Source organism: Pseudomonas sp., from assembly GCF_030684895.1.
In the GTDB taxonomy this organism is placed as follows: Bacteria; Pseudomonadota; Gammaproteobacteria; order Pseudomonadales; family Pseudomonadaceae; genus Aquipseudomonas.
In genome coordinates, this window is sequence record NZ_JAUXXP010000074.1 from 1 (window position 1) to 50,193 (window position 50,193).

General features: G+C 60.6%; 49 protein-coding genes and 1 pseudogene. 19 read left to right on the forward strand and 31 right to left on the reverse strand.

Annotated elements, in window-relative coordinates:
* The 3 genes from Q8M42_RS16410 to rpsU form a co-directional block, all read right to left on the reverse strand.
* On the reverse strand, nucleotides 1-1,232 hold a 1,232-nt coding region (locus Q8M42_RS16410), incomplete at its 3' end, for an RNA polymerase sigma factor region1.1 domain-containing protein (RefSeq protein WP_305284862.1).
* Between the two features lie 67 nt (nucleotides 1,233-1,299).
* Nucleotides 1,300-3,276 (reverse strand): DNA primase, encoded by a 1,977-nt coding sequence (dnaG, locus tag Q8M42_RS16415; RefSeq protein WP_304867621.1) that lies wholly within the window; start codon nucleotides 3,274-3,276, stop codon nucleotides 1,300-1,302.
* Nucleotides 3,277-3,440: 164 nt separating this feature from the next.
* A complete protein-coding gene (gene rpsU / locus Q8M42_RS16420; RefSeq protein ID WP_003296736.1) occupies nucleotides 3,441-3,656 on the reverse strand; it encodes a 30S ribosomal protein S21 in 216 nt (71 codons plus the stop codon).
* A gap of 204 nt (nucleotides 3,657-3,860) precedes the next feature.
* Here rpsU and tsaD point away from each other — a divergent pair, with 204 nt between their 5' ends.
* Nucleotides 3,861-4,886: a tRNA (adenosine(37)-N6)-threonylcarbamoyltransferase complex transferase subunit TsaD gene (gene tsaD, locus Q8M42_RS16425; protein ID WP_304867587.1), complete on the forward strand. Its 1,026-nt coding sequence runs from the start codon at nucleotides 3,861-3,863 to the stop codon at nucleotides 4,884-4,886.
* A 26-nt stretch (nucleotides 4,887-4,912) separates the two neighbouring features.
* Here tsaD and plsY read toward each other — a convergent pair whose 3' ends face one another.
* On the reverse strand, nucleotides 4,913-5,482 hold the full coding sequence (gene plsY, locus Q8M42_RS16430; protein WP_304867584.1) for a glycerol-3-phosphate 1-O-acyltransferase PlsY: 570 nt from the start codon (nucleotides 5,480-5,482) through the stop codon (nucleotides 4,913-4,915).
* 74 nt (nucleotides 5,483-5,556) lie between these two features.
* Here plsY and folB point away from each other — a divergent pair, with 74 nt between their 5' ends.
* Both folB and folK read left to right on the forward strand, forming a co-directional pair.
* Entirely contained in the window at nucleotides 5,557-5,913 is a 357-nt protein-coding gene (gene folB / locus Q8M42_RS16435) for a dihydroneopterin aldolase (protein ID WP_304867581.1), read from the forward strand.
* Entirely contained in the window at nucleotides 5,904-6,443 is a 540-nt protein-coding gene (gene folK / locus Q8M42_RS16440) for a 2-amino-4-hydroxy-6-hydroxymethyldihydropteridine diphosphokinase (protein WP_304867578.1), read from the forward strand. The genes folB and folK overlap by 10 nt, the downstream gene beginning before the upstream one ends.
* Here folK and Q8M42_RS16445 read toward each other — a convergent pair whose 3' ends face one another.
* The 15 genes from Q8M42_RS16445 to Q8M42_RS16515 all read right to left on the reverse strand — a co-directional run bounded on the left by Q8M42_RS16445 (nucleotide 6,444) and on the right by Q8M42_RS16515 (nucleotide 23,835).
* Nucleotides 6,444-6,920, reverse strand: a complete 477-nt coding sequence (locus tag Q8M42_RS16445; RefSeq protein WP_370692716.1) for an OmpA family protein — start codon at nucleotides 6,918-6,920, stop codon at nucleotides 6,444-6,446.
* A 26-nt stretch (nucleotides 6,921-6,946) separates the two neighbouring features.
* The gene (locus Q8M42_RS16450; RefSeq protein ID WP_304867573.1) at nucleotides 6,947-8,206 is read right to left on the reverse strand and encodes a diguanylate cyclase domain-containing protein; all 1,260 of its coding nucleotides are present in this window, start codon (nucleotides 8,204-8,206) and stop codon (nucleotides 6,947-6,949) included.
* Nucleotides 8,203-8,745, reverse strand: a complete 543-nt coding sequence (locus tag Q8M42_RS16455; protein ID WP_370692715.1) for a YfiR family protein — start codon at nucleotides 8,743-8,745, stop codon at nucleotides 8,203-8,205. Before Q8M42_RS16455 ends, Q8M42_RS16450 begins: the two co-directional genes overlap by 4 nt.
* A gap of 203 nt (nucleotides 8,746-8,948) precedes the next feature.
* A complete protein-coding gene (locus tag Q8M42_RS16460; RefSeq protein ID WP_304867643.1) occupies nucleotides 8,949-10,181 on the reverse strand; it encodes a multifunctional CCA addition/repair protein in 1,233 nt (410 codons plus the stop codon).
* Between the two features lie 103 nt (nucleotides 10,182-10,284).
* Complete coding sequence (locus tag Q8M42_RS16465; RefSeq protein ID WP_304867567.1) at nucleotides 10,285-10,797, reverse strand: hypothetical protein; 513 nt, start codon at nucleotides 10,795-10,797, stop codon at nucleotides 10,285-10,287.
* Nucleotides 10,798-10,859: 62 nt separating this feature from the next.
* The gene (locus Q8M42_RS16470) at nucleotides 10,860-12,425 is read right to left on the reverse strand and encodes a SpoVR family protein (protein WP_304867564.1); all 1,566 of its coding nucleotides are present in this window, start codon (nucleotides 12,423-12,425) and stop codon (nucleotides 10,860-10,862) included.
* The gene (locus tag Q8M42_RS16475; RefSeq protein ID WP_275962391.1) at nucleotides 12,422-13,693 is read right to left on the reverse strand and encodes a YeaH/YhbH family protein; all 1,272 of its coding nucleotides are present in this window, start codon (nucleotides 13,691-13,693) and stop codon (nucleotides 12,422-12,424) included. The genes Q8M42_RS16470 and Q8M42_RS16475 overlap by 4 nt, the downstream gene beginning before the upstream one ends.
* A gap of 99 nt (nucleotides 13,694-13,792) precedes the next feature.
* Nucleotides 13,793-15,715, reverse strand: coding sequence for a PrkA family serine protein kinase (locus tag Q8M42_RS16480; protein ID WP_304867560.1), 1,923 nt, complete (start codon nucleotides 15,713-15,715; stop codon nucleotides 13,793-13,795).
* A 417-nt stretch (nucleotides 15,716-16,132) separates the two neighbouring features.
* Nucleotides 16,133-16,462 (reverse strand): thiosulfate sulfurtransferase GlpE, encoded by a 330-nt coding sequence (gene glpE / locus Q8M42_RS16485; RefSeq protein ID WP_304867557.1) that lies wholly within the window; start codon nucleotides 16,460-16,462, stop codon nucleotides 16,133-16,135.
* Entirely contained in the window at nucleotides 16,459-17,280 is an 822-nt protein-coding gene (locus Q8M42_RS16490) for a symmetrical bis(5'-nucleosyl)-tetraphosphatase (protein ID WP_304867555.1), read from the reverse strand. The genes glpE and Q8M42_RS16490 overlap by 4 nt, the downstream gene beginning before the upstream one ends.
* On the reverse strand, nucleotides 17,280-17,660 hold the full coding sequence (apaG, locus tag Q8M42_RS16495) for a Co2+/Mg2+ efflux protein ApaG (RefSeq protein WP_304867552.1): 381 nt from the start codon (nucleotides 17,658-17,660) through the stop codon (nucleotides 17,280-17,282). The genes Q8M42_RS16490 and apaG overlap by 1 nt, the downstream gene beginning before the upstream one ends.
* 41 nt (nucleotides 17,661-17,701) lie before the next feature.
* Nucleotides 17,702-18,505 carry a 16S rRNA (adenine(1518)-N(6)/adenine(1519)-N(6))-dimethyltransferase RsmA gene (gene rsmA / locus Q8M42_RS16500; protein WP_304867549.1) on the reverse strand — a complete coding sequence of 268 codons (804 nt, stop codon included), beginning with the start codon at nucleotides 18,503-18,505 and terminating at the stop codon, nucleotides 17,702-17,704.
* A 108-nt stretch (nucleotides 18,506-18,613) separates the two neighbouring features.
* The gene (gene pdxA / locus Q8M42_RS16505) at nucleotides 18,614-19,615 is read right to left on the reverse strand and encodes a 4-hydroxythreonine-4-phosphate dehydrogenase PdxA (protein ID WP_304867546.1); all 1,002 of its coding nucleotides are present in this window, start codon (nucleotides 19,613-19,615) and stop codon (nucleotides 18,614-18,616) included.
* A 157-nt stretch (nucleotides 19,616-19,772) separates the two neighbouring features.
* A complete protein-coding gene (locus Q8M42_RS16510) occupies nucleotides 19,773-21,065 on the reverse strand; it encodes a peptidylprolyl isomerase (protein WP_304867543.1) in 1,293 nt (430 codons plus the stop codon).
* Nucleotides 21,046-23,835 (reverse strand): LPS-assembly protein LptD, encoded by a 2,790-nt coding sequence (locus Q8M42_RS16515; RefSeq protein ID WP_304867540.1) that lies wholly within the window; start codon nucleotides 23,833-23,835, stop codon nucleotides 21,046-21,048. Before Q8M42_RS16515 ends, Q8M42_RS16510 begins: the two co-directional genes overlap by 20 nt.
* Nucleotides 23,836-23,960: 125 nt before the next feature.
* Here Q8M42_RS16515 and Q8M42_RS16520 point away from each other — a divergent pair, with 125 nt between their 5' ends.
* Genes Q8M42_RS16520 through Q8M42_RS16530 form a run of 3 tightly spaced genes read left to right on the forward strand, consistent with a single transcriptional unit; the run spans nucleotide 23,961 to nucleotide 26,408 of the window.
* Nucleotides 23,961-24,977, forward strand: coding sequence for an aminoglycoside phosphotransferase family protein (locus tag Q8M42_RS16520; protein ID WP_304867538.1), 1,017 nt, complete (start codon nucleotides 23,961-23,963; stop codon nucleotides 24,975-24,977).
* Entirely contained in the window at nucleotides 24,974-25,645 is a 672-nt protein-coding gene (gene murU, locus Q8M42_RS16525; protein ID WP_304867535.1) for an N-acetylmuramate alpha-1-phosphate uridylyltransferase MurU, read from the forward strand. Before Q8M42_RS16520 ends, murU begins: the two co-directional genes overlap by 4 nt.
* Before the next feature lies 1 nt (nucleotide 25,646).
* Nucleotides 25,647-26,408, forward strand: coding sequence for a DnaJ domain-containing protein (locus tag Q8M42_RS16530; protein WP_304867532.1), 762 nt, complete (start codon nucleotides 25,647-25,649; stop codon nucleotides 26,406-26,408).
* 3 nt (nucleotides 26,409-26,411) lie between these two features.
* Here the strand turns inward: Q8M42_RS16530 and Q8M42_RS16535 are convergent, their stop codons facing one another.
* Complete coding sequence (locus Q8M42_RS16535) at nucleotides 26,412-27,446, reverse strand: alpha/beta hydrolase family protein (protein WP_370692714.1); 1,035 nt, start codon at nucleotides 27,444-27,446, stop codon at nucleotides 26,412-26,414.
* 136 nt (nucleotides 27,447-27,582) lie between these two features.
* On the opposite strand from Q8M42_RS16535, the gene rpe reads away from it, so the two are divergent.
* The 6 genes and pseudogenes from rpe (at nucleotide 27,583) to trpC (ending at nucleotide 33,158) form a co-directional block, all read left to right on the forward strand.
* On the forward strand, nucleotides 27,583-28,257 hold the full coding sequence (rpe, locus tag Q8M42_RS16540; RefSeq protein WP_304867529.1) for a ribulose-phosphate 3-epimerase: 675 nt from the start codon (nucleotides 27,583-27,585) through the stop codon (nucleotides 28,255-28,257).
* Nucleotides 28,254-29,110, forward strand: a pseudogene (locus tag Q8M42_RS16545) (phosphoglycolate phosphatase). Before rpe ends, Q8M42_RS16545 begins: the two are co-directional and overlap by 4 nt.
* Before the next feature lie 67 nt (nucleotides 29,111-29,177).
* Entirely contained in the window at nucleotides 29,178-30,671 is a 1,494-nt protein-coding gene (gene trpE / locus Q8M42_RS16550) for an anthranilate synthase component I (RefSeq protein ID WP_304867526.1), read from the forward strand.
* 11 nt (nucleotides 30,672-30,682) lie between these two features.
* Nucleotides 30,683-31,276, forward strand: a complete 594-nt coding sequence (locus tag Q8M42_RS16555) for an aminodeoxychorismate/anthranilate synthase component II (RefSeq protein WP_304867523.1) — start codon at nucleotides 30,683-30,685, stop codon at nucleotides 31,274-31,276.
* Nucleotides 31,276-32,325, forward strand: coding sequence for an anthranilate phosphoribosyltransferase (gene trpD / locus Q8M42_RS16560; RefSeq protein WP_304867520.1), 1,050 nt, complete (start codon nucleotides 31,276-31,278; stop codon nucleotides 32,323-32,325). The genes Q8M42_RS16555 and trpD overlap by 1 nt, the downstream gene beginning before the upstream one ends.
* The gene (trpC, locus tag Q8M42_RS16565) at nucleotides 32,322-33,158 is read left to right on the forward strand and encodes an indole-3-glycerol phosphate synthase TrpC (RefSeq protein WP_304867517.1); all 837 of its coding nucleotides are present in this window, start codon (nucleotides 32,322-32,324) and stop codon (nucleotides 33,156-33,158) included. Before trpD ends, trpC begins: the two co-directional genes overlap by 4 nt.
* 62 nt (nucleotides 33,159-33,220) lie before the next feature.
* On the opposite strand, the gene crp is transcribed toward trpC, so the two are convergent.
* Entirely contained in the window at nucleotides 33,221-33,865 is a 645-nt protein-coding gene (gene crp / locus Q8M42_RS16570) for a cAMP-activated global transcriptional regulator CRP (protein ID WP_136664372.1), read from the reverse strand.
* Nucleotides 33,866-34,097: 232 nt separating this feature from the next.
* Between crp and Q8M42_RS16575 the strand changes: the two genes are divergently transcribed.
* Nucleotides 34,098-34,523 carry an OsmC family protein gene (locus tag Q8M42_RS16575; protein ID WP_304867509.1) on the forward strand — a complete coding sequence of 142 codons (426 nt, stop codon included), beginning with the start codon at nucleotides 34,098-34,100 and terminating at the stop codon, nucleotides 34,521-34,523.
* Nucleotides 34,524-34,591: 68 nt separating this feature from the next.
* Here Q8M42_RS16575 and coq7 read toward each other — a convergent pair whose 3' ends face one another.
* From coq7 to Q8M42_RS16590, 3 genes are all read right to left on the reverse strand, one after another.
* Nucleotides 34,592-35,239, reverse strand: coding sequence for a 2-polyprenyl-3-methyl-6-methoxy-1,4-benzoquinone monooxygenase (gene coq7 / locus Q8M42_RS16580; protein ID WP_304867507.1), 648 nt, complete (start codon nucleotides 35,237-35,239; stop codon nucleotides 34,592-34,594).
* A gap of 66 nt (nucleotides 35,240-35,305) precedes the next feature.
* Complete coding sequence (locus Q8M42_RS16585) at nucleotides 35,306-36,127, reverse strand: formylglycine-generating enzyme family protein (protein ID WP_304867504.1); 822 nt, start codon at nucleotides 36,125-36,127, stop codon at nucleotides 35,306-35,308.
* Nucleotides 36,124-36,462 carry a histidine triad nucleotide-binding protein gene (locus Q8M42_RS16590; protein WP_304867501.1) on the reverse strand — a complete coding sequence of 113 codons (339 nt, stop codon included), beginning with the start codon at nucleotides 36,460-36,462 and terminating at the stop codon, nucleotides 36,124-36,126. Before Q8M42_RS16590 ends, Q8M42_RS16585 begins: the two co-directional genes overlap by 4 nt.
* Nucleotides 36,463-36,662: 200 nt before the next feature.
* Here Q8M42_RS16590 and Q8M42_RS16595 point away from each other — a divergent pair, with 200 nt between their 5' ends.
* Nucleotides 36,663-38,144 carry an AAA family ATPase gene (locus Q8M42_RS16595; protein WP_304867498.1) on the forward strand — a complete coding sequence of 494 codons (1,482 nt, stop codon included), beginning with the start codon at nucleotides 36,663-36,665 and terminating at the stop codon, nucleotides 38,142-38,144.
* Between the two features lie 8 nt (nucleotides 38,145-38,152).
* Here the strand turns inward: Q8M42_RS16595 and Q8M42_RS16600 are convergent, their stop codons facing one another.
* The 5 genes from Q8M42_RS16600 to hemJ all read right to left on the reverse strand — a co-directional run bounded on the left by Q8M42_RS16600 (nucleotide 38,153) and on the right by hemJ (nucleotide 42,724).
* Nucleotides 38,153-38,944: an SDR family oxidoreductase gene (locus tag Q8M42_RS16600; protein WP_304867496.1), complete on the reverse strand. Its 792-nt coding sequence runs from the start codon at nucleotides 38,942-38,944 to the stop codon at nucleotides 38,153-38,155.
* 57 nt (nucleotides 38,945-39,001) lie between these two features.
* On the reverse strand, nucleotides 39,002-39,946 hold the full coding sequence (locus tag Q8M42_RS16605) for a DUF805 domain-containing protein (RefSeq protein ID WP_304867494.1): 945 nt from the start codon (nucleotides 39,944-39,946) through the stop codon (nucleotides 39,002-39,004).
* Between the two features lie 106 nt (nucleotides 39,947-40,052).
* On the reverse strand, nucleotides 40,053-41,315 hold the full coding sequence (locus Q8M42_RS16610; protein ID WP_304867492.1) for an alanine racemase: 1,263 nt from the start codon (nucleotides 41,313-41,315) through the stop codon (nucleotides 40,053-40,055).
* Nucleotides 41,312-42,274: a nitronate monooxygenase family protein gene (locus Q8M42_RS16615; RefSeq protein ID WP_304867489.1), complete on the reverse strand. Its 963-nt coding sequence runs from the start codon at nucleotides 42,272-42,274 to the stop codon at nucleotides 41,312-41,314. Before Q8M42_RS16615 ends, Q8M42_RS16610 begins: the two co-directional genes overlap by 4 nt.
* 21 nt (nucleotides 42,275-42,295) lie before the next feature.
* On the reverse strand, nucleotides 42,296-42,724 hold the full coding sequence (gene hemJ / locus Q8M42_RS16620; RefSeq protein WP_304867487.1) for a protoporphyrinogen oxidase HemJ: 429 nt from the start codon (nucleotides 42,722-42,724) through the stop codon (nucleotides 42,296-42,298).
* A 146-nt stretch (nucleotides 42,725-42,870) separates the two neighbouring features.
* Between hemJ and argC the strand changes: the two genes are divergently transcribed.
* The 4 genes from argC (at nucleotide 42,871) to erpA (ending at nucleotide 45,483) form a co-directional block, all read left to right on the forward strand.
* The gene (gene argC / locus Q8M42_RS16625) at nucleotides 42,871-43,905 is read left to right on the forward strand and encodes an N-acetyl-gamma-glutamyl-phosphate reductase (protein ID WP_304867485.1); all 1,035 of its coding nucleotides are present in this window, start codon (nucleotides 42,871-42,873) and stop codon (nucleotides 43,903-43,905) included.
* A gap of 53 nt (nucleotides 43,906-43,958) precedes the next feature.
* Complete coding sequence (locus Q8M42_RS16630; protein ID WP_304867483.1) at nucleotides 43,959-44,636, forward strand: DUF6776 family protein; 678 nt, start codon at nucleotides 43,959-43,961, stop codon at nucleotides 44,634-44,636.
* 9 nt (nucleotides 44,637-44,645) lie between these two features.
* The gene (locus Q8M42_RS16635; RefSeq protein WP_160014652.1) at nucleotides 44,646-45,056 is read left to right on the forward strand and encodes a polymer-forming cytoskeletal protein; all 411 of its coding nucleotides are present in this window, start codon (nucleotides 44,646-44,648) and stop codon (nucleotides 45,054-45,056) included.
* Nucleotides 45,057-45,132: 76 nt separating this feature from the next.
* Entirely contained in the window at nucleotides 45,133-45,483 is a 351-nt protein-coding gene (gene erpA / locus Q8M42_RS16640; RefSeq protein WP_090256106.1) for an iron-sulfur cluster insertion protein ErpA, read from the forward strand.
* A gap of 81 nt (nucleotides 45,484-45,564) precedes the next feature.
* Here the strand turns inward: erpA and Q8M42_RS16645 are convergent, their stop codons facing one another.
* Both Q8M42_RS16645 and Q8M42_RS16650 read right to left on the reverse strand, forming a co-directional pair.
* Nucleotides 45,565-46,656: an anhydro-N-acetylmuramic acid kinase gene (locus Q8M42_RS16645; protein WP_304867476.1), complete on the reverse strand. Its 1,092-nt coding sequence runs from the start codon at nucleotides 46,654-46,656 to the stop codon at nucleotides 45,565-45,567.
* 3 nt (nucleotides 46,657-46,659) lie between these two features.
* A complete protein-coding gene (locus Q8M42_RS16650) occupies nucleotides 46,660-48,066 on the reverse strand; it encodes a peptidoglycan DD-metalloendopeptidase family protein (RefSeq protein WP_304867473.1) in 1,407 nt (468 codons plus the stop codon).
* Between the two features lie 214 nt (nucleotides 48,067-48,280).
* Here Q8M42_RS16650 and tyrS point away from each other — a divergent pair, with 214 nt between their 5' ends.
* Nucleotides 48,281-49,480 carry a tyrosine--tRNA ligase gene (gene tyrS / locus Q8M42_RS16655; RefSeq protein ID WP_304867469.1) on the forward strand — a complete coding sequence of 400 codons (1,200 nt, stop codon included), beginning with the start codon at nucleotides 48,281-48,283 and terminating at the stop codon, nucleotides 49,478-49,480.
* The last annotated feature ends 713 nt before the right edge of the window (nucleotides 49,481-50,193 follow it).

The window sequence follows — 50,193 nt, forward strand, 5'->3', positions numbered from 1 at the left end:
ATGTTGCCTTCCTGGATCAGGTCGAGGAACTGCAGGCCACGGTTGGTGTACTTCTTGGCAATCGAGATCACCAGACGCAAGTTCGCTTCAACCATTTCTTTCTTCGCGCGACGGGCCTTGGCCTCGCCGATCGACATGCGACGGTTGATGTCCTTGATTTCAGCCAGGGTCAGCTCGCACTCAGCTTCCAGGGCAGACAGCTTTTGCTGGCAGCGCTGGATGTCGGCTTGCATGGTGCCAATGGCTTCGGCGTACTTGGCCTTGCCTTTGGCCAGGCCTGCGGACCACTCGACGTCAATTTCATTGCCTGGGAACAGGCGCAGGAAGTCGGCGCGCGGCATGCGGGCATCACGTACGCAGAGTTGCATGATGGCGCGTTCCTGGGCGCGCAGGCGCTCCAGGGAGCTGCGCACACGCACAACCAGTGCATCGTACTGTTTAGGTACGAGCTTGATCGGCATGAACAGCTCAGCCATTTCTTTCAGCGCGGCAATGCCTTGCTTACTGCTGCGGCCGTGCTTTTTCAGGGCTTTCTTGGCGAGTTCAAGGGCGTCGCCAATCGCGGTGAAGCGGCGCAGGGCCTCTTCTGGGTCCGGACCGCCGTCGCCTTCTTCTTCCTCGTCATCGCTGGAATCAGCTTCGTCGTCGTCAGTTTCTTCGGCAGCGTCGCCGTCTTTAACTGGGACAGGCGCAGCCGCTTCAGCGGGAACGATGCCGTCATCCGGATCGATATAGCCGCTGAGGACTTCAACCAGGCGACCACCATCGGTGGTAACACGGGTGTACTCGGCCAGAATGCTGTCGACAGTGCCGGGGAAATGAGCGATAGCGCCCATCACTTCACGGATGCCTTCCTCGATGCGTTTGGCGATTTCGATCTCGCCTTCGCGGGTCAGCAATTCCACGGTACCCATTTCACGCATATACATGCGCACCGGGTCCGTCGTGCGGCCGATATCAGTCTCCACCGCTGCCAGCGCTGCAGCGGCTTCTTCAGCGGCTGCCTCGTCGGTATCGGCGTCGGCCAACATAAGGGCGTCCGCATCGGGAGCACTCTCGTGTACGGGGATCCCCATGTCGTTGATCATGCGGATGATGTCTTCCACCTGCTCCGGATCAGAAATATCTTCCGGTAGGTGGTCGTTGACCTCTGCGTAAGTCAGATACTTCTGCTCACGACCCAGGGTGATCAACTCTTTGATACGAGACTGCTGTTGCGCTTTTCCGGACATAACACCCTATCCACTGAAGGTCTTGGCGGGCAAAAAACAAGCCGCGGATTATACCCGAGTAACACCCCTAAGCGCCAGTTGGACTCGGGATTACCGGTGATGCATTACGGCTCAGCAAGCTGCGCAGCTGATCTTTCTCCTCTGCGCTCAACTCACTTTGACGGGCTTTGCGCAGCAAATGTTCCAGGCTGCGCTCGCGTTGGCGGGCTACTAGACTAGTTATAGTGTCGAAAAACTGTTGTTCAAGGTTGTCGGCTGAAATCAGCCATTCCTTTTCGGCCAGGGCGCGCAATAGACGGCCCTGTTCGGTGCCATGCCAGCGTGCGATCAGTTGCAGCGAGCGCAGGTTGGGGCTTTTTTGCAGGGCGCCGAGCAAGGCGACCAGCAGCTGGGCGTAGGTATCGTCTTCGGCGGCGAAATGGCTGACATCTTCGACCTTCTGCGCCAATTGTGGATGGTGCAGCAGGGTGCGCAGCGCGCTCAGGTGCGGCGATTCGACGCTGACTGCCGTGCGTGGGGCGCGCGGTGCGAACTCGCCCTGGCCCTTCTTGCTCCACTTGCCGCCGTCTTTCTTCCAGTTGCCCTTGCCTTTATTGCGTTCAAACTCCGGCGCGGGGCTGGGGTTTTCGTATTCGTTGCGGCTCGGCTCGACATCGTAATAGGCGCTGTCGGGAATCTCGGGGTAATCCGGGTAGTCGCTGGGTGGTGCGCTGTTCTGGCTTGGCTGGCTGCTGCGCGCAGTTGGCGCCATTTGCTGTAGGGCTTCGCCGGACAATCCGGTGATTTCGCTCAGGCGCTGGCGCATCAGGGCGCGCAGGTTGTTGCCGGGGATCTTGTCGATCAGCGGTGCGGCCAGGGTCATCAGGTGCGCCTTGCCTTCCAGGGAGCGCGGGTCGGCTTCTTCACTGAGTTGCTGGAAGAAATAGTCGGCCAGTGGCTGCGCATGCTGATTGATCCGTGCGCGGAAGGCGTCGGTGCCTTCGCTACGCACCAGGGTGTCTGGGTCTTCGCCGTCGGGCAGGAACAGAAAGCGCGCGCGGCGGCCGTCCTGAAGGCTCGATAGGGTCGCCTCCAGGGCGCGCCAGGCGGCGTTGCGCCCGGCGGCGTCGCCATCGAAGCAGAACAATACGCTGGGCACGACGCGAAACAGGCGCTTGAGGTGTTCTTCGCTGGTGGCCGTGCCGAGGGTGGCGACGGCGTTGCGCAGGCCTTGTTGGGCCAGGGCAATCACGTCCATATAGCCCTCGACGACCATGATCTCGTCGAGGTCGCGGTTGTGTTTGCGCGCCTCGAATAGCCCGTAAAGCTCCTGGCCCTTATGGAACACTGGGGTTTCCGGGGAGTTCAGGTACTTCGGCTTCTCGTCACCCAGTACCCGGCCGCCGAAGGCGATCACTCGGCCACGGCTGTCGCGGATGGGGAACATGATGCGGTCGCGGAAGCGGTCGTAGCGTTTGCCGCTTTCGGCGTTCTCCACCAGCAGGCCAGCGTCGATCATCGCCTTCTGTTGCAGGCTGTCGCTGGCCAGGTGCTTGAGCAGGTTGTCCCAGCCGGGTGGCGCGAAACCCATGCCGAAGTCGCGGGCGATCTCGCCGGACAGGCCGCGGCCTTTCAGGTACTCAATTGCGGCTTTACGTTGCGGGTGGCTTTTCAGCGCCTGTTTGTAGAACTCGGCGGCGGCCGTCAGCAGCGGGTACAGCGGCGAGTCGGTGGGTTGGCGCGGTTTGTTGTTGCGGCCACCTTCCTCGCGCGGCACTTCCATGCCGGCGCGCTTGGCCAGGTCCTCGATTGCCTGGGGAAAATCCAGTTGGTCGTGGTCCATGACAAAACCCAGGGCGTTGCCGCCGGCGCCGCAGCCAAAGCAGTAATAGAACTGTTTGTCCGGGCTGACGCTGAACGAGGGGGTTTTTTCTTTGTGGAAGGGGCAGCAGGCGGTGTAGTTTTTGCCGGCCTTTTTCAGCTGGATGCGCGAGGCGACCACGTCGACGATATCGGTGCGGTTGAGCAGGTCATCGATAAAAGACTGTGGGATCAGGCCGGCCATAGGCGCTCAGAATACTGTCATGCGCTGGGGCAGAACAGGTGGAGGCAAAAACTAAAAGACTCCGATCGTCACCCGAGGGTGGCGCGGAGTCTAAAAGCGAAACCCGGCCGAAGCCGGGTGTCAGGCGTTGCTTGTAGCTAATCGTGCAGACGAAGCTGCGGTGATTAGTACAGGCGAACGCTGCGGCGCTGCTCGCGCTGCACTTTCTTGGCGTGACGCTTAACAGCGGCTGCTGCTTTGCGCTTACGCTCGGAAGTCGGCTTTTCGTAGAATTCGCGGCTGCGAACTTCAGCCAGAACACCGGCTTTTTCGCAGGAGCGCTTGAAACGACGCAGAGCTACGTCGAAGGGTTCGTTCTCTTTAACTTTGACGGCTGGCATCCAGGGCTTACCTTCTTTATTACCGGGGGTAACGTTACTCCTGGCAAATGGCGCTGGAGAACGTAGGTTTTTAAGGGTTGCGGATGTTACCGCCTCATCGCGAGGAATGCAAAGCCTCTGATCGAAAAGCGCTGGCCGGCTCGCGCCAGCGGCCTTTATCATGCGCGCCTTCGAAGTTGCACACTCTACTACAAGGCACTGCCCATGTTGGTTCTGGGATTGGAAACCTCCTGCGACGAAACCGGTGTCGCGCTCTACGACAGCGAGCGTGGCCTGCTGGCCGATGCGCTGTTCAGTCAGATTGACCTGCACCGTGTGTATGGCGGCGTGGTGCCGGAGTTGGCCTCGCGCGATCACGTCAAACGCATGCTGCCGTTGATCCGCCAGGTGTTGAGTGAGGCCGACTGCGTGGCGACTGACATCGACGCCATCGCCTATACGGCCGGCCCCGGCCTGGTCGGCGCGCTGCTGGTGGGCGCGTCCTGCGCGCAGGCGCTGGCCTTTGCCTGGGGTATTCCAGCGCTCGGTGTGCATCACATGGAAGGCCATCTGCTGGCGCCGATGTTGGAAGAACAACCACCGGCTTTTCCGTTCGTCGCTTTGTTGGTGTCGGGCGGGCATACCCAGCTGGTGCGTGTCGATGGCATCGGTCAATACCAGTTGCTCGGTGAGTCTTTGGATGATGCTGCAGGCGAGGCCTTCGACAAAACCGCCAAATTGATGGGCCTGCAGTATCCCGGTGGGCCGGAGATTGCCCGTCTGGCGCTGAGCGGCACGCCTGGGCGTTTCAAGTTTCCGCGGCCGATGACTGATCGCCCTGGGCTGGAATTCAGCTTCAGCGGCCTGAAGACCTTCACCCTGAACACCTGGCAGCAGTGCCAGGCGGCAGGCGACAACTCTGAGCAGACCCGCTGCGACATCGCCCTGGCGTTCCAGCAGGCGGTGGTCGATACCCTGACCATCAAATGCAAGCGTGCACTGAAGCAAACCGGGTTGAATAACCTGGTTATCGCCGGCGGTGTGAGTGCCAACCAGGCGCTGCGCCAGTCGCTGGAGAAAATGCTTGCTGAGCTCAAGGGCGAGGTGTTCTACGCCCGCCCGGCGTTCTGCACGGATAACGGCGCAATGATCGCCTACGCCGGCTGCCAGCGCTTGCTGGCGGGGCAGCATGAGGATTTGAGCATCAAGGTGCAGGCGCGTTGGCCGATGGAGCAACTGCCGGCCCTTTAAGCATGGGCCGTATTCAGCCGGGCTATTTAGAAATGCCGCTCACGGCCGGCGAACAGATCGCGTAAATTGCCGCGATGGCGCCAGACGATCAGCCCGGTCAGTACGCAAACGGGAAGCAGTGCGTCGGGTTGTTGCCAGGCCAGCAGTGGCAGGGTCAGCGGCGTGGCAATCAGTGCGGCCAGCGAGCTGGTACGGGTCAGGACAAAGGTCAGCAACCAGGCAGCAACGGCCAGCAAGGCAGCGGGCGGGTACAGGCCCAGGAGCATGCCAGCGGCCGTGGCGACACCCTTGCCGCCACGGAAGTTGAAGTACAGCGGATACAGGTGGCCGACAACGGCTGCCAGGCCGACCCAGGCTTGTTGCTGCAGGCTGAAGTCGAGCAGGCTGGCGATCAGTACCGGCAGCAGGCCTTTGAGCAGGTCGCCGATCAGCGTGAGGATGGCCAGGCGTTTGCCGGCGACGCGGAACATATTGGTGGCACCGGGATTGCCCGAGCCACTGGCGCGCGGGTCCGGTCCGCCGCTTAGGCGGCTGAGCAGAATGGCGAAGGACAACGAGCCGAGCAGGTAGGCGAGGGTCGCCAACAGCCAAAACATGGTATCCATTCCGGGGCAAGGGAGCCCTGATTCTAACTAGGTGCGGCAGCCTTGTCGTGCCACGGAGAGCGTGCTTGGACACAGTTTTTATCGAGGGTCTGGAAGTCGATACGGTGATCGGTGCCTACGACTGGGAGCGCACCATTCGCCAGTGTTTGCGTCTGGACCTGTACCTGGGCTGGGATAACCGTCCCGCTGCCGCCGGTGATGAGCTGGACAAGGCGCTGGATTACGCCAAGGTCTCGCAGCGGATTCAGGCGTTTGCCAGCGAGTCGCAGTTTATCCTGGTGGAAACCTTCGCCGAGCGGCTGGTCGAGTTGCTCATGGCTGAGTTCCAGGTTCCCTGGGTACGGCTCAAGCTGACCAAGCCCGGTGCGGTGCCGGCGGCCAGTGGTGGGGTGGGCGTGGAGATCGAGCGCGGATGTCGCTAATTCCCGTTCTACTTGGCCTGGGCAGCAATATCGGCCGCGAAGCGCACCTGTGCGCCGGCCTTGATGCGCTCGCCGGCCTGCTCAGTGAGATGCGCTGCTCGCCGGTGTTTGAAAGCCAGGCAGTGGGCATCAAGAGCGGGCCGTTCTTCAATCTGGTGGTGGCCGGCTATAGCGAGCTGCCGCTGGGTGAACTGGACCGTCGGCTGAAATTTATCGAAGCCGATAACGGCCGCTACGCGCCTGAACGCAAAGGCCTGCCGCTGGATATCGACGTGCTGCTGTACGGCGATCTGGTCGGCAACTTCGACGGCTTGATTCTGCCGCGGGCGGAAATCCTCAAGAACGCCTTTGTGCTCTGGCCGCTAGCCTTGCTGGCGCCGGATGTCCTGCATCCGGCGCAGCAGCGCAGCTTTGCCGAGCTGTGGCAGGCGGCGCAGATTGATCAGCAGCTGTGGCCGGTGGCATTCAGCTGGCGCGAGCAGCAGCTGACGCCGTCTGCGCTGTGCGCCGAGTATCCGGCCAAGCCCTGATCAGGGCGTGCTGACGATAATCGCCACGCGGCGGTTCTCGCTGCGCCCTTCGGCGGTGTTGTTGTCGGCAATTGGTTTGCTCTGGCCCATGCCCTGCGTGGCAATCAGCTGCGCATCCATCCCCGCACCTTGCATCACAGCCGCCACCGTCTGGGCGCGGCGCAGCGACAGTTGTTGGTTATAAGCCGGCTGGCCGACATTGTCGGTGTGGCCTTCCAGGCGCACCTGCTGAATACCGACGCCCAGCAGTGCCTGGGTGATTTGCGTCAGTTGCGCGGTGCTGGCGCTGGAGACGACTTCCGAGTCGGTGTCGAACAGCACTTTGCCGGAGAGGCCGAGTTCCCAGCCGTCTTCGGTCCACTGGAAACCATGGCTCTTGAGCAAGGCCACCTGCTCGGCACTGAGGCCTTTGGGTGTGCTCTGGCAGCCGCTGATGAACAGTGCCGCGCCGAGCACGCCGATAAAGATCAATCGCATTAAGCTGCGCACAATGAAGCTCCTTTTCAGTTGGTAAGTGAATCCTGGCCTCTGGCCATGGTTCGCCCGCCCTGGCTGCGTTTGGCGTGGTACATGGCAACGTCCGCCTCGTGCACCAGGGCTTCGGGGTTGTCGGCGTGCTCCGGGTAGAGGGCGATGCCGATACTCAGGGAGGTGGTGATGCTGCCGCCTTCGGGTAGGGCGATGGGTTCGTGCATGCTGTCGATGATCTTGTCGGCGATCAGCACCGCATCGTCTTCGTGGTGGATGGGTTTGAGCAGCACGGCAAACTCGTCGCCGCCCAGACGCGCCACGGTGTCGCCTTCACGCAATTGGGCGCGCAGGCGCTGGGCAATGGCGATCAGCACCGCATCGCCGGCGGCGTGGCCGAGCTGATCGTTGATTTCCTTGAAACGGTTGCTGTCGAGAAACAGCACGGCCATTTGCGTCTGGCTGTCGCGGGCCTCGCGCATGCTGCCGAGCAAGCGCGACTCGAAGAAGGCGCGGTTGGGCAGCCCGGTCAGAGCGTCGTGGCTGGCCTGGTGCGCCAGCGAGGCGTTCTCGCGTTCCAGCTGATGCTGCCAGGCCTCCAGTTGATCAAGCAGGGCGTTGAAGTCTTCGGCTAGCTCGTTGAGGTCGGCGATATGGGTGGCCGGCACGCGCTGGTTGAAGGTGCGCTCCACGGAAATGTTGTGCGCTACTTGCGACAGGTTACGCAGCGGCTGGGTGATTGCCCGCTGTATGCGCTTGGAGCCATAGGTGGCGCCCAGTGCGCTGAGCGCCAGACTGGCCAGCAGGCCAAGCAGGCCGCCGATCAGGAAGCGCAGCAGGGTGGTGCCTTGGCCGCTGAGGTGCAGGGCGCCGATCTGTTGGCCCTGATAGGTGATGGGTTGAATCACCACGTCCGGCAGCAGCAGGCGGGCGATTGATTGCTCGGCGTTGTTGAGTACGGTGTTATTGGCTGCGTCCAGGCTGGCGAGCAGCGCGCCGTCTTTATCGAAGACGGCCACCTGGGCGATTTCCTCGGTCTTGCAGATCTGCTCCAGGGCGTCGCGCACCGCTGCGCGGTCGTTGAACACCACGGCGGCTTCCAGGGTGTAGGCCAGGGAGCGGGCGATCAGTTGCAGGTTGTGGCTGGCGTAGGTGCTAAGCGCGAGCAGGCTGACCAGGGTCAGCGACAGGCTGGTCAGGCCCATGGCCAGCAACGCGACACGCAGGTGAGCGTTATGCAGCAGGCGGCGCAGGCTCGGGCGCTGCTGGATGACTTCGGGCTTTCTGCGGTTCATGGTTGCGGTCCTGCGCGCTTGCCCAACTGCAGCACGTTCGGGTGAATGCGGATACCGCTGCGCGCGACGGCGTCGAGATTGACCTTGAACCCCACATGCTCATCGCTGATGCCCAGGCAGAACAGACTGCCTTCGCTGCAGGCCTGGCTGGATTCGCTGATGGTCAGGATGGGTTTGCCGACCAGGCGGCTGAACAGGGCAATCCGCTGGCTGTCCTCGATCACCCCGAGATAGACAGCTTCGCAGTCGGTTTCCAGCAATGGGCTGTCAACCAGCAGGCGCTTGGTCTGTACTGGCTGGCGGGATTCCAGCTCGTGGTTCTGCCACAGCAAGTCGGCGTACTCGGTTGGGGCAATCACGCACAGGCGCAGGGTTTCGGGCTGCTGCGGCCAGCGCGCATAGCTGAGGATGCCGTGCACCACATGGGCGACCTGAGTGGCGCGCAGCGTGGCGCTGTCGGCGTCGGCTGGTTCGGCATGGGCCAGTGCCGGCAAGAGTGCCAGTAGGGTGCAGCAGAGGACTTTTCGATTGGCGCGCATAAACACTGGACGATTCAGATGCAAGGTAAAGGTCTCCGGCTTGGCCTGTTCGGCGCTGAGGCGACGCGCGTTGGCGCGGTGCACGGCAGGCTCTTGTTGAGTAAAGCTCACGCGCTTAGATTTTGGCGTCAAAATTTATGCGTGATAAGGCTGGAGGCCTAGTGCTGCAAGGCCTGCAGCCTATCAGTGTGCTGCGCGTAACGCTACGCCTGAGGGTGGTTCTGGCGAAATTGCTGCAACGCCTGCAGGCGTTCTTCCTGCAATGCGTTGCCCAGTTCGGCCCCTTGCAGGCCGCGTGCGAGCAGCGGTTGCACGGCTACTGTGCGGGCGGCGTGCATGGCGGCGCGCAGGTAGTCGGCTTGTGGGTAGGCGCGCTGCTCCAGACCGAGGCGGCCGCGGGCGTCCATTTCGCAGGCGGCGATAAACTCTTCAAAACGCTGCGGGCGGCGGAACACATCGAAGCTTTGCAGCAGCTTGAGCAGGGTCGAGGGCTTGAGCTCCAGGGCGCGGTGGCCGTGGGTGTGAAACTCACCGACCTGTAGGGCAAGCTCCTGGCAATCCTTGGGCGCCTTGCAGCGCTGGTTGATCGCCCGGATCAGCTTCAGGCCCTTGTGTTCATGGGCGATGTGGCGTGGCCACTCGGCCTCGGGGGTAAGGCCCTTGCCGACATCATGAAGTAGACAGGCCCAGCGCACCGTCAGCGGCTGCTGGTGTTCGGCGCATTGGCGCAGCACGCTGAGCACGTGCACGCCGGTGTCGATTTCCGGGTGATGGGCCGGTGGCTGCGGGATGCCGAACAGCACGTCGACTTCCGGCAGCAGAACACGCAGCGCACCGCAGTCGCGTAGCACCTGGATAAATACATCGGGGCGCGGCTCCATCAGCGCGCGGGAGATTTCTTTCCAGCTGCGCTCTGGCGTCAGCGCACCTAGCTCGCCGGACTCGCTCAGTTCGCGCATTAGCGCCAGGGTTTCTGGCGCTACGCTGAAACCCAGTGGCGCGTAACGGGCGGCAAAGCGGGCGACGCGCAGCACGCGCAGCGGGTCTTCGGCGAAGGCCGGAGATACATGGCGTAGCAGCCGAGCTGCGAGGTCACGCTGGCCACCGTAGGGGTCGATCAGCGTGCCGTGATCGTCCTCGGCCATGGCGTTGACGGTTAGGTCGCGGCGGATCAGGTCTTCTTCCAGGGTGACTTCCGGGCTGGCGAAGAAGGTGAAGCCGCCGTAGCCACGCCCGCTTTTACGCTCGGTGCGGGCCAGGGCGTATTCCTCGCCGGTCTGCGGATGCAGAAATACCGGGAAATCCGCACCCACCGGGCGGTAGCCCAATTCGAGCATTTGTTCGGCGCTGGCGCCGACCACGACCCAGTCGATCTCGCTAACCTCGCGGCCTAACAGGCGGTCGCGTACTGCGCCGCCTACTTTGTAAATCTGCATCATGGTTCCTCCGCTAAGTGCGGAGGATAGCGGCTGGCCGCTGACGAGGGGTAGCCTGGATGCAGTTCTGAGGGTTTTAGCGTGTTCCCGGATTGTATCCGGGCTACGGGCTGGCTAGCGGAACCTGCTGCAATAGCGCTTGAGTGGCGCGCTCCAGCAGTTCGGCGCTGTCTTTGGCGGGGCTCAGGCCTGTGCTGATCAGGCCTTCCCAGAGGGTGTGCTGCGCTGGGGTGGTCAGGCGGATGCGCAGTGTGCCGGTTTCATCGCGCAGGCGGTGGATCGCCTGGTAGGGGCCGAGCGGGGTGGGTGGGGCGGCGTCGATCTTGAAGTCGAGCGGGCTGTCCTGCACCGCCAGCCAGTAATACACCTGAATCTCTGCCTGCGGGTTGGCCTGGTAACCGCGTGCACTCAAGCCTTCGCGCAGCAATTGCTCAAGCTGTGCATAGCGCTCGGCAAATGGCACGTCGCCTGCTACGGCCTGTTCAGCGGCAATCAGGCTGAAGCTGCGCTTGCCCGTCAGTTCGGCGCTGGCGGGGGTTAGCACCTGGGCGCGGGGCAGCTGGTTGCTGCAGGTGGCCAGTGCCAGACACAGCAGTAATACGATAAACAGGCGCATCGGCAGATTCCCGGTTGGTCTGCTGCGCATGCTGGTGCTTGGCATCGTGGGCGCGCAACCGATCAAATGGGCGGGATCATCAGGTCGAGGCGCGGGTAGTCGCTGTCATGTTCGGCTTCATGCTTGGGCGGCACATACTGGGTGCCGATCAGTTGTTCACCCTGGTACAGCTCCAGGTGGATATTGAACCCCCACAGGCGGTGCAGGTGTTTTAGCACCTCCTCGGTGGAGCTGCCCAGCGGTTTGCGGTCATGCTGCTGGTGGCGCAGGGTCAACGAGCGGTCGCCACGGCGGTCGATGCTCCAAATCTGCACATTGGGTTCGCGGTTGCCCAGGTTGTATTGCGCGGCCAGGGTTTCGCGAATCTGCTGGTAGCCGGGTTCGTCGTGAATCGCTGGGACGTAGAGTTCGTCTTTCTGGTCGTCATCGAGAATGCTGAACAGCTTGAGGTCGCGGATCACCTTGGGCGACAAGTACTGCAGGATAAAACTCTCGTCCTTGAAGCTGTTCATGGCGAATTTCAGGGTGCTTAGCCAGTCACTGCCGGCAATCTCCGGGAACCAGCGGCGATCTTCTTCCGTTGGTTCCTCACAGATGCGGCGAATGTCGCGGTACATGGCAAAGCCCAGGGCGTAGGGGTTGATGCCGCTGTAGTAGGGGCTGTCGAACGGCGGCTGGTAGACCACGCTGGTGTGCGACTGGAGAAACTCGATCATAAAACCTTCGGTAACCAGGCCCTCGTCGTACAGGTCGTTCATCAGGGTGTAGTGCCAGAAGGTCGCCCAGCCTTCGTTCATCACCTGGGTCTGGCGCTGCGGGTAGAAATACTGGGCGATCTTGCGCACGATACGGATGATCTCGCGCTGCCAGGGCTCCAGCAGCGGTGCGTGTTTCTCCAGGAAATACAGGATGTTTTCCTGCGGCTCGGCCGGGAAGCGCTTGTTGTCCTTGTCGCTGCCCTTGCTGGCGTTTTTCGGGATGGTGCGCCAGAGGTCGTTGATCTGCTTTTGCAGGTGCTCTTCGCGGTCTTTCATGCGCCGCCGTTCTTCCTCGGCGGAAATCGGATAGGGGCGTTTGTAACGGTCGACGCCGTAGTTCATCAGCGCATGGCAGGAGTCGAGCAGGTCCTCCACCGCGTCGATGCCGTGGCGCTCCTCGCATTGCATGATGTACTGCTTGGCAAACACCAGGTAATCGATGATCGAGCTGGCATCGGTCCAGGTGCGAAACAGGTAGTTGCCCTTGAAGAAGCTGTTGTGGCCGTAGCAGGCATGGGCGATCACCAGGGCCTGCATGCAGATGGTGTTCTCTTCCATCAGGTAGGCGATGCACGGGTCGGAGTTGATCACGATCTCGTAGGCCAGGCCCATCTGTCCGCGCTTGTAGCCCTTTTCGGTGCTGAGGAAGTGTTTGCCGTAGGACCAATGGTGGTAACCCAGCGGCATACCAACCGAGGCATAGGCGTCCATCATCTGCTCGGCAGTGATCACCTCGATCTGGTTGGGGTAGGTGTCCAGGGCATAGCGTTCGGCGAGTCGGCCGATTTCGCGGTCGTACTGACGGATCAGCTCGAAGGTCCATTCCGAGCCGGTGGAGATCGGTTGGCGGCGTTTGTCTTTGCTGCTCATGTGGCTAGCCTCCGCTGGAACAGGTCGCGGAATACCGGGTAGATGTCGCCGGCCGAGACCAGCTGCTGCTGGGCGAAGGTGTCGGCGAAGGCTTCGCTGACCTGCTCGTATTCGAACCACAGCGCCTGGTGCTCGCGCGGGGTGATCTCGACGTAAGTGAAGTACTGCACGAACGGCATGATCTGCTTGATCAATATATCCCGGCAGATCGGCGAGTCATCATTCCAGTTGTCGCCATCCGACGCCTGGGCGGCGTAGATATTCCATTCGTTGATCGGATAGCGCTCAGCCATGATCTCCTGCATCAGCTTGAGCGCGCTGGAGACGATGGTGCCGCCGGTCTCGCGCGAGTAGAAGAACTCCTCCTCATCCACCTCGCGGGCGCTGGTGTGGTGGCGGATAAACACCACCTCGATCTTGTCGTAGTTCCGTTTGAGGAACAGGTACAAGAGGATAAAGAAGCGCTTGGCGATGTCCTTGGTCGACTGGGTCATCGAGCCGGACACGTCCATCAGGCAAAACATCACTGCCTTGGAGCTGGGGTTGGGCTGTTTGACCAGCAGGTTGTACTTGAGGTCGAAGGTGTCGAGAAAGGGGATGCGCTTGATCCGCGCACGCAGTTTGCTGACTTCCTCTTCAAGCGCCTGGATATCGCCAAGGTTGTCCGGCTGTTCCAGCTTCAGGCGTTCCAGTTCGGCCTGAGCACTCTTGAGTTTGTTGCGGCTGCTGCCTGAGAGGGCGATGCGCCGGGCATGGGCCGAGCGCAGGGTACGGACGATATTGATGCGCGATGGATTGCCTTCATTGCTGATCCCGGCGCGCACGCTTTTGAAGGTGTCGCTGCCGGTCAGGTGGCGTTTGATCAAATTGGGTAGTTCGAGATCCTCGAACATAAAGTCGAGGAATTCCTCCTGGGTGATTTGGAAGACGAACTCGTCCATTCCTTCGCCGGAGTTGCTCGCCTTGCCGGCGCCTTGGCCGCTGCCACCGCCTTGCGGGCGGGCAATCTTCTCGCCGGTGGTGAACTCGCGGTTGCCGGGATGGACGGTGGTTTGGCGGCCGCCACGGCCGTGGTGCAGCACCGGCTCGTCGATATCGCGGCCGGGGATGCTGATCTGTTCGCCGTGCTCCATATCGGTGATGGAGCGGCGGCTGACCGCCTCTTCCACGGCCTTCTTGATGTGATCACGGTAACGCCGCAGAAAGCGTTGGCGGTTCACCGTGCTCTTGTTTTTACCGTTCAGACGTCGGTCGATCACATGGCTCATAACTGCCCTCCGTGCGCTGCAGACATCAGGCGTAGCCAACACAGGGCGGCGTTGGTCGCGCGCCCTGTAGCCGCTGGCAGCCTGTCGCGTCAGGCCGCGTTATTGCGATTTACGAACCCGCAGATACCACTCGGACAGCAGGCGTACCTGCTTGTCGGTGTAACCGCGCTCGACCATGCGAGTGACAAAGTCGTTGTGCTTCTGTTGATCCTCCTTGCTCGCTTTGGCGTTGAAGCTGATGACCGGCAGCAGGTCCTCGGTGTTGGAGAACATTTTTTTCTCGATCACCACGCGCAGCTTTTCGTAACTGAGCCAGGTCGGATTCTTGCCATTGTTGTTGGCCCGGGCGCGCAGCACGAAGTTGACGATCTCGTTGCGGAAATCCTTCGGGTTGCTGATGCCAGCAGGTTTTTCGATTTTCTCCAGCTCTTCGTTTAGTGCTACGCGGTTGAGGATCTCGCCGGTTTCCGGGTCGCGGTACTCCTGATCCTGAATCCAGAAGTCGGCATACAGCACGTAGCGGTCGAAGATGTTCTGCCCATACTCGCTGTAGGACTCCAGATAAGCAGTCTGGATTTCCTTGCCGATAAACTCGATATAACGCGGCGCCAGGTACTCCTTGATAAAGCGCAGGTAACGCTCGCGCACCTCGGCGGGGAATTGCTCCTGCTCAATCTGCTGCTCCAGCACGTAGAGCAGGTGCACCGGGTTGGCGGCGATCTCGTGCGGGTCGAAGTTGAACACCTTGGAGAGGATCTTGAAGGCGAAACGGGTCGACAGACCGTTCATGCCTTCATCGACGCCAGCGGTGTCGCGGTACTCCTGAATTGACTTGGCCTTGGGGTCGGTGTCCTTGAGGTTTTCGCCGTCGTACACGCGCATCTTCGAGTAGACGTTGGAGTTTTCCGGCTCTTTCAGGCGGCTGAGGGTGGAGAACTGCGCGAGCATTTTCAGGGTGTCTGGCGCGCAGTGGGCCTTGGCCAGGGAACTGTTGAACAGCAGCTTGTCGTAGATCTTGATCTCGTCGGTCACGCGCAGGCAGTACGGCACCTTGACGATGTAGATGCGGTCGATAAACGCCTCGTTGTTCTTGTTGTTGCGGAAACTGTGCCATTCCGACTCGTTGGAGTGGGCCAGCAGGATGCCGCTGTAGGGGATCGCACCGAGGCCTTCGGTGCTGTTGTAGTTGCCTTCCTGGGTCGCGGTGAGCAATGGATGCAGCACCTTGATCGGTGCCTTGAACATCTCGACGAATTCCATCAGGCCCTGGTTGGCCCGGCACAGTGCGCCCGAGTAGCTGTAGGCGTCGGCGTCGTTCTGTGGGTATTCCTCGAGCTTGCGGATATCCACCTTGCCGACCAATGCGGAGATGTCCTGGTTGTTCTCATCGCCCGGCTCGGTCTTGGCCACGGCGATCTGGTTAAGGATCGAGGGATAGAGTTTGACCACGCGGAACTGGCTGATATCGCCGCCGAACTCCTGCAGGCGCTTGGTGGCCCAGGGCGACATGATGCTGTTGAGGTAGCGCCGCGGAATGCCGTAATCCTCCTCGAGGATGGCGCCGTCCTCGGCATCGCTGAACAGGCCGAGCGGCGACTCGAACACGGGCGAGCCCTTGATCGCGTAGAACGGCACTTTCTCGATCAGGTGCTTGAGCTTTTCCGCCAGGGACGATTTACCGCCGCCCACCGGGCCGAGCAGGTAGAGGATCTGTTTCTTCTCTTCCAGGCCCTGAGCAGCATGGCGGAAGTAGGAGACAATCTGGTCGATGCACTCTTCCATGCCGTGGAAATCGGCAAAGGCTGGGTAACGGCGGATCACCTTGTTGGAGAAGATCCGCGACAGCCGTGGGTCGGTCGAGGTGTCGAGCAGTTCCGGCTCGCCAATCGCCAGCAACAGGCGCTCGGCTGCCGAGGCATAGGCGCTTCGATCCTGCTTGCACAGTTCGAGGTACTCCTGGAGGGTGAGTTCCTCCTGGCGAGTCGCTTCGAAACGTTGTTGGAAGTGGCTGAAAATGCTCATGACTTCACCTCGCTCGATGCGCAGAGCCGGTGCGGGATCGGTCAGGTGCTTGGCAGCTCCGGTGCGGATGCAGCCGGGATAAACCCCCAGAACACCTAATAATCTTAGAACGTGTCCAACGTCTGCTGCGCGTCGGCCCTGCTGCGTTAAGAACAGGCTCGGAATGCTCATTTACATCCGTAAACTCCGCTTCCTCGCCTGTTCTTGCCTTGCATGACCCTAGCTCGCGAGACCTTGAACAGGTTCTTACCGATGGCCCGATGCCGTTTGGCCGGCTCTACCTTGTTTTGGATGGCCTGAGCTAAAGGATAGTTCGGAATCGGCGGGGTCAAGGGGCGCGCAACGATAACAGGATATTACCGTTGGTCGGGAGGTGCCGGCAGGCCGCTGCTGGTGCGGCCTGGGCGGTGAAAAAAATTATTCTTCGGAGGCGTGTGCGGTGTCATCGGGAAAGGTGGCGCGCCATAGCTCAAAACCGCCATCGAGGCTGTAGACATCACTGAAACCCTGGCCGACCAGATAGGCCGCAGCACTTTGGCTGGAGTTGCCGTGATAGCAGGCGACAATCAGCGGCGCATCGAGATCGGCCTGGGTGATAAAGGCGTGCAACGAGTGGTTGTCGAGGTGCTGCGAGCCGCTGATATGACCGGCGGCGAAGCTCTGCGGATCACGGATGTCGACCACTACTGCACCCTGCTGGCGTAAGGCCTGAGCCTGCTCAGGGGGGATGCGTTTGAATTCGCTCATGCTTGCTCCTTACAGTCGCAGCTGTATTTCTCGCCGCTATCAATATTCATCAGGGTCATGCTCGCACCCCAGACGCAGCCGGTATCCAGGGCGATCACGTTGGGCTGCGGGGATTGCCCTTCGAGCGCTGCCCAGTGGCCGAAGATAATCCGTTGGTCACGGGTCTTGCGCTGGTTGTAGCTGAACCAGGGGGCGTAGCCCGGTGGTGCGCTGCCGACGCCTTCCTTGCTCTTCAGGTCGAGGGTGCCGTCGGCTTTGCAGAAACGCATGCGGGTGAAGTAGTTGGTGATCACTCGCAGGCGCGTCACGCCGTGCAGATCGCCGTGCCACTTGGCCGGCTCGTTGCCATACATGCCGTCGAGAAACAGTGGCATGCGCGCATCATCGCGTAGGGCTTCTTCGACTTCGGCGGCGCGCTTGAGCGCTTTGCTCATGGTCCACTGCGGCGGTATGCCGGCATGCACCAGGGCGGTGTCGCGGGCTTCGTCGTAATGCAGAAGCTTCTGCCGGCGCAGCCAGTCGAGCAGGTCCGCTGCATCCGGCGCTTCGATGATCTCGCGCAGGGTGTCGCCTTTCTTCAGGCGCTCGATGTTGTGCGCGACGGCCAGCAGGTGCAGGTCGTGATTGCCCAGCACGCAGGTCAGTGCATCACGGATGCCGTAGAGAAAGCGCAGCGTGGCCAGGGACTCGGGGCCGCGATTGACCAGGTCACCGACCAGCCACAGCTGGTCCTGCGCCGGATCAAAAGCCACGCGCTCAAGCAGGCATTGCAGGGGTTTCAGGCAACCTTGCAGGTCGCCGACGGCGTAGGTGGCCATCAGTGCAGCGAGCCCGGCACCGCAAGGCGGAAGGGCGCGATCAGGGCGTCAAAGCGTTTACCGTCGTCGGCGAGCATCTGGTAACTGCCCTGCATGATGCCGACGCGGGTAGTCATCACGGTGCCGCTGCTGTAGGTGTGGCTGGCGCCAGCCTCGATCAGCGGCTGCTGGCCGATCACGCCAGCACCGCGCACTTCCTGCACGCGACCATCGCCATCGGTAATCACCCAGTGGCGCGAGAGCAGTTTGGCCGGCAGTTCGCCTTTATTGCTGACCGTGACGGTGTAGGCGAAGGCGAAGCGGTTCTGCTCCGGCTGTGACTGCTCCGGCAGGTAGCGGGTGACGACGCTGACGTCGATGTTGTAGCGCGAATCGCTCATGCGTAATTAACTCGGTGGGCAGAAACCCAGTCTAGCCGCTGTCAGTCGGCGATGGGTTGTTCAGCCAGTTTGTCCGCCAGGCGTACAAACGCAGCCAGGTCCAATTGTTCAGGGCGCAGGCTGCCGTCGATGCCGGCGGCTTCAATTGCCGCTGCGGGCAGTAAGTTCTTCAAGGTATTGCGCAGGGTCTTGCGCCGTTGGTTGAAGGCTTCGCGCACCACGCGTTCAAGCAGGTGATGGTCCTTGGCCGGATGCGGCAGTACGTCGTGCGGCACCAGGCGGACGATCGCTGAGTCGACTTTGGGCGGTGGATTGAACGCACCCGGGCCGACATTGAACAGGTGCTCCACGCGGCAGTGGTACTGCACCATGATCGACAGCCGGCCCCAATCGCCACCGCCAGGCTCGGCGGCCAGGCGCTCGACTACTTCCTTCTGCAGCATAAAGTGCATGTCGCGAATCAGCGCGGCATTGCTCAGCAGGTGGAAGATCAGCGGCGTGGAGATGTTATACGGCAGGTTGCCGACCACGCGCAGGCTGTGCGGCGCGGCCTGCAGCTGATTGAAATCGAACTTGAGGGCGTCGCCCTGGTTCAGGCGAAAACGCGGGTTGCTGCCGAACTGGTGTTGCAGGATCGGGATTAGATCGCGGTCGAGTTCAATCACGTCGAGCTGCGCGCCGCTGTTCAGCAGGCCTTCGGTCAGCGCCCCCTGACCTGGGCCGATTTCCAGCATGTGCTCGCCTTCGCGGGCGTGGATGGCGCGCAGGATGCGATGAATCACTCCGGCGTCATGCAGGAAGTTCTGGCCGAAACGCTTGCGCGCGCGGTGTTGGTATTCGGACATGCAGCAGCTCCAGGCTTCAAAGCATCGGCTTGAAGCGAATGTAACGCGGGTAGAAAGCCCGGCAGTTTAACAGCATTGACGGCGTACGCCCCGTGCTGGGCGTGGCAGTCAGGCGCTTTTCACCTGGCTGGCGGCCATTTCATACGCGGTTTGCAGGGCGACCTGCAGGCTGCCGCTGTCGATCTTGCCGCTACCGGCCAGGTCCAGTGCGGTGCCGTGGTCGACTGAGGTGCGGATGATGGGCAGGCCCAGGGTGATGTTTACCGCTGCGCCAAAGCCTTTGTATTTGAGCACCGGCAAGCCCTGGTCGTGGTACATCGCCAGCACCGCATCGCAATGCTCAAGGTGCTTGGGGGTGAACAGGGTGTCGGCGGGTAGCGGGCCGATCAGGTCGATACCTTCGCTGCGCAGTTGCTGCAGGGTGGGCTCGATCACTTCGATCTCCTCCCGGCCCAGGTGGCCGCCTTCACCCGCATGTGGGTTGAGGCCGCAAACCAGAATACGCGGCTGGGCGATGGCGAATTTTGTGCGCAGGTCATGGTCGAGAATACGTGTGACCCGGCTGAGGCGCTCAGGGGTGATGGCTGCGGCCACATCCTTGAGTGGCAGGTGCGTCGTCACCAGCGCCACGCGCAGGCCGTGGGTGGCGAGCATCATCACCACCTGCGCGGTGTGGGTCAGCTCGGCAAGAAATTCGGTATGGCCGGAGAAGGCAATACCGGCGTCGTTGATCACGCCTTTGTGCACGGGGGCGGTGATCATCCCTGCGAAGTGCCCGTCGATGCAGCCTTGCCCGGCACGTGTCAGGGTTTGCAGTACATAGGCGGCGTTAGCGTTGTTCAGTTGACCGGGAATGACCGTTGCTGCCAATGGTGTGTCCCAGACATACAGGCTGCCGGAAGCGGCGGCCTGCTGCGGCCAGGCTGCGGGGCTGACGCTAATCAGCTGGATGTTCAGGCCTAGCAGTTTCGCGCGGTCGGCCAGCAGTTGTTGGCTGGCTATTGCGATGATCGGGTGTGGTTGTGCTTCGCGTGCCAGCAGCAGGCACAGGTCAGGGCCTATGCCTGCAGGCTCGCCGGGAGTCAGTGCGAAAAGGCGGGGCGTGGTCATTGGGAAGCTCTCCGTGGCTATGCGCCAACTCTGTTAGTGCGGCGGCGGTTAGTAAAGAGACGCGTTATTAGCGGGCGAAAAAAAGCCCGGCTCTGCGTGTGCATAAAGCCGGGCTTGATTTGTTGCGTACGCTAGCTGCGTCCGCGTGCTAGGTCGATCAGAGCTTGCTCTCGACGTAGGCTTCGTCGCGGATCTGGCGTAGCCAGGCCTGCAGTTCTTCATCGTACTTGCGGTTGCGCAGCACGGTCATCGCCTGCTGCTCGCGGTATTGCGCGCTGCTGTCGGTGGCGCGGCGGCCCATGACTTCCAAGACGTGCCAGCCGTAAGGGCTCTTGAAGGGTTTGGACAGCTCGCCAGCTGGCGTGTTGTTCATCACCTCGCGGAACTCGGGCACCAATACGTTCGGGTCGATCCAGCTCAGGGTGCCGCCGTTCAGCGCCGAGCCAGGGTCTTCAGAGAAGTTCTTCGCCAGTTCAGCGAAGTCTTCCCCAGCCAGGATGCGCTGGTGCAGACGCTCGACCAGGCGTTTGGTTTCGGCTTCGCTACGGATTTCACTAGGCTTGATCAGGATATGGCGAACATTCACTTCGTCACGTACCTGGCTGTCGCCGCCGCGTTTTTCCAGCAGCTTGATCATGATAAAGCCGCCTGGGGTACGCATCGGCTCAGTTACCTGGCCGACCGACAAGGCGCTAAGCATGCTGTCGAAGGGCGGTGGCAGCTGTCCGGCTTTACGCCAGCCCATCTCGCCGCCTTCCAACGCGGTTTCACTGGCTGAGCGGGCAATAGCCAGCTGGGCGAAATCAGCGCCTTGCTGCAATTGCTGATAGAGATCGCGGGCCTGACGGTCAGCGGCCTGGATGTCCTGCGGGGAGGCGCTTTCGGGTACTGGAATCAGGATGTTGGCCAGGCGGAACTCTTCCGACAGCTGCATCTTGCCCATGTCCGAGGCGAGGAAGTTCTGCACTTCCTGATCGGTCACCTGAATGCGTTCTGCCACGCGGCGTTGGCGCACACGGCTGATAATCATCTCGCGACGTACCTGGTCACGTGCATCGGTATACGACAGACCATCTGCCGCCAAAGCAGCGCGGAACTGCTCGATGCTCATGCCGTTGCGCTGGGCAATGGTGCCGATGGCCTGGTTCAGTTCTTCGTCAGTGATGCGAATGCCGGAGCGCTCGCCAATCTGCAACTGGATGTTCTCGATAATCAGGCGCTCAAGCACCTGCTGGCTGAGCACATGCTCAGGCGGCAGGGCTGCACCGCGCTGGGTGATGGTTTGCTGCACTTCACGCAAGCGTGAATCGAGCTGGCTTTGCATCACCACATCATTGTCGACAATCGCTACAACGCGGTTGAGTGGTTGAACCGCAGCATTTGCCGCGGTACCCAGAAACAGCGCGCCCAACAGCAGGGGGCGCACGCAATCAGAAAGCTTGATCTTCACGTTCACGATAACCTTGAATGCCTTGGTCGAGGAAAGTCTCAACTTTATTGCCGACTACGCCACCCAGACCTTTGAGTACGATCTGCAAGAAGATGCCGCGATCAGCCTGGTCGTTCAGTGACGGATTCAGGCTGACTTCGTCGTAGTCGATCCAGTAGCGGTTGATCAGGCGCAGTTTCCAGCAGCAGCTGTCGTACTCGAAGCCGGCGAAGGCTTCCAAAGTACGGTCGCGACCATAGTCATACTGCCAGCGGGAAATCACGCTCCACTGCGGCACGATCGGCCAGATAACCGAGAAATCGTGCTGGCTGATCTTGTAGTAGTCCTTGATGTATTCAGGGCTGCCAGGTGTGCCGTAATCGCTACCGAAACCCCACTCACCTTTGGCTTCGTCAAAGCGTACGCTGTCGTTGCGGTAGCGATAGCCTGCGTTGACCACCTTGTTCGGGTTGTCTTCTGGCTGGTAATGGAACATTGCGCTACCCGAACGGGTGCTGCCGCTATCCGGATCCCAGTTGAAGTCCGAAGAGAAGCGCCAGTCACGGTTAAAGCGATACAGGTATTCAAGCGCATAAGGCGATACCGATGCCGTTGCGTCGCCGCGGGTGCGGTAATCAATGCCTGGCAACTGCACCTGGCGGTCTTCAAAGTAGAAGGCTTGGCCAATGCTGAAACGCTGACGTTCAAAACCATTTGGCTCAATCCAGCGATTGGTCACACCCAGAGAGAGTTTGTTCTCGTCGCCGATACGATCCTTGCCGGAGAAGCGGTTTTCACGCCACAGCGAGGAATAGCTGAATGTGCTCTCGCCAGTGTCGAAGACCGGGATATCGGTCTGGTCTTCTTCGGGAACATAGAGGTAGAACAGGCGTGGCTCCAGTGTTTGGCGATAGTTCTTGCCAAACCACTGGGTGTCGCGGTCGAAGTACAGGCCGCTATCCAGGCTAAACATGCCTACGCCGCGGCTTTGGCTGCTCTTGTATTCCTGCTCTGCAAGCAGCGTATTTTTGCCTTGCTGATCCAGAGTCAGGTCATAGTTGGTTTGCAGGTACTTAACTTGAGGCTTGATAAAGCCCCAGTTCCAGTTCAGTGGCAGGCTCACGGCCGGTTCTGCGTGTAAACGCTCGCCGTTGGCGCGAGCCAGGCCTTGCAGGCGAGTGTCATACCACGGCGTGCCGACTGTGCCATCGGCGTTGAGTGGGCCGCCGTCCTCATCAATAAAGTTACCTTTACGCAGACTGCGGTCAAAGCGCACATATTCCGTGCCGTAACTGAAGTTCACCCCAGCTGGCTTAAATGGCAGTACGCCATCCAGAGTCAGTTGCGGTAAGCGGTTGTATGGGGTGACGTCAGTAATGTTCGCCAGCTCATAGGCATGCGCATTCAAGCGCGCGGTATAGCTGTCGCCACGATAGGTCAAGGTGCCGCGCTGATTGACGTAGCTGGTGGCGCCGACGCCCAAATCAGTGTTCAGATCCTGGAAGTAATACGGATCGCTGATATCGGTGTAGTCGACTTCGGCCAGCAGGCGTGAGGTAAGGCCAGTCTTGTGCTGCCAGCTGTACATCCAGCGCTGATCTTCATAATCAGACTGCAGTTTGCGGTCGTCATTGCTGTCTTGCAGGAATGCGCCGCCAACCTGGCCTTCGCTGTTCTTGGTGAGGTAGCGGAATTCGCCTTCCATCAGCAAGCCGCGATCACTCATATAGGTTGGGTACAGCGTGGCGTCGTAGTTCGGCGCCAGGTTGAAGTAATACGGTGTTTGCAACGTCAAGCCGTTATCGCTCGAGCTGCCGATGCTCGGCGGCAGGAAGCCTGACTGGCGACGGTCATCAATCGGGAAGTAGATATAAGGTGTGTAGAACACCGGAATATTCTTCACGCGCAGGGTGACGTTGGTCGCGGTGCCAAAACCGGTGGCCGGGTTCAGGGTGATGTTGTTGCCCTTCAAGTGCCAGGCGTTGCTGCCTGGTTCGCAGCTAGTGTACGTGCCATCTTTTAGGCGGATAATCGCGCTTTCTTCGCGCTTGGCATAGAGCGCATTGCCGCGGATATGGCTCTTGTGCAGCACGTATTCGGCGTTATCAACTTTGGCTTCACCGTTGTCCAGTTGCAGCTCGGCGCGGTCACCCACGACCAGCATGCCCTGATCACGCAGGCGCACATTACCGATCAGCTCACCGCGGTTTTCCGCCTGACGCAGGTTGGCTTCATCCGCCTCGACCTGCATGCCGGCCTGGCGCAAGACCACATCACCGGCGAGGGTGGCGACTTGCTCTTCCTGCTCATAGCGCGAGGCTTTGGCCGATACGAACATCGGCGCTTCATCCATCGGCGTCTTGTCGTCCATGCCCGGGCGCATCGGCTCTATGTACGCGCCTGCGCAGTAGGGGCCGGCTTCTGCCAATTGAGCGGCGCTGAGATTTTCTCGCGGCACCCAGTCCAGGTGGCTGAAATCGGCGCTGCGCGAGGCGAGGCCTTTGCCACGGCTTTCAGTCACCAGGGTCGCTTGCGCGGCTTTCCCCTGAGGTGCTTCGGTGCCACTTTCGCCAGCTTTGTTGCTGGCAACCGAATCACGTTGTACTGGCCGTGCTGGCAGTGCAGCATTGCTGGTCTTCGGGGCGCATGCCCAGCCGCCGGTGGCGGAAACCTGGCAATCGTACTGCTCGGCAGCGATAGCAAAAGGAACGGCTAAAGGTTGTAGCGCCAGAAGGCTGCCAGTGACCAGTAGAGGGAATTTTTTACGAAACGCGGGGTATTTTACTGCCATCTTATTTTTTCCGGGCTTCCTGCGCGCCATTGGCCCTGAGGCCGCACGCCTCTCGATGGGCTTGAAAAGATGCTGGATAATAAAGCATGACCCGCGCAACGGCTAGCGCCGTCGGAGACCTTGTAATGCCTGATGAAGATGTACGCTTAAAACTCCTCGAAAACTGGCTGGATCAACAGCTGCCTGGGCTGTTTGCCGAACAGGGGTGGGGCGCTGTACCAGCCGCCACGCTTGCCTCTGCCAGCAGTGACGCCAGTTTTCGTCGTTATTTCCGCTGGCAAGCTGCTGAGCGCAGCCTGATCGTGATGGATGCACCGCCGCCGCAGGAAGACTGTGCGCCCTTTGTCAAAGTAGCGCAGCTACTGGCTGAGGCGCACCTCAACGTGCCGCAGATTCTTGCCGCTGACCTTGAGCGAGGCTTTTTATTGCTCAACGATTTAGGTCGGCAGACCTACCTGGATGTGATCAACGAAGACAATGCGGACGTGCTGTTTGCAGATGCCATGCAGGCCCTGATGGCACTTCAGCAGCTGCCAATGACCACGCCGCTGCCCGGCTACGATGACGCCCTGCTGCGCCGTGAGCTGCAGCTATTCCCCGAGTGGTATGTACAACGCCACCTGGGCGTCGAGTTCAGCGAACAGCAGCAGGCCCTGTGGCAGCGCGTAAGCCAGCTGTTGATCGACAGCGCCCTGACACAGCCCAAGGTGCTGGTGCATCGCGACTATATGCCGCGCAACCTGATGCTCAGTGAGCCGAATCCTGGCGTGCTGGATTTTCAGGATGCGGTTTACGGCCCGGTGACGTATGACGTCACCTGCCTGTTCAAGGATGCCTTCCTCAGCTGGCCTGAGGCGCGCGTGCGCAGTTGGTTGGAGCAGTATTGGCAACAGGCGCGTGATCTGGGTGTACCGGTGCAGGCGGAGTTGGAAGACTTCCTGCGTGCCAGTGATTTGATGGGCGTACAACGCCATCTCAAGGTAATCGGTATCTTTGCGCGCATTTGCCATCGCGATGGCAAACCCAAGTACCTGGGGGATGTGCCGCGGTTCTTCTCTTATATAGAGGCGGTTTTGGCGCGTCGACCGGAGCTTGCTGAGCTGGGCGAATTGCTGGCCAGTCTGCCGCGGGAGTCTGTATGAAGGCGATAATTCTGGCCGCCGGCAAAGGTGAGCGGCTACGCCCGCTGACTCTGCATACCCCTAAACCCCTGGTGCGTGCAGCCGGCGTGCCCTTGATCGAATACCACGTGCGCGCTCTGGCGGCGGCCGGGTTTACCGAGCTGGTGATCAATCATGCCTGGCTGGGGCAGCAGATCGAGGATTACCTGGGTGATGGATCGCGCTTCGGCGTCAGCATTGCCTATTCCGCTGAAGGTGAGCCATTGGAAACCGGTGGCGGAATTTTACAGGCCCTGCCGCTGTTGGGTGATCAGCCTTTCGTACTGATCAACGGCGATATCTTCACCGACTACCCCTTTGCTGAGCTGCGCCGGCCGTTAAACGGCCTGGCCCATCTGGTGCTGATCGAGAACCCTGGCCATCACGTCAAAGGCGACTTCTGTTTGCAGAAAGGACAGGTCACGGATGCGCAAGAGGGGCAGGACAGCCTCACCTACAGCGGCATGGCAGTGTTATCGCCTGCGCTGTTCGCCGGTTGTCAGCCCGGTGTGTTCTTGCTTGCGCCGTTGTTACGCGCGGCCATGGCGACTGGGCAGGTGAGCGGTGAGCGGTTTGACGGTTGCTGGGTGGATGTGGGTACTCATGAGCGCTTGGCTCAGGTCGAGCGTTTGCTTGAGGCGCGTGGCTAGGATGATTTGGCCTGTGACCCTTCTCGGGGCGGTTGCCGGGCTGGCGGTGGCCAGTATTCCGGGTGCCATGCTCGGCGGTTTGCTGGGGCAGGTACTGGATAGACGCTTGCGCCTGCAGTCCTGGGCGGCCTTGCGGGAGCGCCTGGGCGGCCGTGCCGGGGGGCGTGACGAGTGGCTACTATTCGTACTTTTGGGGCGCTTGGCCAAGAGCGGTGGTCGCGTGCTGCCGGCGCATATCCAGCAGGCGCGGGCGGAAATGCAGCGCCTGGGACTGGATGCAGAGGGGCAGCGCCAGGCCATCGCGGCTTTTGCTCGGGGCAAGACCGGGCGCGACAGTTTGCGCGTGCCGCTGCGGCGCCAGCACGCGCGAAGTGAAATGCTGATGCGCGCGTGCTGGCGAATGGCCTGGGTGGATGGTCAGGTTGGGCAGGCCGAGCGCGAGCTAATTATGCTCTGGGGCAAGTGGCTGCAGGTTTCATCAGCGATCCAGGCGCAGCTGAGTGACGCCTACGCGCCGCCGCAGGGGCCGCTGGTCTCGACGGCCAGCAACGCCTATCAACGCGCCCTGAACCTGTTGAATGTAAATGCCGATGCCGAGCCTGCGCAGATCAAGCAGGCCTATCGGCGCTTATTGAGTCGCCATCATCCGGACAAGCTGGCGGGCAGCGGCGCCACGCCAGAGCGGGTGCGCGAGGCGACTGAACGCACCCGTGAACTGCACCAGGCCTATGATCTGATTCGCCAGCGTCACGGCTTTCGCTAGGCTCTATTTCGCCTGCAGCTTTAGCGTCAGCCAGCCACGAATGCGGCGGTAGAGCTGTTCCTGTTCCGCTTCGCGGTTGCCCGGCAGGGCCTTCATGGCGATCTGTATATAGGCGGGATGCTTCTGCCGTTTGCTGGCTTGCGAGCGTTTAAGTGCGGCCTGGCGGTCGGCGGGCAGGTCCTTGTAGTAGAAGTCGCCGGTGGCCAGCTGCAGTTGCGGAATCAGTTCATCCAGTGGCGGGGTATAGCCGGCGGGCAATTGTGCGGCGACCAGCAGCAGATTCTGAACATTGGCTGGCTTGCGTTCGGCCAGGTAGCGTGCGGCCCAGTAAGCGCCGCTGCCGTGGCCGAGTAGCACGATGGTCTTGGCTTGTTGTTGCTCGGCAAAGGCAATGGCCGACTCGATGCGTGCCAATACGCGTTCGGCATGGGCGTTCTGTTGCGCCTCAATGGTTTTCACTTTGCTCGCCGCAGTCTCGGCGCTGTCGATCTGGCTGTTGCTGGTTTGCCCAGCGGCTTCATCTGTCGCAGGGCTGTTCTCGGCGTCATCCGCTGTTGGCGCCTCAGCGGCGTCAGCTGCCGCTTCTTCTGTTGGGGGCGTAGTCGCGGGTTCGGCGCTGCGCAGTGGCGGCGCATCGCTGCTGGGGTCGGGCAGGGTCAGGCTGAGGCTGTGCCAGCCCGCATTGGGCAGCTTGCTGCGCAAGGGGCCTACGCTTTGCGGCCAGTCGGCGCTTTCATCGTCGCCCGGCAGGATAATCACCGCGCCGCTGGGCTCGGCGACATTGGCAGGTAGCCAGAGGGCCAGGAAGCGTTCGTTGCCCGCTTGCAGTTGCTGCTGTTCCTTTTGCTCCAGGCGCTGTTCCAGTGCGGTGGCTTCCACCTCGCTGCGTTCGGCTAGGGGCGCACGTACCTCTTCCGTCGGCTCGGTTGAGTTGCCCGTGGCGGCGGTGGCTGCTTCTGCAGGTGTCTCTTCTTCCGCCTGCAGTGGGCTGATTGCTAGCAGCAGGCTCAGGGCAAGGGTGGCGGGGCGCGAAAACATGGGGATCTCCAGCGAACATCGGGTCTCAGCAGCCTAGCCTTTTCCGCTCGGCTTTGTCAGGTGTCGCTCACGCGCGCCAGGCCTTGGATCGGGCTGGTACAATGCGCGCCTTCCGTGAATGCCACCGAGGTGCGCTATGCAACCCTTCGCCATTGCTCCGTCGATTCTTTCCGCTGACTTCGCTCGCCTGGGTGAGGAAGTGGATAAGGTGCTCGCCGCCGGTGCTGACATCGTGCACTTCGATGTAATGGACAACCACTATGTGCCCAACCTGACCATTGGCCCGATGGTCTGCGCGGCGCTGCGCAAGTACGGCATCACCGCGCCGATTGACGCGCATCTGATGGTCAAACCGGTGGATCGCATCATTGGTGACTTTATCGAGGCGGGCGCCAGCTATATCACCTTTCACCCCGAGGCCAGCGAGCATATCGACCGCTCCCTGCAACTGATCCGTGATGGCGGCTGCAAGGCCGGCCTGGTGTTCAACCCGGCCACCCCGCTGGAGGTGCTCAAGCACGTCATGGACAAGGTCGACATGATTTTGCTGATGAGCGTCAACCCAGGCTTCGGCGGGCAGAAGTTTATTCCCCATACCTTGGAGAAGCTCCAAGAGGCGCGTGCGCTGATCGACGCATCGGGGCGTGATATTCGTCTGGAAATTGATGGTGGGGTCAATGTGCAGAACATCCGCGAAATCGCCGCGGCAGGCGCCGACACCTTTGTCGCCGGCTCGGCGATTTTCAATCAGCCGGATTACAAAGCCGTTATCGACGCCATGCGCGCCGAGCTGGCCCAGGCGCGCGGGTGAGTATGCTGCGCGAGCTGTTCCAGGGTGAGTTGCCGCGTCTGGTGATGTTTGATCTGGACGGCACCCTGGTGGATTCGGTGCCGGATTTGGCCGCCGCCATCGACAAGACCTTGCTATCGCTCGGTCTGCCGGTAGCGGGCATCGAACAGGTGCGCGATTGGGTCGGCAATGGCGCACGGGTGCTGGTGCGCCGCGCCCTGGCGGGCGGCCTGCAGCATGAGCATATAGATGAGGCCCGCACCGAGCAGGCGCTGGAGCTGTTTATGCAGCACTACGCCGAAAGCCACGCCCTGACCCAGGTCTATCCTGGCGTGCGACCCACCCTGGATTGGCTGCGCGAGCAACGGGTCGAGCTGGCCATTGTCACCAACAAGCCTGAGCGCTTTGTCGCGCCGCTGCTGGATGAAAAGGGCCTGGGTGGCTATTTCCGCTGGATTATCGGCGGTGACACCTTGCCGCAGCAGAAGCCCGACCCGGCGGCGCTGCTGCATGTGCTGCAACTGGCACGGGTGGAGGCGGCGCAGGCACTGTTTGTCGGCGACTCGCGCAATGACGTGCTGGCGGCCAAGGCGGCTGGCATCGTCTGTGCGGCCCTGAACTACGGCTATAACCATGGTCGGCCGATTGCCGAGGAGAATCCGGCGCGAGTGCTGGATAGTCTGTGCGAGCTATTGCCGGTTACCGCGTCGCCGGGGTTTGCGGGTTGATTCGCTTCCGGCCCTGCGCTAGTGTGGCCGAACTTCAATCCCGCCTGAATTAAGAGAGCTTCGTGGTGGTTACCTGCACGCGCTGGTCGGCAAGCACCGACATGAAAATCATCAAGGCCCTGGCCCGTTGGCGCTGGCGCCCCTGACCTGATCTTGGCCGCCTAGGCGGCGCGTTTGCACACGACCGAATTACCTCAAGCCACGAGGCTGATCATGACCCGCGAAGAATTCCTGCGTTTAGCCGCTGCCGGCTATAACCGCATTCCTGTTGCCTGCGAAACCCTGGTGGATTTCGACACCCCGTTGTCCATCTACCTGAAGCTGGCCGACGAGGCCAATACCTACCTGCTCGAATCCGTCCAAGGCGGCGAGAAATGGGGGCGTTACTCCATTATCGGCCTGCCGGCCCGCACTGTGCTGCGGGCTTATGAGCACGATGTGTCGATTACTGTTGATGGTGTGGAAGTCGAGCGCCATCACTGCGAAGACCCGCTGGACTTTGTTGAGCGATTCAAAGATCGCTACAAAGTGCCGACCTTACCCGGCCTGCCGCGCTTTAACGGTGGCCTAGTGGGCTACTTTGGTTATGACAGCGTACGTTATGTAGAAAAGCGTCTAGCCAAATGTCCCAACCCAGATCCGCTGGGTAACCCGGATATTCTGTTAATGGTGTCCGATGCGGTGGTGGTGTTCGACAACCTCGCCGGCAAGATGCACGCGATTGTGCTGGCAGATCCCGCCGAGAACGATGCGTTTGAGCAAGGCCAAGCTCGTCTGCAGGAAATTTTGCATAAGTTGCGTCAGCCGATTACCCCGCGTTTGGGGGTTGACCTGAATGCGCCCGCAGGTGCTGAGCCGACCTTCCGTTCCAGCTTTACCCGCGAGGACTACGAGCGCTCGGTGGATCGGATCAAGGAGTACATTCTGGCGGGTGACTGCATGCAGGTGGTGCCCTCGCAGCGTATGTCCATTGACTTCAAGGCTGCGCCGATTGACCTGTACCGCGCTTTGCGCTGCATCAACCCAACGCCCTATATGTACTTCTTCAATTTTGGCGACTTCCATGTGGTGGGTAGCTCGCCGGAAGTGCTGGTGCGTGTTGAGGACAATCTCATTACTGTACGGCCAATCGCGGGCACTCGTCCGCGCGGTGCCAATGAAGAGGCCGATTTGGCGCTGGAAGAGGATCTGCTTTCGGATGCCAAGGAAATTGCCGAGCACCTGATGTTGATCGACCTGGGCCGTAACGATGTCGGCCGGGTTGCCAGCACCGGCAGCGTCAAACTCACCGAGAAAATGGTGATCGAGCGCTACTCCAACGTTATGCATATCGTCTCCAACGTGACTGGCCAGCTTAAAGAAGGCCTGACCGCGATGGATGCGTTGCGCGCGATTCTGCCAGCCGGCACTTTGTCTGGTGCCCCGAAGATTCGCGCCATGGAAATCATCGATGAGCTGGAACCGGTCAAGCGCGGTGTTTACGGCGGCGCGGTGGGCTATCTGGCCTGGAACGGCAATATGGACACCGCCATCGCCATCCGTACGGCGGTGATCAAAGATGGCGAACTGCATGTGCAGGCCGGTGGTGGCATCGTTGCCGACTCGGTGCCCGCGTTGGAATGGGAGGAAACGCTGAACAAGCGTCGCGCCATGTTCCGTGCTGTGGCGCTCGCCGAGCAAACCGTCCCTGACCAGTCCAAGCGCTGAGGAGTCTTGCCATGCTGTTGATGATCGATAACTACGACTCCTTTACCTACAACGTGGTGCAGTACCTGGGTGAGTTGGGCGCCGATGTGCATGTAATCCGCAACGACGAACTGTCGATTGCCGAGATCGAAGCGCTTAAGCCCGAACGTATTGTGGTGTCGCCCGGCCCTTGCACGCCGACCGAAGCCGGGGTGTCCATCGAGGCGATTCTGCATTTTGCCGGCAAGCTGCCGATTCTCGGTGTGTGCCTCGGCCACCAGAGTATCGGCCAGGCCTTCGGCGGCGATGTGGTGCGCGCGCGCCAGGTGATGCACGGCAAGACCAGCCAGGTGTTCCACCGCGACTTGGGCGTATTTGCCGGCCTGAACAACCCGCTGACGGTCACCCGCTACCATTCCCTGGTGGTCAAGCGCGAAACCTTGCCGGACTGCCTGGAAATCACCGCCTGGACTCAGCATGAGGACGGCTCGGTGGACGAGATCATGGGCCTGCGCCACAAAACTCTGCATATCGAGGGCGTGCAGTTCCACCCTGAGTCGATTCTTACCGAGCAGGGCCATGAACTGTTTGCCAACTTCCTCAAACAACAAGGAGGCCTGCGCTGATGAATATCAAGGAAGCCCTTAACCGGGTAGTCAGCCAGCTCGATCTGTCGACCGAAGAAATGCAGAGCGTCATGCGCGAGATCATGACCGGCCAGTGCACCGACGCGCAGATCGGCGCCTTCCTGATGGGCATGCGCATGAAGAGCGAGACCATCGACGAAATTGTCGGCGCGGTCTCGGTGATGCGTGAGCTGGCCAGCCATGTGCACCTGCAGACCCTCGACCACGTGGTCGACGTGGTCGGTACCGGTGGCGATGGTGCGAATATCTTCAATGTGTCGACCGCAGCGAGCTTTGTTGTCGCCGCCGCTGGCGGCAAGGTGGCCAAGCACGGTAATCGCGCGGTGTCAGGCAAGAGCGGCAGTGCCGATCTGCTCGAAACGGCGGGTATTTACCTGAGCCTGACGCCGGAGCAGGTGGCGCGCTGTATCGAGAGCGTCGGCGTCGGTTTTATGTTTGCTCAGGTGCATCATTCGGCGATGAAGTACGCCGCCGTGCCGCGCCGTGAGCTGGGCCTGCGCACTATCTTCAATATGCTTGGCCCGCTGACCAACCCGGCGGGGGTCAAGCATCAGGTGGTCGGTGTATTTAGCCAGGCGCTCTGCCGACCGCTGGCCGAGGTGCTTAAGCGCCTCGGCAGCCAGCATATCTTGGTGGTGCATTCGCGTGATGGTCTGGATGAGTTCAGCCTGGCCGCCGCGACCCATGTGGCGGAACTGAAGAATGGGCAGATCACCGAGTACGAAGTGCTGCCGGAAGATCTCGGTTTGAAGAGCCAGAGCTTGGTCGGTTTGGCCGTGGAAAGCCCGGAAGCCTCGCTGGCCTTGATTCGCGATGCCCTAAGCAAGCGTAAAACTGACGCTGGGCAGAAGGCGGCAGACATGATTGCGCTGAACGCTGGTGCTGCACTATACGCAGCCGATCTGGCGAGCAGTTTGAAAGAAGGCGTGCATTTGGCCCACGATGCTTTGCATACCGGGCTGGCCTGGGAGAAGTTGCAGGAGTTGGTGTCCTTTACCGCTGTATTCAAAGAGGAGAATGCCGGGTGAGTATTCCAACCGTTCTGGAGAAAATTCTCGCGCGCAAGGCTGAGGAAGTGGCGGCTCGCCGCAGTATCGTCAGCCTGGCTGAAATCGAGCAGCAAGCCCGCAACGCCGATCCGGTGCGCGGTTTTGCCGAGGCGCTGATCAGCCAGGCCAAGCGCAAACAGCCGGCGGTGATCGCTGAGATCAAGAAGGCCTCGCCGAGCAAGGGCGTGCTGCGCGAAAACTTCGTCCCGGCCGAGATTGCCCAGAGCTACCAGAGCGGCGGGGCCACCTGCCTATCGGTGCTGACCGATGTCGACTTCTTCCAGGGCGCGGATCGCTACCTGCAGGAAGCCCGTGCGGTCTGCTCGCTACCGGTGATCCGCAAGGACTTTATGATCGATCCCTATCAGATCGTTGAAGCCCGTGCCCTGGGTGCCGACTGCGTGCTGCTTATCGTCTCGGCGCTGGAGGACGGGCAGATGGCCGAGTTGGCGGCGACTGCCAAGGCCTTCGATCTCGATGTGTTGGTGGAAGTACACGATGGCGATGAACTGGAGCGTGCGCTGAAAACCCTGGACACGCCGCTGGTCGGTATCAACAACCGCAACTTGCACACCTTCGAGCTCAGCCTGGAAACCACCCTCGACCTGCTACCGCGGATTCCCCGTGATCGCCTGGTGGTGACCGAGAGCGGCATTCTCAATCGCGCCGATGTCGAGCTGATGGAAATCAGCGAGGTGTATGCCTTCCTGGTTGGCGAGGCGTTTATGCGCGCCGACAATCCAGGGGCTGAGCTGGAGCGGTTGTTCTTTCCCGAGCGTAAGCGGGTGATTGCTGCGCCTGATGTGGACTGAAACCACCGTAAAATAAAAAAGCCGACGCATGCGTCGGCTTTTTTACCTCTTTAGCATGCGGCTTAGCGCGTGCCGAACACCACCATGGTTTTGCCTTTGACGTTGACCAGGCCTTGTTCTTCCAGGGCCTTGAGCACGCGGCCAACCATCTCGCGGGAGCAGCCGACGATACGGCCGATCTCCTGTCGGGTGATCTTGATCTGCATGCCGTCCGGGTGGGTCATGGCGTCAGGTTGCTTGCACAGATCGAGCAGGGTGCGCGCAACGCGGCCGGTGACATCGAGAAAGGCCAGGTCGCCAACCTTGCGCGTGGTGTTGCGCAGGCGTTCGGCCATCTGGCTGCCCAGGGCGTAGAGAATGTCGGGGTCCTGCTGCGTCAGCTCGCGGAACTTGGCGTAGCTCAGCTCCGCCACTTCGCACTCGGTCTTGGCGCGCACCCAGGCGCTGCGTTCTTTCTCGGTGCCGTCCTTTTCGAACAGGCCCATTTCTCCGAAGAAATCGCCGGAGTTGAGGTAAGCGATGATCATTTCACGACCATCATCGTCTTCGATCAGGATAGTGACCGAGCCTTTGACGATGAAGAACAGCGTTTCGCAGCGATCGCCCGCATAGATGATGGTGCTCTTGGCGGTGTAGCGACGGCGGTGGCAATGCGCGAGAAGCTTGTCGAGATTTTTTATTTTAGGTGTGAGGGTAATAGCTACCATGCCTGAATCCCGAATTTATAAAGGTAAGCCGTTGTGCGGCTGAAGTTCTAATAATAGTTATCTGTACAAGTGTGCCAGTAATTAGCTATCAGCTTAACCACCAGTCCAAGACTAGGTGTTGTTTTGCGACCTGGCTAACACTCAGCACGAGCTTTTGGCTCTCTCGGCACCCAAAGAGGTTGTAACGGTGCTGTGCTAAGCTGCCTTCCTTTTTAACAGCGGAGCCCGAGTAATGAAAGCGCGTATTCAGTGGGCCGGCGAAGCCCTGTTTATTGGGGAGTCGGGCAGCGGCCATGCGGTGGTGATGGACGGCCCGCCAGAGAGCGGAGGACGCAACCTGGGTGTGCGCCCGATGGAGATGGTGCTGATCGGTTTGGGCGGTTGCAGCAACTTCGATGTGGTCAGCATTCTGAAAAAATCCCGTCAGGCGGTAGAAAGCTGTGAAGCCTTTCTGGAAGCTGAGCGCGCCACTGAAGAGCCCAAGGTATTCACCAAGATTCACCTGCATTTCGTGGTCAAGGGCCGCAGTTTGAAGGAGGCTCAGGTCAAGCGTGCGGTTGAGCTATCGGCCGAGAAATACTGCTCGGCCTCGATTATGCTGGGCCGTGGCGGCGTCGAAATCACCCACGACTACGAGATTATCGAGCTGGGCGAGTAGCCTGCAGCGATAAACCTGTGAACGAAAAAGGGCACCTCGGTGCCCTTTATTGTGCCCCTCGTTCAGCCTTACACCCGGTAGGTGGTGCTGGTCATCACTTTGGCCAGCAGGCTCATACCGAACTTTACCGGCGCCGGGAAGCGCAGGCCGCCGGCATCCAGAGCGTTGCAGGCATGCTGTTCTTCATCGACGCGCATCTGTTCGAGAATCGCGCGCGATTTCTGATCCTCCTGCGGAATCTGCTGCAGGTGTTCATCAAGGTGTTTGACCACCTGGTCTTCGGTGGCGGCGACAAAGCCCAGGCTGACCTTGTCGCTGATCAGCCCGGCGGCTGCGCCTACGCCAAAGGACAAACCGTAGAACAGCGGGTTGAGGATGCTCGGCTGACTGCCCAGCTGGCGGATACGCTGCTCACACCACGCTAAGTGGTCGATTTCCTCATCGGCGGCATGCTCCATGGCTTTGCGTACCTGTGGCAGCTTGGCAGTGAGTGCCTGGCCCTGGTACAGCGCCTGGGCGCAGACCTCGCCGGTGTGGTTGATGCGCATCAAACCGGCGACATGCTGGGCCTGCTGCTCGTCCAGCGCGGCTTCCGGCTGCACGATGGCAGGCGATGGGCGGCTTGGCTGGCCGCTGAAGGGCAGCAATGTGCGCAGCGCAGCATCGGCTTGCAGCAGCAGGCGATCAACAGGTGAGAAGTGACGTTCGCTGGCCATAGGGACCTCCGGCGATGATTACGGCGGCCAGTTTACTGCAAACACTGGCCGTCGGCTTGACCGAGATCAGGGCAACTCGCGCAGTACACGAAACCCTAGTGCATAGTCCTTGTAATGCGGCTGTTTCATATCGCGCTGACTGCTGCGCAGGTAGCTTGGGCCGCTGTTCCAGGCGCCGCCGCGAACCACTCGCGGGCTTTTGTCGAGCAGGCTAGCCGCCTGTTGCTCGCTGCCATCGAAGGGGCTGGCAAAGCGCGAGGCGGTCCATTCCCAGACATTGCCGGCCGTGTCATGCAGGCCGAAGGCATTGGCAGCGAATTGGCCGACACGCTCAGTCTTACTCTGGATCAGCCGCGAGGTAGCGCAGCCACGGCAATGCGCGCGAGGGCGGGTTTCCGGGCTGTCGAGCTGCTCACCCCACCAGTAGTAGCTGGTGCTGCCGGCGCGGGCGGCATATTCCCACTCGGCTTCGGTAGGCAAGCGATAGCGCTGGCCGGTGACCGTCGACAGCCATTGGCTGTAGGCCTGGGCCTGGTGCCAGGACACATGGATCACCGGCCGCTGTGCCGACAGTCCCCAGCCCTCGTTGTCCGGCATCGCTGTGGCGGTGGCTTCGGCGTAGTGCTGCCAGTCGGCAAAACTGACTTCGTAGCGGCCAATGGCGAAGGGGTGGCTGATTTCAATCGGCGTGAGTGGGCGCTCGTTATGATTGCCGCGGCCGCTGTGGTCACCCAGCAGATAGCGCCCGGCCGGGACTACAACCAGCTGCGGTCCTTGCTGGTCCTGGGGCAACGCGTCGCTGAATACGCTGCCAGGCGTATGTGCCTGCGCGGGATTGCCAACCAGCAGGGCGAGCAAGGTCAGTGCGCCGCATAATGAACGACTCAACCCGGTGGCCATGCCATCTGCCGTTGACCCAGTACGTGCATATGAATGTGGTGCACCGTCTGGCCGCCCAGGTCATTGCAGTTCATCACCACGCGAAAGCCTTCCTCGCAGCCTTGCTCCGTGGCCAGACGCTGTGCGGTGAAGAGAATATGCCCGGCCAGCGGCTTGTCCGCCTCACTCAGGTCATTGAGGGTGCTGATGTGTTTTTTCGGGATAACCAGAAAGTGCACCGGTGCCTGCGGGCCGATATCGTGAAAGGCAATCACCTGGTCATCTTCATAAAGCTTGCGCGCCGGTATCTCACCAGCGACGATCTTGCAAAATAGACAGTCCATGGACAGTCTCCTGGCCGGTATTAAAGAGGCCGAGTTTAACAGGCCGTTGAAAAACTACCTGCGTTGCCGATACTGCGTTAAAAACAGACTCAAAATGCTCATTTACTGCTCGTAAACTCCGCTTTTTCGTCTGCTTTTGCCTTGTCTCGGCTGCCTCGGCAACATTTTTTAAACGGCCTTTTTGTGGACAAGGAGCGTGGGTGAAAAACGATATTCATGATCTGGGCTTGGTATTGGATTCCAAGACCAAGCTTGTATTAATTGAGTCCTGGGATGAGCTGCGGGTGCTGGAAACCCTGACCAGCCTGGCGGTGCGCCGCAGTCTTGGCTTGCAGCTGTGGTCGGTGACTGAAGGTTTGCAGCGCGTGGGGTTTTCCATTCAGGAACCCGTCGACAGCGCCACTCTGGAACCAGAAACCGCCCTGCGCCTGATCAAGGCGGACACCCAGCCGACGCTGTATGTGATGTGCGATCTGCATCCCTTTCTTGACGACAATCCTAAACTGGTGCGCTTGCTCAAGGAAATCGCCATGAACGAGCAGCCCAGCAAGCCGACACTGGTGCTGGTATCCCACGCCTGCAAACTGCCACCGGAAGTGCAGCGTTACGCCTCGCGTTTCAGCCTGTCGCTGCCCTCCGAGGAGGAGCTGTTGGCCATTGTGCGCGACGAGGCAACCGGCTGGAGTGCGCGCAACCGCAATGCACGGGTGCGCACCGATAACCGTACCCTGCAGCAGGTAGTGAAGAATCTGCGCGGCCTTAGCCATGCAGAGGCCCGTGCGCTGGCGCGCAATGTGATCTGCGATGACGGCGCGATTACCCAGGAAGACCTGCCGGAGCTGAACAAGACCAAATTCAAATTGCTCGATCTCGATGGCGTGCTGAGTTTCGAGTACGACACCGCACGTTTCGCCGAGGTCGGTGGGCTGAGTAACCTCAAGCGCTGGCTGGGTGATCGGCAGAGCATCTTTCTCGAAGGCAAAGGCATTGATCTGCCCAAGGGCGTGCTGTTGGTCGGTGTGCAGGGCGGCGGTAAGAGTCTGGCCGCCAAGGCCATCGCCGGACTGTGGGGCCTGCCTCTGCTGCGCCTGGACTTTGCCTGCCTGTACAACAAGTTCTTCGGCGAGACCGAGCGCAATCTGCGTGAAGCCCTCAAGCTGGCCGAGCAGATGGCGCCTTGTGTGCTGTGGATGGATGAGATCGAAAAGGGCCTGGCCAGCGGCGATCACGATGGTGGCGTCAGTCAGCGGGTGCTCGGCACCCTGCTGACCTGGATGGCCGAGCGCAAGGCGCCGGTCTTTATGGTGGCGACCGCCAACGTCATCTCGCGGCTGCCGCCGGAGCTGGTGCGTAAGGGGCGTTTCGATGAGCTGTTCTTCGTCGACCTGCCGGATGCGGCGGTGCGTGCCGAGATCTTCCGGATTCATCTGGCGCGGCGCGAGCTGGAGGCGACAGGTTTTGACCTGACGCAGCTGGCGGCGGCTTGTGATGGGTTTTCCGGCGCGGAAATCGAGCAGGCGGTGGTCAGCGCCCTGTATGCCGCGCAAGCTCAGCAGCAAGCGGTCAATCAGGCATTGTTGCTGCAGAGCATCCAGAGCACCGCACCGCTGTCGGTGGTGATGGCCGAGGACCTTGCCGCCCTGCGCGCCTGGGCGGATGGGCGCACGGTCAATGCAGGTTAGGTGGAGTTTTAGATTGGCTTGCCGAACTGGCGATTGAGCCGTGCGCTGATTCGCCGTACCAGCCAGCGCGGGCCCAGCCGAGGGCTGAGGGCGAGCAGGCGGTTGCGCCAGCCAGGAATAATGATCGCGCGGTTTTTCTCCAGCGCCTTGACGGTGATAAGCGCTACTTCCTCGGCGCTCATCATCAGTTTGCTGCCCTGTAGCGCCTCGCTGTTCATGCGTGCCGTGCGGAAAAACGCGCTGCGGGTTGGCCCCGGGCAGAGTACGGAGACTTTAACGCCGTACTCTTTAAGCTCTTCGCGCAGGCCTTCGGAAAAGTGCAATACGTAGGCTTTGCTCGCGTAGTAGTTGCTCATACCCGGGCCGGGCTGAAAGCCGGCAACCGAGGCGACATTGAGAATCTGCCCGCAGCCCTGGCCGGCCATGATGGTGCCGATGGCGTGGCAGAGGCGGGCGAGAGCGAGGATATTCAGTTCGATCAGTTGCTGTTCGCGAGCCCAGTCCTGAGCCACGTAAGCGCCTGAGGTGCCGATGCCGGCGTTGTTTACCAGCAGGTCGATACTGCGCTCACCTTGTTCCAGCTCATGCAGCAGGCCGCTGACCTGCAGCGGCTGGCTGAGGTCGCAGACGCGAAACAGCACCTCCACGGAAAAACGTTGGGTCAGCTCGCAGGCAATACTTTCCAATGCATCGCGCTGGCGCGCCACCAGAATCAGCTTGCGACCTCGCCGGGCCAGGGCTTCGGCCAGGGCCAGGCCAATACCGCTAGAGGCTCCAGTGATAAGCGCGTAACGGGTCATAGGGTTCTCCGTGATGGGGCCTTTCGACCCCATGTACCGCGCAAGGTTGCCAGTGGGTTACAGACCAGCGTTGGAATAGCCCATATAGGCTGGTATCGCGATGGCGGCCACGATGCCGAGGGCGATGATCGCCACCCAGAGTAGGGCGAGGATTTTTACCGCACGGCTATTTGGTGGTGGCGGTGGACCAAAGCGGTTGGCGGCGGTGCTGCCGGGGATGATAAACAGCAGCAGCGAGAACACCCCGCCAACAATCGGCACCAGGGTGACCAGCAGCAGCCAGCCTGACCAGCCGATATCATGCAAGCGCTGCACGCCGAACATGATGCCGACCACCGCCACGGCGATACCCACCACGACCATCAACAGGCCGCCAAGAATTTCCGACGCGGCGAAGAAACCGCCAGCGATACCGAACAACGGCAAGCAGGCCAGCATCAGCACCATCGACCAGGCCAGGTAGCGCAAACGGCCGATGCGCCCGTCGGTGGTAAAGGCCTTCAGTTCGCCGAATTCCGGCAGGGTTTCTGCCACGGCCGCTTTCGGTGTGGCGTAGGGCGTGGCCGCGGCGCTGACCACTTCCGGCGGGTTTTCCGCGAGCATGGCCTGGCGGGCGAGAAATTTCTCGATAACGATGCCGCAGGCCGAGCATTCGATAGCCTTGCTTTGCTGGTGGCCGCACTTGGGGCAGGTCATTGGCACGTTGCTTTCAGCTTCGCTGCTTTCCGTGCGGTGATCATCGGTCTCCACCAGGCTCAGGCTGGCGGCCAGGTCCTGTTCCTTGCGCACTTTGGCACCGGCACTTTGCAACGCCTTGAGGTACTGGTCGGCTTCGTTTTCGCTGAGGTCGCGCTTGATATCGACATTGCCGCCGCTAAACAGCGAGTTGATCCGGGTGTGGTCGCTCTTGAACAGGCGGGCGAGATTTTCTTTGGCTGTTTCCAGGCTGACGTCGGGCATCAACTCGCCGTTGAACACAATCTTGAAGCGGGCTTGGGTCATGTCGGCGTCCTTGTCGGTGCCAGAATGGAGATGCGCTACAGACTAGCCGGCCTGTAACCCGGTAAACAAGCTGCCTGCGCGCAAATGTGCAGGGCCTAGAGACGGTTCACGCTCTGCCGGCGGACCAGCTTCCGACCAAGCGGCCGTTGCGTAGAAGGACGAGCTGGTTGAACAACTCGAACAGACCTTCCGAGCGTTGCGGGCGAAGAAATACCCAGTCGTCGACCTGTAAGCCGGTGCCGGCTGAGCCGATCAGGCGCTCCTGGTTGGCGCTGCGGCCATACAGGGCGTCATAGCTGAGCCCGGCGGGGGACACCGGGGTTGCTGGCCATTGCCCGCCATACAGGTAATAAGCCTGCTGGCGATTACGGTTCCAGCGTTGCAGCAACTGGTGCGAGCTGTCGAGAAACGGCAGCTGCCCAGGCAGCGCCTTGAGCACCGGGCTGGCGATCCACAGGGCGGCTTGTTGGGTGGCCAGCAGATCGCTGTCGAAATCACTGGGTTTGAGCAGTGCGGAGCCGACCGCGACCTCATTTAGTGGCGTATCGCGCTGGGTGTGCAGGGCATAGGTCAGGCTGCCGGCGCCATTGAGCAGCGGCTGTTGCGGCCACAGCTCGTTGAATGCCGCAGCGCTGGCGATAAACGCGCGGTAACGCGCAGCGCTCTGGGCAAAGTCGCTGGTTTGGTCGGTCCAGAACGGCGTATGGGCGAGATGGGCGTCATAACCCATGAGGCCGCGCACGCGTAGCCGGTTGGGCGTGTTACGCAGCCAGGTGAGTGCGGCGCCGAGTTCTGCGGGGGTGGCAAAGCCGCCACGGGCCAGGCCGATGTCGATTTCAAAGGCAATCTGCAGCGGTTGGTTGAGGGCGTTGGCCAGTGCGGCATATTCCTGCAGGCGGGTCTGGCTATCGATCAGCCAGGTCAGCTGCTTAGCCGGGACAAAGCCGCTGCCCTGCGGCAGTTGCTGGTAGAAACTCAGGGCTGCTGCACTGGGCAAGGGCTTGCCGAGCAACAGATCGGACTGGGGAAAGCTCGCTGCCAGCTGGTTGATCTGTGGCTGGTGGAACACCATAAAACGCTGCGTGCCGAGCGTCTTCGCCAGGTAGTCGAGCAAGCCGGTGGACGCCAGCGACTTAGCCACCAGGCGCAACGGCAGTTGGCTACCGAGCTGGCCAGCCAACAGCTCGGCGTTCTGATCCAGGCGTTCGAGATCCACCACCAGCAGCGGCAGCCCGGCCCCTGCACGCCGCAGCAATTGGTTGAGTGCGGCAAAGTAAGGCGTGTGCGGCTGGCCGAGATCGCTTGGGCGTAGCGCCCAGCCGCCCAGCAACCCCAGCGCACCGAGACCGAGCAGGCTGCGTCGCTTCATCGCGCCCAGCGTTGTTGCAGCTGCAGGCTGTGCGTGAGGGCGGCGCGGTATTCGCTGTCGAGGCGGGCGATCAGTTGCTCGACGCTGGGCAGGTCGCGGATATTGCCGACGCCCTGGCCGGCCGACCACACGGTTTTCCAAGCCTTGGCTTCTTCATCCATGGGTTTGAGCTTCTCACCGTAGTTGATCTCACCTTTGCTCTGCAGCTGCTTGAGGTCGTAACCGGCCAGCTCCAGGCTCTGGCGCATAAAGCTTGCGGGCACCCCGGAGACCGCTGGGGTGTGAATGATATCGGCGGCTTTGGCGTCGAGGATCATCTGCTTGTAAGCGGCGGAAGCAGCGTTTTCCTGAGTAGCGATCAGGCGGGTGCCGAGGTAGGCGAGGTCGGCGCCAAGCAGTTGCGCGGCCAGCACTTCGTGGCCCTGATTAAGGCAGCCGGCGAGCAGCAGGGTTTTATCGAAGAACTGGCGAATTTCGGCGATCAGCGCGAATGGGCTCCAGGTGCCAGCATGTCCGCCTGCACCGGCGGCTACCGCGATCAGGCCGTCGACGCCGGCTTCGGCGGCTTTTTCGGCATGCCGGCGGGTGGTCACGTCATGGAATACCAGGCCGCCGTAGCTGTGCACAGCATCCACCACTTCCTTCACCGCGCCGAGGCTGGTGATCACGATAGGCACACGCTGCTCAACGCAGATCGCCAGGTCCGCCTGCAGGCGCGGGTTGCTGCCGTGCACGATCAGGTTGACCGCATAAGGCGCTGCATCGCTGCCCAGGCCGGCGTCGATCTCTTGCAGCCAGTCCTTGAAACCGCTGCTCTCACGCTGGTTCAGCGCTGGAAAGCTGCCGACGATGCCGTTGTTACAGCAGGCCAGTACCAGTTGCGGGTTGGACACCAGAAACATCGGCGCGGCGACGACGGGCAGGCGCAGGCGTTGTTCGAGCAGGGCTGGCAGCGACATGCAGTATTCCTCTTGATGTGTTTAGAAAGGGCGAACCACGACCAGAATGACAATGCCGAGCAAGGCCAGCACGGGCGCTTCATTGAACCAGCGATAGAACACATGACTGCGCTGGTTCTCGCCGCGGGCAAAGGCCTTGAGCTGGGCGCCGCACATAAACTGGTAGACCAGCAGCAGTGCCACCAGGCTCAGCTTGGCGTGCATCCAGCCCTGGCTGAAGTAGTAGCTCGGGTTGAGGCTGATCAGCCACAAGCCCAGGCCAACGGTGAGAATCAATGACGGCCACATGATCCCGCGATACAGCTTGCGCTCCATGATGCAGAAGCGCTCTCTGCTGATCTCATCAGTGCTCATGGCGTGGTAGACGAACAGGCGCGGCAGGTAGAACAGGCCGGCGAACCAGCAGACCATGGCGATGATGTGCAGGGCTTTGAGCCACAGATAAAGCATTGCGCGCACTCGTTGCAGGAAAGTGCCCCGATAGTAGTGGGCATGACCGCCTCCGTCATCACTGACGGCGCTCAAGTGTTGGCCCCTGGCCGAAGCGGCCGTATCATCGGCAGCTTTCCACTGCTGGTATTGCAAAGGGGCAAGTGATGATCAAGGTCGGAATCGTCGGCGGCACGGGGTATACCGGTGTCGAGCTGTTGCGTTTGTTGGCGCAACACCCGCAAGCGCAGGTCGAGGTGATTACCTCGCGCTCCGAGGCCGGCATGCGTGTCGACGAGATGTACCCAAACCTGCGCGGCCATTACGACCGCCTGGCCTTCAGCGTGCCAGACGTAGCCACCTTGGGTGCCTGTGATGTGGTGTTTTTCGCCACGCCGCATGGTGTGGCCCATGCCCTGGCCGGTGAGCTGCTGGCAGCCGGGACCAAGGTAATCGACCTGTCGGCCGACTTCCGCCTGCAGGATGCCGACGAGTGGGCCAAGTGGTACGGCCAGCCCCACGGCGCGCGGGATCTGCTGCCAGAGGCGGTTTACGGTCTGCCGGAAGTCAATCGGGAGGCGATCAAACAGGCGCGTTTGATCGCTGTGCCAGGCTGCTACCCCACTGCCGCACAGCTGGCGCTGATTCCGCTGCTGGAAGCAGGCCTGGCCGATACCACGCAGGTGATCGCCGACTGCAAGTCCGGGGTCAGCGGTGCTGGTCGCGGTGCCAGCGTGGGTTCGCTGTTCAGCGAAGCGGGCGAGAGCATGAAAGCCTATGGGGTCAAAGGCCATCGGCATCTGCCGGAAATTCGCCAGGGCCTGCGCCGGGCTGCCGGTAAGGATGTTGGCCTGACCTTTGTGCCGCATCTGACGCCGATGATCCGCGGTATCCACGCCACGCTTTACGCCACTGTGGTCGACCGCTCGGTGGACCTGCAGGCGCTGTTCGAGCAGCGCTATGCCAATGAGCCCTTCGTCGATGTGATGCCGGCCGGCAGCCACCCGGAAACCCGCAGCGTGCGCGGTGCCAACGTGTGTCGGATCGCTGTGCATCGGCCGCAGGATGGCGACCTGGTGGTGGTGCTGTCGGTGATCGACAACCTGGTCAAAGGTGCGTCGGGTCAGGCGCTGCAGAACATGAACATCCTCTTCGGTCTCGATGAGCGTCTGGGCTTGTCCCACGCGGGCATGCTGCCCTGATGGCGGGCTGGGAGGTTCGCCCAAGCGATCCGGGGCGTGCTCGGCGACGGCGCATGCTTGGCTTGCTGCTGGTGCTGTGCATTCCGCTGGCCTTCTATGCCGGCGGTTGGTGGCTGCAGTACAGCCAGCCTGCAGTGGTTGTGGGGCAGCCGGCCGAACCGGTGCGCGATGAGCAGTTGCTGCGCGAGGTCGATGAGTTGCGTCAGCGTTTGGTGGTGCTCGGCAGTGCAGAAAAAGTCAGTCTGCAAGCCAACGAACAGAGCCGCCTGACCATCAAACTGCTGGAAGAGCAGATCTACAAACAGCAACAGGATCTGGCCTTCTATAAAGGTGTGTTGGCGCCTGCCAGCCGTCGTGAAGGCCTGCGCATCAAGACCTTTGAGCTGCAGGCCACGGACAGACCTGAACATTTCCGCTACAAGATACTCCTCAGCCGCGTGGGCAAAGGTGATACGCCGTTGGAAGGCCAGTTACAGGTGTCTATCGTTGGCAAGCAGGACGGGCAGGATGTCACGCTTGAGCTGGCAGCGCTGAGTGCAGGCTTGCCCGATGGCCTGCCGGAGCAGTCGATTACCTTCGCCTTTAAGCATTTTCAGGCTATTCCCGAGGCCGGGCGATTTGCCGAGCTAAAGGTGCCTGAAGGGTTTATCCCGCGCGAGATCAAGGTGCGTGCCGAGGTAAAAGGCGAGAAGCCTTTGCTGCGCACATTCAAATGGAACAAAGAGGAGTGACTGTTCCTTATGTGGAATAAAGATAAGGCGCGCACTGACGTGCAGCGTTTCGCCGGCAAGACCAGCCTGATTGCGGTGGGTGCCGAACTGCATGGCGATTTGCGCTTTCAAGGCGCGGTGCAGGTCGATGGCAAGGTCATCGGTAACCTGGTGGCCAGCGAAGGTATGGTGCGCGTCAGTGTGCAGGGCCGGGTTGAAGGTGAGATTCGCGCCCCCCATATAGTGATTGACGGTGAAGTGGTCGGCGATGTGCACGCCAGTGGCCACCTTGAGCTGGGCGCACGGGCGCGGGTGCGTGGCAATCTGTATTACGCCCTGATGGAAATGGCCATGGGGGCGCAGATCGAAGGGCGCCTCTGCCGTTTGCAAGACGAAGCGCGTCCACTGGAATTGCCCGAAACGCTGGATGCCGCACAATAGTTGACCGCTTTTCTCGGGTAAGCGGATAATGCCGATCAGAATGCAGTATGGCGCTTAGCGCCGGGAGTTAATCAGCATGAGCGTCGAAACCTTCACCCCCAGCGCTATGCAATTTACGCAGGGCGCAGCGAACAAGGTGAAGAGCCTGGTCGATGAAGAAGGCAACCCGCGCCTGAAATTGCGCGTGTTTGTAACGGGAGGCGGTTGTTCCGGCTTCCAGTACGGCTTCACCTTTGATGAAGAAGTGGCCGAGGATGACACCATCATCGAGCGCGAAGGCGTGAGCTTGGTGGTTGACCCGATGAGCTTCCAGTACCTGGCAGGTGCCGAGGTCGACTATCAGGAAGGTCTGGAAGGTTCGCGATTTGTTATCAACAACCCCAACGCCACCACCACCTGCGGTTGCGGTTCTTCGTTCTCGATCTGAGTTGCAGGCTGTTCAAGCGAACGCCGTGCCTTGTGCACGGCGTTGTCGTTTCTGGGGGGAAGCAGAGTTTTACCTCGGCCGTTAGGCGGGGTAGATCGCGCCAAGTACCCGCAGGCCGCGAGCGCCGGTGACGCTCGGCCGGTTGGCGGGAATGCCTTCCAGGCAGCAGTGTGCGAGCCAGGCAAAGGCCATGGCCTCAACCCAATCGGCGGGCACGCCATGCGCATCGGTGCTACTCACCTGGCTATTGGGCAGCAGCTGCGCCAGGCGGCGCATCAGTGTGTGGTTATGCGCGCCACCACCACACACCAGCAGCATCTCGGTGTGCTGCTGAGCAGCCTTGAGCGCTTCGGTAATACTGATGACGGTCAGTTCCAGCAGAGTTGCCTGCACGTCAGCCTCAGCAAACGCCGGCAGGTTACGCAGATGCTGATCCAGCCAGTCCAGGTTGAACAGCTCGCGCCCAGTGCTCTTCGGGCCCTGAGTCTGGAAGTAGGGATCGCTCAGCAAGGCTTGCAGAAGCTGCGGCTGTACCTGGCCACTGGCAGCCCATTGACCGTTCTGGTCGTATGTCAGGCCCTGATGGCGTTGAATCCAGGTGTCCAGCAGCACATTGCCCGGGCCGCAATCGAAGCCATGCACCGGGCGCTCAGGTTCAAGCAGGCTGAGGTTGCTGAAACCGCCAATATTGAGGATTGCGCGGGTGCTGCCCTCGCTGGCGAACAAGGCCTGGTGGAATGACGGAACCAGCGGTGCGCCCTGGCCACCAGCGGCAACATCGCGGCGGCGGAAGTCACTGACGACGCTGATGCCGGTCAGCTCGGCGAGCAGAGCGGAGTTGCCGATCTGGATAGTGAAACCACGCGCAGGCTCATGGCGCACGGTCTGACCATGGCTGCCGATGGCGCGAACGCTGTGTGCGGGGATGTCATGCTGCAACAGCAGCTCATTGATGCCTTGCGCGGCGAGCGCGACCCACTGCTGCTCGGCAATAGCCGCGCGTGCTAGCTCATCCGGGCCGGATGCACACAGGCTGAGTAAGCTGCTACGCAGTTCGTCTGGCATGGGTAAGTAGCGGGTGCCTAGCAGGCGGGTGCCGTGTTCCTGCTCAATCAGCGCAATGTCCAGCCCATCCAGGCTGGTGCCGGACATCACGCCAAGGTAGAGGGGCATGGCTTAGCGCTGATTGTTGAGGGCGAGCATCGTGGACTTCTCTTTGTCCATTTGTGCCATCAGCGGTTTGCTCAACTGCATAAAGCGGGCTTTTTCGCTGCTAGCGATCGGGTCAGCCATTGGCAGTTTCTGGCTCAGTGGGTCAACGTGCACGCCGTTGACCTGGAACTCATAGTGCAGATGCGGGCCCGTGGACAGGCCGGTGGTGCCGATATAGCCGATGATCTGCCCCTGCTTGACGTTGCTACCGCTGCGGATGCCCTTGGCAAAGCCATTCATGTGGGCATACAGGGTGCGGTAGCGTTGACCGTGCTGAATGATCACCGCATTGCCGTAGCCGCCATGGCGGCCTGCAAGGGTAATACGGCCATCGCCGGCGGCCTTGATCGGTGTGCCGCGTGGGGCGGCGTAATCCACACCCTTGTGCGCGCGAATCTTGTTCAGCACTGGGTGGCGGCGCCCCGTGGAAAAGCGTGAGCTGATGCGGGCGAAATCCACCGGGGTGCGAATAAAGGCTTTGCGCATGCTGTCGCCATTGGCGGTGTAGTAGCTGCTGATGCCTTGCTTGTTGGTGTAGCGCACGGCGGTGTAGGTCTTGCCGCGGTTGGTGAAGCGGGCGGAGAGGATGTTACCGGTGCCCACCTGCTTGCCGTTGACCACTTTCTTTTCGTAGATCAGCTCGAACTCGTCGCCTTCACGAATATCCATGGCAAAGTCGATGTCGTAGCCGAACACGTTGGCTAGATCCATGGTCAGGCTGTGCGACAGGCCGGCGCGCTTGGCCGAGAGAAACAACGAGCTGTTGATCACGCCGTGGCTGTAGGTGGTTTGAACTTCTGGCTTGACCAGTTCGCGTTTGAAGCTGAAGCCGTTCTCGCTTTTGGCCAGAGCAATGCTTTCCAGGTCGCTGAGTTTGCTGTGCAGGCTTTCAAGCTCACCGTCAGTGCTCAGTTTGAACTCAAGTGCCTGGCCTACTTTCAGGCGTGTCAGCTGCTTGGCTTCTTTGCTGCTGCTAAGCACGGAATGCAGAGTGGTGGCGCTCAAGCCGACCTTGGCAAATACCGTAGACAGCGTGTCACCGTTCTCTACGCGAACAATGCGTTGTAGTGGGTCGGTTTCTGGCGGCTCTTCAACCTGCGCGGCCTGCGGCTCATTATCTGTCGGTGTATCGGCGGCGGCTGTGTCGGCGAACGGCGACTGGCGCGTCTGCGAGGCGGCAGAGTCAGGCTCGTCCTGGAACTCGGCGTATTCTGCGCCGTTATCCAGCTCAAGGTTTATGTAGGTTTTCTTTGCTTCAACTTCGCGGGAGGGGAATACCAGTAGGGCTAGGCTCAGGAGGGCGGCGACGCCACTGGCCGCCAGAATATGGCTTTTCGGGTACAGGGGCGGCGCTTTAGTTGTAGAGGTCATAGGCTGCTTTTTGACTTTTAAAGATGAGAAGAAATAGATAAACAAAATGATGAATATGCAGTAACTGTATAAAATATAACCAAATCGCTAGCTAGGCAACCCCGGTTGTCGCAAGGCGGTCTTAGCGTAGGTGAGTGGCGGGCAGAACTTGTGCTTTGTCCGCGATCTTGTATGGTTGGTTCCCTTTCGTTTTTGAGTGGTCGTGAGTCCTGTCATGAAGTCGGTTGAAGAGCAGTTGGCGCTGATCAAGCGTGGCGCGGAAGAGGTTCTGGTTGAGGCCGAACTGGTTGAGAAGCTCAAGCGTGGTCAGCCACTGCGCATTAAAGCCGGTTTTGATCCGACTGCGCCGGATCTGCACCTCGGGCACACCGTGCTTATTAATAAGCTGCGTCAGTTCCAGGAGCTGGGTCATCAGGTGATTTTTCTGATCGGTGACTTCACTGGAATGATTGGTGATCCCAGCGGGAAGAGCGCCACGCGCCCGCCTCTGACTCGCGAGCAGGTGCTTGAGAACGCGGAGACCTATAAAACCCAAGTGTTCAAGATTCTCGACCCGGCGAAAACCGAGGTTGCCTTCAACTCCACCTGGATGGATAAGATGGGGCCGGCGGATTTCATCCGCCTGACCTCGCAGTACACCGTCGCACGCATGCTTGAGCGCGATGACTTCAGCAAGCGCTATTCGACCAACCAGCCAATCGCTATTCACGAGTTCCTCTACCCACTGGTTCAGGGGTATGACTCGGTCGCGTTGCAGGCGGATGTTGAGCTGGGCGGTACTGATCAGAAGTTCAACCTGCTCATGGGGCGCGAGTTGCAGCGCTCCTATGGCCAAGCGTCGCAGTGCATCGTCACCATGCCGTTGCTTGAAGGTCTGGATGGCGTGAAGAAGATGTCCAAGTCGCTGGGCAACTACATTGGCATCCAGGAAGCCCCCGGCGTCATGTACAACAAGCTGGTCTCTATGCCGGATGCTTTGATGTGGCGCTATTTCGAGCTGCTCAGCTTCCGATCCATGGAGGAGATCGAGCAGTTCAAGCGAGATGTCGAGCAGGGTGCTAATCCCCGTGATATCAAGATCAAGTTGGCCGAAGAGATCGTCGCGCGGTTCCATGGCGAAGAGGCGGCGCTTAGCGCTCATCGCTCGGCAGGTAACCGCATGAAGGAAGGTGAGTTGCCTGAGGATCTGCCAGAGGTCGAGGTTCTGTCGGCTGAGGATATGCCGATTGCCGCGCTGCTTAATAAAGCAGGCCTGGTGAAGAACGCCGCGATGGCGCGTGATTTGCTGGGTTCCGGCAGCGTGCGCGTGGATGGTGAGGTGGTGGATCGCTCCTATATACATAAGGTAGGTGCTGTGCACGTCTGCCAGGCCGGCAAGAAAGCGTTCGCGCGTATCACGCTTAAGGCCGAGTAATTGGTTGCACGCTTGCGTGATGGTTGCGACAAAGCCGTTGAAGCGTCAGCTTCAACGGCTTTGTCGTTTCTGCAGGCGGCGCGCAGGTGGCTGTGTGGCTGCAGACCTTGATTTCGTGGCTATTGAAACAAAAGCATAACAATCGATTGACCTTCGTTCGGCAGTCCCTATAATGCGCAGCTCTTCAGGCGTATGCGGCTCCTTAAACTTCTTATAAAACAAGAAGTTAGATTTGAAAAAGGAGTTGCAAAGCAGCGAAAGCTGCGTAGAATGCGCTTCCTCTTCAGGATGTTGTGTTTGAGTCTGAAGGGGTTCGGTCGGGTTGATCGGAAGCGGCAAAAGAGGCGGTTGACAGCGGTTTGAAACGCTGTAGAATTCGCATCCCGCTGACGAGAAGCTAGATGTTGATCGAAAGCGCAAGTGGTTGAGATTGAAAAGAAATTTTCACTCTCGGTAAGAAAAAACCACTTGACGGAAGATGAGGCTGCTGTAGAATGCGCGCCTCGGTTGAGACGAAAGACTTAACCACCTGCTCTTTAACAACTGAATCAAGCAATTCGTGTGGGTGCTTGAGAGGTAAGACTGCTAGTCGCAAGATTATCAGCATCACAAGTTACTCCGCGAGAAATCAAAGATGTAACCAACGATTGCTGAGCTAAGTTTAGGGTTTTCTCAAAACCCAAGCAGTATTGAACTGAAGAGTTTGATCATGG

Bases quoted from the DNA above. Each gene is read 5' to 3' on its own strand.
- dnaG (WP_304867621.1), bottom strand. From the start codon at position 3,276: ATGGCCGGCCTGATCCCACAGTCTTTTATCGATGACCTGCTCAACCGC.
- rpsU (WP_003296736.1), bottom strand. From the start codon at position 3,656: ATGCCAGCCGTCAAAGTTAAAGAGAACGAACCCTTCGACGTAGCTCTG.
- tsaD (WP_304867587.1), top strand. From the start codon at position 3,861: ATGTTGGTTCTGGGATTGGAAACCTCCTGCGACGAAACCGGTGTCGCG.
- plsY (WP_304867584.1), bottom strand. From the start codon at position 5,482: ATGTTTTGGCTGTTGGCGACCCTCGCCTACCTGCTCGGCTCGTTGTCC.
- folK (WP_304867578.1), top strand. From the start codon at position 5,904: ATGTCGCTAATTCCCGTTCTACTTGGCCTGGGCAGCAATATCGGCCGC.
- Q8M42_RS16445 (WP_370692716.1), bottom strand. From the start codon at position 6,920: ATGCGATTGATCTTTATCGGCGTGCTCGGCGCGGCACTGTTCATCAGC.
- Q8M42_RS16450 (WP_304867573.1), bottom strand. From the start codon at position 8,206: ATGAACCGCAGAAAGCCCGAAGTCATCCAGCAGCGCCCGAGCCTGCGC.
- Q8M42_RS16455 (WP_370692715.1), bottom strand. From the start codon at position 8,745: ATGCGCGCCAATCGAAAAGTCCTCTGCTGCACCCTACTGGCACTCTTG.
- Q8M42_RS16460 (WP_304867643.1), bottom strand. From the start codon at position 10,181: ATGCAGATTTACAAAGTAGGCGGCGCAGTACGCGACCGCCTGTTAGGC.
- Q8M42_RS16465 (WP_304867567.1), bottom strand. From the start codon at position 10,797: ATGCGCCTGTTTATCGTATTACTGCTGTGTCTGGCACTGGCCACCTGC.
- Q8M42_RS16470 (WP_304867564.1), bottom strand. From the start codon at position 12,425: ATGAGCAGCAAAGACAAACGCCGCCAACCGATCTCCACCGGCTCGGAA.
- Q8M42_RS16475 (WP_275962391.1), bottom strand. From the start codon at position 13,693: ATGAGCCATGTGATCGACCGACGTCTGAACGGTAAAAACAAGAGCACG.
- Q8M42_RS16480 (WP_304867560.1), bottom strand. From the start codon at position 15,715: ATGAGCATTTTCAGCCACTTCCAACAACGTTTCGAAGCGACTCGCCAG.
- glpE (WP_304867557.1), bottom strand. From the start codon at position 16,462: ATGAGCGAATTCAAACGCATCCCCCCTGAGCAGGCTCAGGCCTTACGC.
- Q8M42_RS16490 (WP_304867555.1), bottom strand. From the start codon at position 17,280: ATGGCCACCTACGCCGTCGGCGACCTGCAAGGTTGCCTGAAACCCCTG.
- apaG (WP_304867552.1), bottom strand. From the start codon at position 17,660: ATGAGCGATTCGCGCTACAACATCGACGTCAGCGTCGTCACCCGCTAC.
- rsmA (WP_304867549.1), bottom strand. From the start codon at position 18,505: ATGTCCGAATACCAACACCGCGCGCGCAAGCGTTTCGGCCAGAACTTC.
- pdxA (WP_304867546.1), bottom strand. From the start codon at position 19,615: ATGACCACGCCCCGCCTTTTCGCACTGACTCCCGGCGAGCCTGCAGGC.
- Q8M42_RS16515 (WP_304867540.1), bottom strand. From the start codon at position 23,835: ATGGCAGTAAAATACCCCGCGTTTCGTAAAAAATTCCCTCTACTGGTC.
- Q8M42_RS16520 (WP_304867538.1), top strand. From the start codon at position 23,961: ATGCCTGATGAAGATGTACGCTTAAAACTCCTCGAAAACTGGCTGGAT.
- murU (WP_304867535.1), top strand. From the start codon at position 24,974: ATGAAGGCGATAATTCTGGCCGCCGGCAAAGGTGAGCGGCTACGCCCG.
- Q8M42_RS16530 (WP_304867532.1), top strand. From the start codon at position 25,647: ATGATTTGGCCTGTGACCCTTCTCGGGGCGGTTGCCGGGCTGGCGGTG.
- Q8M42_RS16535 (WP_370692714.1), bottom strand. From the start codon at position 27,446: ATGTTTTCGCGCCCCGCCACCCTTGCCCTGAGCCTGCTGCTAGCAATC.
- rpe (WP_304867529.1), top strand. From the start codon at position 27,583: ATGCAACCCTTCGCCATTGCTCCGTCGATTCTTTCCGCTGACTTCGCT.
- trpE (WP_304867526.1), top strand. From the start codon at position 29,178: ATGACCCGCGAAGAATTCCTGCGTTTAGCCGCTGCCGGCTATAACCGC.
- Q8M42_RS16555 (WP_304867523.1), top strand. From the start codon at position 30,683: ATGCTGTTGATGATCGATAACTACGACTCCTTTACCTACAACGTGGTG.
- trpD (WP_304867520.1), top strand. From the start codon at position 31,276: ATGAATATCAAGGAAGCCCTTAACCGGGTAGTCAGCCAGCTCGATCTG.
- crp (WP_136664372.1), bottom strand. From the start codon at position 33,865: ATGGTAGCTATTACCCTCACACCTAAAATAAAAAATCTCGACAAGCTT.
- Q8M42_RS16575 (WP_304867509.1), top strand. From the start codon at position 34,098: ATGAAAGCGCGTATTCAGTGGGCCGGCGAAGCCCTGTTTATTGGGGAG.
- coq7 (WP_304867507.1), bottom strand. From the start codon at position 35,239: ATGGCCAGCGAACGTCACTTCTCACCTGTTGATCGCCTGCTGCTGCAA.
- Q8M42_RS16590 (WP_304867501.1), bottom strand. From the start codon at position 36,462: ATGGACTGTCTATTTTGCAAGATCGTCGCTGGTGAGATACCGGCGCGC.
- Q8M42_RS16600 (WP_304867496.1), bottom strand. From the start codon at position 38,944: ATGACCCGTTACGCGCTTATCACTGGAGCCTCTAGCGGTATTGGCCTG.
- Q8M42_RS16605 (WP_304867494.1), bottom strand. From the start codon at position 39,946: ATGACCCAAGCCCGCTTCAAGATTGTGTTCAACGGCGAGTTGATGCCC.
- Q8M42_RS16610 (WP_304867492.1), bottom strand. From the start codon at position 41,315: ATGAAGCGACGCAGCCTGCTCGGTCTCGGTGCGCTGGGGTTGCTGGGC.
- Q8M42_RS16615 (WP_304867489.1), bottom strand. From the start codon at position 42,274: ATGTCGCTGCCAGCCCTGCTCGAACAACGCCTGCGCCTGCCCGTCGTC.
- hemJ (WP_304867487.1), bottom strand. From the start codon at position 42,724: ATGCTTTATCTGTGGCTCAAAGCCCTGCACATCATCGCCATGGTCTGC.
- argC (WP_304867485.1), top strand. From the start codon at position 42,871: ATGATCAAGGTCGGAATCGTCGGCGGCACGGGGTATACCGGTGTCGAG.
- Q8M42_RS16630 (WP_304867483.1), top strand. From the start codon at position 43,959: ATGCTTGGCTTGCTGCTGGTGCTGTGCATTCCGCTGGCCTTCTATGCC.
- Q8M42_RS16635 (WP_160014652.1), top strand. From the start codon at position 44,646: ATGTGGAATAAAGATAAGGCGCGCACTGACGTGCAGCGTTTCGCCGGC.
- erpA (WP_090256106.1), top strand. From the start codon at position 45,133: ATGAGCGTCGAAACCTTCACCCCCAGCGCTATGCAATTTACGCAGGGC.
- Q8M42_RS16645 (WP_304867476.1), bottom strand. From the start codon at position 46,656: ATGCCCCTCTACCTTGGCGTGATGTCCGGCACCAGCCTGGATGGGCTG.
- Q8M42_RS16650 (WP_304867473.1), bottom strand. From the start codon at position 48,066: ATGACCTCTACAACTAAAGCGCCGCCCCTGTACCCGAAAAGCCATATT.
- tyrS (WP_304867469.1), top strand. From the start codon at position 48,281: ATGAAGTCGGTTGAAGAGCAGTTGGCGCTGATCAAGCGTGGCGCGGAA.